We start from the raw sequence: 57,671 nt of genomic DNA, 5'->3' as shown, positions 1-57,671 counted from the left end.
GCGTTCCTTCTTGACTGTTGGTGTCGCCACTTTTTGGCATCCATTCCCACTGCGGCTCATTTATCGGACTAACATAATCGAATTTGATTCCTTCTTTTTTCTCCAATCCTTGAATACTTTGAACTAAGAAATCGGCAAATTTTGGAATTGCACCATCTTTTAGATTCAGTTTATTCTTTTGAGAAGCAAAAGACAATCCGTTATTTGTCATATGAACTGGAGGGCTATTCGTAAAAATCAAGAATTTTTCGACTCCACGTTTTTTAGCCGCCTGCAAAAACCATCTCTGACCTTCTTGTTTTGAAAAATCATAAGTCCCGTCAGCATTTAAGAAACATTCGCTTCTTCTCCATTCGTCCGAAACTTTACTTTTTTCTCCTTGTTCTGTACTTCCCGCTCCCAGATTAAATCGCCAGATTGAAAGTCCGATCCCTTTCGGATTTCCTTGTGCATCGATTTCTTTACTGAACAATAAATCTGCGATTGCATTCTTTTTCTGCTCTGGCCAATTTTTACCTACAAACTGTGTTCTCCAAGCATCAGAACCTCCAAAACCGTCCATAGTTTGCACTACATTATCTGTGCTAATAGTAACCGTTCGCTGTGCAAAAGACAGCGAACTGATTACCAATAAAAGCGAGACGTATATGTTTCTCATTTATTCTTTTTGTTTTTATTTAACCGCAAAGACGCTAAGTTTTACGCAATGTTCGCAAAGTTTTCTATCATCTTTGCGGTTAATTTTCATTCTTACTTTATGCTTTTCAAAACCTTAGAATCTTAGCATCTCAGAATCTCAGTATCTTATTTATACGTTCCTACATAAGTCACTACCGATCTCGCTGGAATTTCAAAACCAGAAACATCAACCGTTGTTCCTTTTTTCAAACTCATTGTTTCAGAAGTAATGTAAGGCGTTAATTTGTTATCTGTTACCGTTCCGCCTGTAAGATTTAATTTATAAGCTTTCGCTGATTTGCTGATGTTAACCGCAACCACAACTATTTTTTTGTTTGCTACATCTTTATAAGCCGTAACCATAACATTGTTTAATTCTGCTGTATTGTCAATGCTTGGAATTTGAACTCTAACCATTCCAGGTTTTACGAAGAATGAAAAGTTTCCTAATGCCCAAAGCGTTTTTGAATCTCTAATGTATCCATCATTTTTACAATAATCTGCATTTCCAGCTCCGTTGCTTGCGCCATCATCTACGTGAATTAATCCGTCTTTGTAATCACCACGGCTTATCGCTGTCCACCATTGCCAAGAAGTCACACCTCCAACAGCAATATCGGTACTGATAATACGCGCTGTCCAAAGTGCTAGAGACATTCCTAAATCTCTTCCTGAACCTGCTCCACCGGGAAGTTCAGCAGTTCCTGGACTTTCTAAAACACAATATTCTGATGACCAAAGACTTAATCCTCCAACAGATTGCGTTCTCGCTGCTGCATCTTGTCTTGAAGAAATTAGTGTACTTAAAGGCCATGCTTGCCAATAACTATGTCCAGAAATAGTTCTTTTTACATTGCTTAAATTTCCAATATTTTTAGAAGAATTAGCCGCAAAGAAATAATCAATCTGGTTTGATCTGCTTTCTTTTCCTGAAGTCGTTTTATACAAATACTCATAAGCCCCAGATTCACCTACAACAATTTTAGCTAGTAAATTTTTCGCCTGCAATTTTGGAGATAAAATGTTTACGAAACTGTAAATATTGGCGTTTGTAGCTGGAGAACCTTCTTGCCCAGATCCGTCCCACTCATATTGCGGTTCGTTGAATGGACTCACATAATCGATTGTTAAACCGTGTTCTGTTTTTAATTTATCTAAAGATGTAACCCAGAAATCGGCTAGATCAGGCATTTTACCATCTTTCAAATTATAAAATTCTTTGATAGAAGCATGAGCTTTTCCATTTTGAGTTAAATAAACTGGAGCGCTGTTAGCGAATGCTAATAGTTTATCAACGCCACGTTCTCTTGCCGCTTTCATAAACCAAACCTGACCGGCTTGTTTCGTCATATCATACGTAACTCCGTTTGTTGTAAAACATTCAGATCTTCTCCATTCATCCGTTATATCGCTTGCATCGCCTTGTTCTGCACTTCCTGCTCCAAGATTAAAACGCCATAACGATAATCCGATTCCTTTTGGATTTCCCTCAGCATCTAAACCTTGGCTGAACAATAAATCGGCAATTTTATTTCTTTTATCTGTTGGCCAGTTTTTTCCAATAAAATTACATTGCCAAGCATCCGAAGCTCCAAAACTTTCCATAGTTTGAAGATTCATTTCTAAACTAACATTCAATTCTGTTACAGCGTTTTCTGAATCCGAATTTTCAGATTTTTCAGAATCGCAGCTTACAAAAAGAGAGCTTGCGAAAAGTAAGCCTGCACACAGCAGACCTACTTTATTTTGATTATTGAACTTCATCTTAGTATCCAGGATTTTGCTTAATTACACCGCCACTCAAATCGATTTCCAATTGTGGAATTGGCCACAATAAGTTTTTCGCAGGATTAAAATTGATTCCTTTATCCTGAGATTCTCTCAAGTTTGTTGTTTCATAAGGGTCTGTAGAACTCAAATTATATTGAACGAAAGTTCCGTTTGGTCCCATTAAAGATTCTATAACTGGTCTTCCTGTTGTTGGATCTTTTTCACGGCGAATATCAAATAAACGTAATCCTTCAAAAGCCAATTCTAAACGACGCTCTTTATAGATTTGTCTCAAAAGTGTTGGTCCAGAAATTCCTGTTTTTGGATCTAATTTTACACGAGCTCTGATGATATTGATGTCTGCTAAAGCATCTCCGCCTGTATGATAATTAGCCTCTGCTCTAGTTAAATACATTTCTGCCAAACGAATCAACGGAATGTTTAATGGCAAATGGCCGTCTTTTTTATCTAATGAACGACGTGTCGCAATTGGAATATAATATTTACGGCATATACGTCCAGATTTATTATCATTTAAACTGAATTTGTGTGTCGGATTTAAAGTCTCGTCTCCGTAAGCAGCTTCTCCCCATTTTGTAATCGTACTTCTGCGACGGATAACATCATTTTCAGACAAATAAGCATTTTCTAAATCACTTGTTGGCATACACCATCCCCAACCGTCTAGAACGTCTGCGGCATCATTACTTGGAAAATTCTTTTTGTCTTCTCCTCTTGCGCCAGATAAAGTTGGCAATGCTGCACCTAAACTTTTATCTTGAACTGAAGACGACTGAGCTTCTAAAATAGATTCAATTCCGTTATGATTGTTAACATTCCAGATATTTAAGAAATCTGATTCTAATTGAAAAGGTCCTTCCGTAATTACTTTGTTAGAATAAGTCTTTGCCTCAGCCCATTTTTCTTGAAACAATGAAACACGAGCCAATAAAGCATAAGCTGCCCATTTGTTAATTCTACCATTTCTTGCTACGGGAGCACTTTCTAGTTTTGCTGCTGCATCTTTAAGATCGGTTTCTATCTGAGTGTATACTTCTGCAGCTGTATTACGCGATAATGTTAAATCTCCAGTTCCTAAAGATTTTGTATAAACTGGAACTCCTCCAAAAAGGTTTACTAACTCATAATAACAATAAGCGCGGACAAATAAAGATTCGCCCATATACTGATTTTTTTGAGCATCGGTAAGTGGCGAAACGGCCATTCTTTCTAAACCAACATTTGCAGATTGAATCGTATAAAAATGTGCTGTATAAATACTATTCATATCTCCCATATTATCTGGAGTAATGATGTATTGCGAACAAGGTCTGTGCGCGCTATTATCTTGACCTGTATTTCCCATCCAAGCATCATCGGTTGACATTTCGTTGGTTACTCTCGGAGCCGTTAATGTCCACCATTCTTTTGCTAACAATAAGCGCTGCGTTAATTCATTTGCATAATTCTCGCATTCTTGAACTGTTTGAAAATAATTTTCTAAAGTCTGAGTTCCTCTTTGGTCTTTTTCTATAAAATCACTGCAAGATGCCGAAAATAGAGAAAAAGCTATTATTGATACTATTATTTTTTTCATGATCGTTTTGATTAAAATGCAACATTAAGTCCCATCAAGATTGTTGGCTGTACTGGATAATTCCATCCTCCAAAACCTGATCCTTTTACTCTGTCTCCATTATTTGGATCTCCTGCCCCAACTTCAGGCTCAACTCCTGTATATTTAGTCCATGTCCATAAATTTTGTCCTGATAATGACAATCTTAATTTATCTAATCCAAATTTGTTGTAGAAAGAATATCCAATTTGAAGATTTTTCATTCTAACAAAAGATCCATCTTCAACATAAAGAGAAGAGAATTTTGTAAAGTTCTCGTTGTTATCATCTTTTGATAATCTCGGAATATAGTTTGAAGTTCCTTCTCCATGCCAAGCCATTTGCTCTAATCCGCTTACTTTGTTTGTCAAACTTGCACCATTGTATAAATCTGAAATATTTTGATTCACAATTTCATTTCCAATACTTGAGTAAAAATTCGCTACTAAATCAAAGTTTTTGTAGGCAAAGTTTAAGTTCAAACCAATATTGTAATCTGCCCAAGGAGAACCAATTTTAGTTCTGTCTTTATCGTCTATTTTTCCGTCACCATTAACATCTTTAAAACGAACATCTCCTACTTGTGCATAAGGCTGCAATTTGGTTCCATGTTCATCTGTATGAGAATTTAACTCCGTTTGGTTCTGAAATAATCCATCGGCTACATAACCATAAAAATATCCTGGTTCATCTCCTTTAACCGTTAAAGTTCTATTGCTTGAACCGTATAATTTTTCTCCATCAGCAGATAAAGAAATCATCTCTACATCTACGGTTGTAAAAGTTAAATCTGCACCATAAGAGAAATCTCCTTTTTTATCTTTGAATGAAATCAATAAATCGATACCGCTAGATTTCATTGAACCCACATTCGTCCACATCGTAGAATATCCTGGAAATCCGCTATATGTTGGAAATTGTTTTAAGAACAACATATCTTTTGTTTTCTTTTGGTAATATTCAAGAGATCCAGACAATTTGTTTTTCCAAAATCCGTAGTCTATACCAAAACTCATATCTTCTACCGTTTCCCATTTAATGTCTTTATTTGCCATAGTCGATGGATAAGAAGTATCTACCACCTGACCGTCAATTACATAATATCCTTGTCCGATATTTGATTGATAAACAGCATCCGGCAAACCTTGATTACCTACTTTACCCCAACCAGCTCTAAGTCTTAAATCACTCACAACATCTTTAGCAGATTCCATAAATCCTTCATTTAAGATTCTCCATGATGCAGATGCCGATGGGAAGTTTGCCCATTTATTGTTTGCCATAAATTTAGAAGAACCGTCACGTCTGAATGTTCCTGTAAAATAATATTTCCCATCATAATTATAAGAAAGACGTGAAATATAAGACATCAATGAACTTGACCAACTAGTACCACTACTATTACGATTTTTAGTAGCTGCACTCAATTCTCTCATTAAATCTGAATTATTTGGAACTCCTTCGCCATAACCCCAAACATCATTAGCATTGTATTCCTCCATAGTGCTACCCACCATAAATGAAGCGTTATGTTTTTCGGCAAAAATTCTGCTATAAGTCGCTGTAGTTTGCCAAGTCCAATCTGCATTTGTAGTGTTTTTTCTTTCTACACTATTAATTTCTGCTTTTTCGTGCGCTGCATCAATTATAAAATCTGGTCTGAAAATACTTTGTGTTTTATCACCAACTTCAATAGATGCCTGTGTACGAATTACCAAACCTTTTATTGGTTCATATTGTAAATATCCATTTGTATTTAAGTTGTACTGGTTTGTAAAATCATCGTATCTTTTTACAGCAGCAACCGGATTCCAAACGTAAGAAGGAGAACGTGCGTAAATACTATATTCATTTTCTAATCCAGTTAACTGATCAGCTGGTTTGTAAATTGGTGTAATAGGATCAATTTTATCAAAATCTGCCCAGTTTCCAGGAGATCCCCAAGTTTCGTAACGAGGATTTAAAGTAATTCCAGCAGAAAATTTATCCGAGAATTTGAAATCGTTCGCAATTCTCATTGTCACTCTTTCCCAACCGCCAACTTCATAAATTGATTCTGCATTATAATAGTTTAAACTAATGGCATAAGTATGTTTATCAGAACCACCTGCCACACCAAAAGAAGCATTAGTTACTGGAGAGGCTTTTCTAATTCCTGCTTTCCACCAATCTGTTGTTTTTCCTCTGTATTGAGATGGATTTGGCAAATAATCTGAATAACCAGAATTGTTATAAGCTGTATTCATGATTGTTGCATAACCTTCTGCATCAGCCATATTGTACGGATTATTCATCATCTGCATACCAGAACTCAAATCAAAGTTGAATCTTGCTTTACCAACTTTACCTTTTTTGGTTGTAATCAAAATAACCCCGTTTGAAGCTCGTGAACCATAAATAGCACTTGCAGAAGCATCTTTTAAAACCTCCATAGATTCAATTTCATTATTACTCAAGAAATTGATGCTGGTTCCCATCGGAATTCCATCTACTACATAAAGCGGATCTGTATTTAAATTTAAAGTCGAAATACCACGAATCAAAACTCTAGGTTGAGCTCCCGGTCCTCCAACCCCCGTTACTTGGACACCGGAAACTTTCCCCTGTAATGATTCGGTAACGTTACCAACTGTCATGGTCTGCAATTCTTTTCCTTTTACAGAAGAAATTGAACTCGTTACATCACTCTTTTTTACGGCAGCATAACCTACCACAACTATCTCATCTAATGCTTGGCTTGATTCCTCAAGAATAACATTAATCTCTGTTTTATCTCCAATTGATTCTACTTTGGTTGTAAAACCAACAAAAGTAAATTCAAGCTGTGCATTTTTATTTGGAACATTTAGCACATAATTACCATCAAAGTCAGTTGCTGCTGAGGATGAAGTTCCTTTTACCAATACGTTTACTCCCGGAATTGGCACATTGGCTTTATCCTTAACAGTTCCTTTTATTTTTATTTGTCCAAAGGATACGGCAGTACACAAAAGGGCAATAAAAAATCCTATATATTTAAATTTCATATTAAGCTGTTTTATTTGTTAAATGTTACAACAAGGTTATAACCAACTATTTTTTTGTAATAAATACTCTTTCTAATTCGGTATCTAAAACCACTTTGTAAACACCTGGAGCTGCTGCATATTTAGCGTTTCCATTTTCTCCTGGAGACATTGTTGCAATTCCGTTTTTAATCAATCTCCAAGAAGGATCCCACCATTGACCCGTGAAAGTCGCTTCCATAGTTCCTGTTAAAGTATATTCTCCAACTAATTGATATGGATTTGCGGCATTATTAGCCAAATGAAGTTTTGTAACTACCCAAGCATTCCACGTATCCCAGTTAGCGCCGTCAATTCCGCCCCCGCAAACACTCACGAAAGGTTTTCTTTGTGCGGCATCATCATGCCATAAACCATTTGCTACGTCTGCCCAAACTTTACTTGTTGGTGTATATTTTTCGGCAGTATATTTCAGCGTATTCGGATTCACTTTAATTTTATAATATCCTTTTGTTGGTAAAACAATCGCTGTAGAAGCAACATCATCAACCAATTCTCCTGAAGCATTTAAACCAAAACAATGCGGTGCAAAATCTGATTCTTGACCTAAGAAATAAATCTCTTTATTGTCTTTATCAGCATAATATTTGAATTCGAAATCTTGTCCGGTTTTTTCGTGGAAATACATCGGAACTCCAACCGCATCTGTTGTCAAATTAGTGCCTTTTGGCTGATCGCATAAATAAATAGCTGGATATTCATTCGTTGCTACCACATTAACATTTAAAGATCCTGTATTTGGAATAGCAAATTTATCTTTAGCCGTAATCGTTAAAACATAATTTGCGGCCGTAACGGGTAAAGTATAGGTTTTATTGAAAGTATAAGATTGCGGAGAACCTGTTAATTGTACAGTTTCATCAATACCCAATTCTGTACATTTTATTTGAACATAATCAATTCCTGAATCATCATTTACCACAAAATTTACTGGCATTTTGTTACTTGTAGACAACAAGATAACCGCACCTTCTTTTGGCGTAATCATAGTGATGCTTGGAGCGGCAAATTCTCCATCAAGACGTAAATTGATTTCTTCGTTTACAACATTTCCAGAAACGTCTGTAATGATTAATTTTATTTTGAAAGTTTCTGATGTTCCTCTTCCCGCAGGAACTTCAAAAAAGTAACTAAGATCATACGTTTCTAAAAGCGGATCTGTAGCAAAACTAATTGTCTTGTCTAATGATAATTCTGGAATTTGAATCTCTACACTTTTTAATCCTAAATCATCGGCAAGGGCTGCTTTGATTTCAAATTTTCTACTTGGCGCTCCGTAAATTTCTTTTGTCGAAACTACCACCGTAGGGTTATCAGAACTTGGAAATCCTGATTCGTTATTTTGACAGCCTGTAAAAAGAATGCCAAAAAGAGCAAGAAAAAATAAAAATACATTTTTTTTCATTTCTTTAATTTTAAGGTTTAGTTAGTTAGTTTTCTTTCTAAAGCGAAAGTTTGCTTTTATTCTCGCAGGTTTAATTCGAGATTGGTTTTTCTGTTTTCTTGAGGCAGAAAACAGACAGGGTTAATCATGTGGTTACTTTCATAATGAATTACGTTTGGTTAATTGTTTGGCTATTTTTTCCTTTTTTTATTTCTTAAACTATTAATAAGTGTTTTTAAATTAACCCGCAGCTTACTTCTAAACTGCGGGTTCAAAAAGTAACGTAACCAACCATTACTTTTAAAATTTTAAAGAGTGCTCAGCTCTTTAAAAAGAGATAAAACTTTATCTTGAAACTAACACTTATGACTAACAGCAATTCTGTAATAACCGATTGCTATAAGTGCAAAGAAATGTTTATTCCACACTTATAAGGAGGGGTAAATTCGAAAAAAAAGGAGGTCAAAATTGTAATTAACCATAATTTTGAAATATTTTTTACTGAGTATTTAAAAATAGATAGTGATTTTTGCATTATATGCAATTATTGAAAAAACAGTAATTTTTCAGCAAAAACAATTAAATGCAGTAAAAGATTTTAATCGTTTAATTAAAATTTAAAGAAAAAATGCAATGAAAAGATAGTTTCGATCTAGCTATTTAATGATATTTAGATCAGAATTGAAGGAACTTTTATACTTTTTAATATATTCTGATGGCGTCATTCCAAAAAGTTTTACAAACTGCTGTCTGAAATATTTTGGATCTTCAAAACCAACTTCGGCACTTGCTTGTGCGATATTCATTTCTTCGGTTAGCATTAACATTGCAGCTCTTCGAATTCGTAAGGAACGAATGAAAGCATTTAAAGTTTGTCCCGAAATAATTTTGATTTTGGTATAAAGCGTTCTGTGGCTCATTCCCATTTCGAGAGCAAAAGTTCGAATCGTAAAATCTTTTTTATGAATGTTTGCTTCTACAATATCAATACATTTTTTTAGCATCTGCTGATACTCTACTGGAACTTTTTGAGTGTTTTCCTTTAATGTAATGCTATCTAAGAAATAAGCTCTCAGATTATGTCTATTTCGGAGTAAAGATTCCACACGAGCAGTTAGAATATCGTCATCAAATGGTTTTGTAATATAATCGTCTGCACCTTCATTAATTCCCTGCAAATGCGTTTCAGGATTTTTAGATGCTGTCAATAAAATAACTGGAATATGAGATAACGCATTGTCTTCTTTTATTTTTCGGCACAATTCCAAACCATCCATTTCTTCCATAGTAATATCACTAATCACAAGATCTGGCATGTGTTTTTTGGTTAGCTTTAAGCCTTCTTCTCCATTTTCTGCACTATAAACAATATAATTACCTGAAAACAATTTGATTAAATACGCTCGAATCTCGGCATTATCATCAATAATTAAAACCGTGCGTTTTTCGGTTAACATTATCTTTTTAAAATCGCTTTCAGAAACTGAATTTGTTATAGCTGGCTCTTCAATTTCATCTGGAATCAATTCATCAAATAATTGACTTCTTTGCGGTTTTTCGTTTGTTATTTCAGCATCTTCAAAATGACTGTCTCCTTTTAAAAATGTCAATTTAAAAGTACTTCCTTTTCCTGTTTCACTGCTGCAGGTTACAGATCCTTTGTGTTTGTCTACAAAATATTTCACAATATAAAGTCCGATACCGAAACCTGTTCCAACTGAAACTTTCGAATTAATCTGTTTGAATTTTTCGAAAATAACATCGATATCTTTTTTATCGATTCCGTCACCATTGTCAGATATTTCAAGAATAACCTCATTATCATTTTCGGTTACTTTCAAATTGATTTCCCCTCCAATTGGCGTGTACTTAAAAGCATTCGACATTAAATTGAAAAGGGAGATTTCTACCTTTTCATAATCGCCAATAATGGTTATTTCGTTATCTGGAATAATCAAATTATAAGCAATCTGTTTTTCTTTTGCCTGATTAACAAAACATTGATAAACTTCATTAGAAAGATTATTAACATTTATAGGAGACAATCGCAATGCATCGGCATCATTTTCTGCTTTTCTCAGTAAAAGCAATTGATCTACCAAACTGAGAAGCCTTCTGGCGTTTCGATGCGCAATAGCCAAATCGCTTCCCGAAGAACCATTCTCAACAATTTCTTTTTGAACCGCTTTTTTCAACGGATTAATTATCAGCGAAAGCGGCGTTCTAAATTCATGCGATATATAGGTAAACATAGACGCCTGTTTTTCGGCTATCTCTTTTTCTTTTTTGCTTTCCAGTTCGGCAATTTTGACTTTATATTTTAATTTTTCTTTGTTTCTGCTGTAATCCAAATACAGAAATAAAATACCGCCAATAGCAGCCAAGTACAACGTATATGCCCACCAAGTTCTGTACCAAGGCGGTAAAACGGTTATTGAAACCAAACTGACTTCTTTATTCCATCCGCCTTTAAAACTGGTTGTTTTTACTTTAAAAGTATATTTCCCTTCTGGAAGTCTGGAGTAATTTGCTTTTCGCGCTTGTCCAACGTAATTCCATTGTTCGTCCCAGCCTTCTAGAAAATAAGCATAATTAATTTTGTCTGAATTATTATAATCTAACGCAACAAATTCTAGTGATAATGTAGTTTGATCATATTCTAAACTAACATCTTTTATTTTATCGGAATCAATATCTACTTCTGCTTTGCTTTCTTCAATGAGCTGATTGTTTACATAAAAATCGGTCAATAAAACATTATTCTTCTGATTAAAACCTTTTATCGCTTCTGGATAAAAAATATTAAAGCCGTTAATTCCGCCAAAAAGAAACTCTCCCGAAGAAAGCTTAATTCCGGCATTAAAACTAAATTGATTGCTCTGAAGTCCGTCGTTTATAGAAAAATTGCGGAAAGTTTTACTCTTTTTATCGTATCGGCAGATTCCGTTATACGTGCTCATCCACAAATTACCATATTGATCTTCCAATAATCTTAGGATAGTATTTGAAGGCAAACCATCGTTAATGGTTAATCTTTTAAAAGTATTCGTTTTTCTATCAAACAACAGTAAACCTCCTTCTTGTGTTCCGACCCAAAGATTTTTGTCTTTATCTTCATAAATACATCTTATCGGATTTCCGATTGCTTTCTTGGTAATTTTTCTAGATTTTTTTTCGATAGATAAAAGCGAAGTATAATTTCCTGCCCATAACTTTCCATCTGAAGTTTCGGTCATACATTGCAGATTATCAATACTTTTATCAAAAAGAACAAAAGTGTCTGTTTTTCGATCTAAACAATATAAAGAACCTTCATTTGTCGCACTTGCCCAGATATTGTCTTTTGAATCTTTAAACACAAACCAGATATTTTTCTCTATTTGTTTCGTAAAAGTATTGTAGCAAGAATAATACTTTACAGTATTGTTTTTTTTATTGATACGATTAACTCCGCCAGCCCAAGTCGAAACCCAAATATCATTATTATCATCTCGGATTATTCCAGTGATAAAACTGCTTGAAAGTGAAATTCCGTAATTTGAATAAGTATTTGTAGTTCTATTCCAATATTTTAATCCAGCACCGTCTGTACCTACCAAAAGATTCTTTTTTTCATCTTCGCAAAAAGACAAAATAAAGTTATCGGCAGGTTCTTTTGAATTGTATCTAATGCTTTTAAAATATTTTGGCGTATCACTCAGCATACTGATTCCGCCGCGAAGCGAACCAAACCATTTATTACCCGATTTATCTTCATAAAGGCTCCAAACCGAATTACTTTTCGCTAATTGTTCATTATAAGAAAGAAGTTTTTTGGTGTTAGGATTGATGTAAAAAATCCCGCATCCGTCGGTTGTAACCCAAGTTTTCCCTTTTTTATCAGTTAAAACATCCGTTACACTGCATTTACTTGAAAAATAATTATCTGAAACAGAACCTGTTTTGGTGTTTAAAAGAAAAAGACCTTCATCGGTTCCTAACAAAAGATTTCCATCAGTTGAAAGTTTCATCGCTTTTACTTCGATAGAAAGCGGAAAAACTATTTTTAAATTTTTCGTTTTATAATTATAGTTGCAAACTCCAACGTTTCGAACATAAATCCAGCATCCCGATTTTTCTTTGTTTTCCTGAATGGCAACAGCATCATAATTATTAATGTTGATTTTATTTCCTAATGCATTTAATGGAATATGATTTCCTATGAAAGAACCATTTTCAAAAGCTAACAATCCTGATTTTTGAGAAGCAACAAGTACCAGCTGATCAGAAACAGAACGCATTTGGTGTATAATTCCTTGAAGTAAAACAGTTTTTTCATCTAAATTCTTATAGTGAACGGAATGAAATATTGCTTTTTTCTTGTCATAAACACAGATTCCATTAGTACCTCCAACCCAAATATTATTCTTAGAATCACCTTCAATATTGTAAATCGTATTAAACAACAATGACTTTGGATCGTTGATTCGATTTCGGAATACTTTAAAATTATAACCATCGTATCGGTTTAACCCATCATAGGTTCCAAACCACATATAACCTTCGTTATCCTGATAAATGGTAATAATAGAATTGTTAGACAAACCGTCTGATATATCTAGAAATTTTACGGGATAATCCTGTGAATATCCTATTGGACTTAAACCCAATATCAAGAAAAGATATAAAACAAAATTCTTCAAAGTTTTTAATAATTTATTTCTGTACCAATAGTACAATTATAAGCTAATTTTAGGGGAATCTGTAAAAAAAGATGATCTAAAAAGTTTTTTTTGAGACAGTCTAAAAAAAAACTTGCATCAAATTTTAATTAGCCGTATCTAAAAATTCCATCTTATTTTGTGGTATTTTCTATTGTTCACATTTGTAAAAATGGTTGCAAATTATAATCTGAAACATCTAAAAATTGAACTCAGGTTAATCTTTCCGTAAATTTGATAGGTTCTCACGTCACTATAAGTAAACTCTAATTTTTTAAAGAAAGACCAAAGCTTGATTTCTTATCAACAGCTTTTTCTTTAAACAAATTTCATATCCTTTATGCTTATGGATCAAACTATACCTTATCAAGATTATTTTAAAAAGCTAAAATTAATCCTAGCTGCTTTCGTTTTTTCTGTATCAATTTACGGCCAGAACTGTACGGTAAATGCTGGAGTTTTAAATGTTACTATATGCGAAACTGATGCATTGGTTTTAAGCGGTAATAATCCATCTCCTATTATTGGAAATGTTTTATGGACACAAATATCAGGGCCAACGGTCGTTATTGATACTCCAAATAATTCAAGTACTATTGTAACAGGCTATACGGGAGGAAATACATATATCTTTAGATATAGTGCAACTTGCGGTGACGGAGTCTTGACTTATCAGGATAAAGTTGTAAATGTACAACCTATTACTATTGCAAATGCTGGCGGTAATATAGCAAGTTGTCCAAATAGTACAGGAAATCTTTCTATAACAGCAAATACGCCTCAAAATACAGGAGAAACTGGCTATTGGGAAATCGTTGGCGCTAACAATGCAGGAGTTGTAATTAATTTTCCTAATTTACCTACGTCTACGATAACTTTACCCGCTACAAGTTGTGGTGTGACTACTGTGCAATGGGTTATTGAAGGTCCAGAATATGCTCCAGGACAGCGATGCAGAACCACATCTCAAATAACAGTAACTAATTATGGAGGTGTAACTCCAGTTTCCGCTGGGTCCGATCAAACACTTAGCAATTGTTATACTACCACTCAAAATACTAATCTTACTGGAACATATGGCGGTTGTGGCCTTAATGGACAAAGCGGTCAATGGACATTTGTTAGCGGTCCAAACACTCCTACTATTGGCACTCCAAACTCAAATAATACGCAGGTTTCAAACTTGGTACAAGGTACATATACCTTTAGATGGACGGTTTCAGGACCATGCGCTTCAGGTAATGATTTGGTTACTATTACAGTTCCTGAAGCTACACAAGATGTAACTACACTTCCTGGTGGAGATGAAGATATTTTCTTTTGTGACAATACCATAAATCAGGTTACTTTGGTAGCCCAAACACCTCTATATGCAGGAGAAACTGTTCAATGGACCCAAATATCTGGAGATCCAGGAGCAATAATTGTTTCTCCTACTAATCCAACTACTTTAATTACTAATATTTCAGATTCTGGCGACCCTTATAAATTTAGATATACCCTTACAAACAATAACACAGGCTGTATATTTACGAAAGATTATAACATTCAATACAATGGTCCGACGCGAACTATTGTCGCTAATAATGGTAATGATATTGCTGGAAGTTGTAATGCAACAGTATTTACGATTCCGCTTACTGTAACAGGAACAGGAGTGAATCAATATAGAATTGTAACTGGACCAAGCACATCGCCTCTTGCTCCCTTTCCTACTGCATTGCAAGATGTTGGAAATTCATTAACACTAACACTTACTGAACCAGGAGAATATACGGTTGAATTTATCAGAAGTCAAAACGGAACACTTCCTGTTGGTTGTGATTATGGTTTTGATACTTTAAATATAATCGTTTCAGGAGATCCAGTTCCGTCCAATGCAGGATCTGATGTAAGTTTGCCATGTGGAGATACCAGTACCACGCTTTCAGGAGTTGTAACTGGGGATGGAATGCACTTTTGGAGTCAGCTAAGCGGTCCTAATCAAGCGACAATTACCGATAATTTTGCTGTAAACACTCAGGTAACTGGGCTTATTCCTGGAACTTATGTTTTTCAGTACATCACAAAAGGTGGCGGTGCAACTTGCGGTTTTTCGGTTTCAACAGTAACGATTTATGTTTCTGATAGTACTTTAGGCGTAATTGATGCAGGTCCAAATCAAGTTGTTTGTGCTAATGCTCAAGTTCATTTAGCCGCAACACCAGCCCAAAGTGGAGAAATTGGAACATGGAGTCAAGTTTCTGGTCCGAGCACAATTATATTTTCAAATGTAAATGATCCAAATGCTGTTGCTAGAGGTTTTACAACAAATTTATCACAATACGAATTGCAGTGGTCGCTTTCTTATCTTCATCCTGGTCCTTCTTGTAATTCAGCCATATCAGATACTGTTACCATTGTAACAAATAATTCTACAGCATCATCCAATTCAGATGCAGGCCCCGATGCTTGTTATCCTTCTGGAACAACATCATTTAATCTTAGTGGTAATACTCCGGGAACTTTTGAAATCGGTTTATGGTCTGTTACTCCTTCAGCTGGGGTTGTTTTTGCCGATTCAAGCGATCCTAATACTTTAGTGACAGTACCAGGAAACGGAACATACACTTTTACATGGGCAATACAAACCATTACAAGATTATGTGCTCCTAATACAAGCGAAGTAACGGTAACCATTGCCGATACTCCTCCAGCTGCAAATGCGGGACCAGATCAGGAAATTTGTGGCAACACTATAACAATGGCGGCGACATCCACCAGTGGTGCCGTTGGAACTTGGACTAGAATTTCGGGTGTAGGAAGTTATACGATAAGTGATATACATGATCCTAATGCTGTTTTCACTTTTACCTACAGCGGTTATTATATTTTTAGATGGACAGTTGATGCCGAAGTCTGTGGTGAAGCTTTTGATGATGTTAATTTATCAATTGGAATTCCACCTCATCAAGCTGTTGCTGGACCTGACCAAAACGTATGTAATAATACAAGTGTAACTATGGCAGGAAGTGCTTACGACAGTTTTTTTGAAGCTGGACAATGGTCTGTTCTAACTGGCGCACCCAATCAGCCAACAATTGTTGATTCTACCAATCCAAATACTTTAATTAACGGACTTGTTGCAGGAACTTATACTTTTAGATGGACTGTTACTGCGAAAAGTATCTTCTTGTGCCCAGGTACTTTTGATGATATGATTGTGACAGTAACACCAACTGCGAATGCAGGAATTGACCAATCATACTGTGATGTAACCAGCGTTCAGCTTAAAGGAAATGAAAATTCAACTGGAACTTGGACACTTACTAGTACTACTGGAAATCCTGCAGACGTTACCATAACACAATCACCGGCTAATAGCTATATCGCTAACGCAACTGTAGTTCCTGGAAACAATTATGTTTTTACGTACACAACCAGTTCTACAGTTTTTCCTGATGGTTCTACTTGTTCAGGATCTTCCGATTCAGTAAATATTAATATCTTTAGTGGGGCAAGTATTCCTCCCGATGCTGGACCAGATCAAACGCTTTGTATATCTGATGTCGCAGGAACCACTACATTACAAGGAAATGCACCTCCACCAGATGTTTCTAATGCTCAATGGCGTTTTGTTTTTCAGCCAACGGGAAGTGTAGCAGTAATCGATACCCCTTCTTCCCCATTGACTACTCTTAGTGGCTTAACTGTTCCAGGATTATATATTTTAGAATGGGGTTTTGAAAGTACTTCATGTAGATCTTTATCAGATATTGTCAGAATAGAAATGAACGCTGCTCCAAGTACTGCTAATGCTGGTCCTGATGACGCTGTGGCTTGCCAAACCACTTATCAGACAGCTGCTATAGCTCCAACAGTTGGTATTGGAACATGGACCATCACCAGTCAGCCTGCAGGAGCCGCAGCGGTTATAGACAGCCCTAATAGTCCGATTACAACTCTTTCAAATGTTACAGTCTTAGGGACATATACTTTAACGTGGACAGTAACAAATGGACCTTTTACAAGTCCATCATTGTGCCAGCCATCTTCAGATACGGTTGACATTACTTTTAACGACGATCCTCCGACAGTAGCCAATGCGGGTCCTGATCAAGAACTATGTGATGTAACTTCAGTAACTATGGGAGCAAATGCGGCTGTTATTGGCACAGGGACATGGACACAAATTTCTGGTCCTAATACAGCTACAATCGCTTCTCCAAACAACCCTAACTCACTAATGTTGCAATTAATTCCTGGCACTTATGAATTTAGCTGGACAATTGCAACAACAGGATGTACTTCTGAGGATAGAGTTATAGTAACGGTTTACGACTTACCTTCAACTGCTAATGCTGGGCCAAATCGAATTATTCCACAATTCTCTCCAGTTAATATGAATGCAACAACACCTACAGTAGGTACTGGAGTTTGGACTCAAGTATCTGGACCAAGCATTGTAGGATTTGTTGATGATACTTCTCCGACTACAGCTGTAACGGGAACGATTTCTGGAATATATGTTTTAGAGTGGACTGTAAGCAACGGTAATTGTGCAGTTTCATCTGATACTATGACCTTAACCATATTGTCTGTTGCTGATCTAGAATTAACGAAATCTGTTACTCCCGTTACCGGAAGTGCAGGAGACACAGTTACTTTCAATCTTCAAATTTTCAATAATAACTCTTTGGGAGGAACAGTAACTGCAACTGGAGTTTCTGTACGAGATTATATTCCATCTGGTTATACCATAGTGCCAGGCTCTGTAAACTTAGCAGGAATTTATAATGTGGGCGATAATACCGTAACTTGGAATAATCTTTCAATTCCTGTTGGAAGCAGGCTAACATTATCTTTTCAGGCAGTAATTAAATCCACAGGATCCTATGTAAACAATGCTGAAATTATTGCTTCAGATCAATTTGATCCTGATAGTACCCCAAATAACAATATTGCGACCGAAGATGATCAGGATGATGCCTCTATTATATTGGATGTTGCCGATTTATCATTGCAAAAAACAGTTTCGCCTGCAACGGTAAGCATAAACGACAATGTTATTTTCACAATTAGAGTTACCAATAGCGGTCCTAATAACGCTACCGGAATAACAGTATCCGATCAACTTCCTCCTGGGTATACTTATGTGAGCGATAATGGTGCTGGAAAATATAACAGCACTACAGGTATTTGGAATGTTGGCAATCTCAACAACGGAAACTCACTTGCTTTACAGATTACAGCAAAAGTGAATGTTGTTTCAAATGTAAACGACTACATTAATATAGCAGAGGTTGAAACTGCTAAACAGCTTGATCCTGACAGTACTCCCGGAAATGGATTACCGGAAGATGATAGAGCCAGTGCTACTGTTTCATTAAAACAAGCCGATTTAGAGCTAACGAAAATAGTGGCTCCGTTAACAGCCGCTGCAGGAAGTCAAGTTGATTTCATCATAAATGTACTTAATCGAGGTCCCGGAAATGCAACAGGTGTTGATGTCCAGGATGTTATTCCAGTTGGATATACGCTCATTCCTGGATCAGTTTCTTCTGGCGGAACGTATCAAGCGGCAACTGCTACCTTAGAATGGAAAGATTTGTATTTAGCTGCTAATTCTAATTTAAATTTAACCTTTAGTGCGCTTGTCAATCCATTAGGAAATTATTTAAATGTCGCTCAAATAACAGCTAGTGATTTACCTGATCCTGATTCAACTCCAAATAATAATGTAGCTTCTGAAGATGATCAAGATGATGCAGGAATTATTTTTATCGGTCCATCTGCCGACTTATCTTTAGTCAAAAATGTTGTAGCAGGAAACACAAGTCCTGTTGTGGGAAGTCAGGTTTCTTTTGAACTTATTATTACCAATGATGGTCCAAATAATGCAACAGGAGTTCAGGTAACCGATTTACTTCCTTCTGGCTTTCAATATGTAAATTACAGTTCTTCGGCAGGTTTATATGACAGTGCTACAGGAATTTGGAATGTGGGAACAGTAGATGTTGGAGTTTCAGAATCGCTGATACTAGATGTCAAGGTATTGCCTACAGGAGATTATTTTAATGTCGCTCAAGTAACTGCAAGTAATCTTCCAGACCCTGACAGTACACCAAATAATGATGATGGAGATCAGAGTGAAGACGATGAAGACAATGCCGTTGTAACACCAATTCAACCTTCAGCCGATTTATCGTTAACTAAAACCGTAAGCAATCCGACTCCACTTGTTGGTTCTATTGTAACTTTTACCATTATAACCACAAATAGCGGACCTCAGGATGCAGCACTTGTTCAGGTAACCGATTTACTGCCTTCAGGTTATACTTTCAGCAGTTTTAATGCAACAAGCGGTACTTATAATAGTACAACTGGATTATGGACTCTAGATATTCTCGAAAGCAGCGAATCTGAAACACTTCAAATTAATGCAATTGTCAATTCGACTGGGAATTACATCAATATTGCTGAAGTTACCAATAGCGATACTCCAGATCCAGATTCTACTCCAAATAATGGAGTAATCACTGAAGACGATTATGGAACTGCAACCACTACTCCTATTCCGCAATCTTCTGATTTGTCTTTAGCAAAAACAGTTAATACCACAACTCCATTGGTTGGATCACTTGTTACTTTTGAAGTTGTTGTAACCAATAATGGACCTCAGGATAACTTTGGAGTTCAAGTAACAGATGTGCTTCCTTCGGGATACACCTTTACTGGATTTACAGTTTCTACAGGAACTTATGATACCGCTACAGGAATTTGGACAGTTGGTAATCTAGTAACTGGTGATGCAGAAACACTTCAGCTTGTTGCAAGAGTAAATCCTACAGGAAATTATACTAATACCGCTGAAGTTACAGCTGCTAATCTTCCTGATCCCGATTCAACTCCAAATAACGGAATCACAACAGAAGATGATTATGCTGAAGCTACTACAGTTCCTGTTCCAACATCAGCAGATTTATCATTGACAAAAACCGTGAGCAATGCCACTCCACTTGTAGGCTCTTTAGTAACGTTCAGTATTCAGGTAACAAATTCTGGCCCACAAGAAGCAAATGGAGTTACCGTAACCGATTTACTGCCTTCTGGCTTTACTTATGTGTCATACAGTGCCACAACAGGAAGTTATGTTCCTACAACAGGACTTTGGACAGTTGGAAATATGCCAATCACAGATTCTTACACTTTACAAATAACGGCTCTCGTTAATGCCGCAGGAAATTACACCAATAGTGCCGAAATTACAGCAAGCAGTCAGCCTGATCCAGATTCTACTCCTAATAATGGAATTACAACAGAAGATGATTATGCAGAAGCAACAGTAGTTCCGATTGCAACATCGGCTGATTTATCATTAACTAAAACGGTAAACAATACCACTCCTCTGGTAGGTTCTCAGGTAACTTTTAGTATTCAGATAAACAATGCAGGACCTCAAAGCTCAGAGAATATAATTGTTACCGATTTATTGCCTACTGGTTATTCTTATGTCTCCTATACAGCAACAGCTGGAAGTTATGATGCTGTTACGGGACTTTGGACTGTAGGAAGCATGCCAGTCTCTACAGCTCATACTTTACAAATAACAGCTGTGGTTAATGCCACAGGAAACTACACCAATAGTGCCGAAATTACAGCAAGCAGTCAGCCTGATCCAGATTCTACTCCGAATAATGGAATTACAACAGAAGATGATTATGCAGAAGCAACAGCAACACCAACAGCACAATCCTCTGATTTATCATTGACCAAAACAGTTAATAATAACACTCCTTTAGCAGGATCTCCAGTAACTTTTGCGGTTGTTGTTACCAATAACGGTCCGCAAGACAATACAGGAGTTCAAATTACTGATTTACTGCCTTCTGGATATACTTACAATAGTTTTACAGTTTCTACAGGAACTTATAATTCAACTAACGGAATATGGAATATTGGTAATTTGGCGAATGGAGAATCAGAAACTTTGCAAATTACTGCTATTGTAAATGCATCCGGAGATTATTTAAATATTGCTGAAATTACTTCCGCAAATCTTCCTGATCCTAATTCAACTCCAAACAATGGTGTTCCAACAGAAAATGATTACGCAACAGCTACAATAATTCCAACAGCACAATCCGCAGATTTATCTTTAACTAAAACAGTTAATAGCACTAACCCTTTAGTAGGTTCTTTAGTAACTTTTGAAGTGATTGTGACAAATAACGGTCCACAGAATACTTCAGGCGTTACTGTTACCGATTTGCTTCCAAACGGTTATACCTACTCTAATTTTACCATTTCCACAGGAACTTATAATCCTGTAACGGGTTTATGGACGGTTGGCAATTTAATCAACGGAAAGTCAGAAACCTTACAAATTTTAGCTGTCGTAAATCCGGCCGGCAATTATGTAAATGCAGCCGAAGTAACTGCAAGTGCTCTTCCTGACCCAGATTCTACGCCTAATAACGGAATCACAACCGAAGATGATTACGCAACAGCAACAGTAACTCCAAATGCACAAGCGGCTGATTTAGCATTAACCAAAACCGTTAACAATCCTACTCCATTAGTAGGTTCTCCAGTTATTTTTGAAATAATTGCAACTAATAATGGACCGCAGAATACAACAGGAGTTGAAGTTACAGATCTTCTGCCTTCCGGATATACTTTTGTAAATTACAGCGCAACAAAAGGTGTTTATAATGCCACAACTGGAAAATGGACAATTGGTTCATTCTTAAATGGAGATTCTCAAGTTTTGAGAATAACTGCGATTGTTAATCCAGCAGGTAATTATGTAAACATTGCAGAAGTGACTGCCAGCAGTTTACCAGATCCAAATTCAACACCAGGAAATGGAGTTCCTACTGAAAATGATTATGGAACTGCTACAACTGCTCCTTTAGGACAATCGGCAGATTTATCTTTAACTAAAACGGTTAATAATGCTACTCCTTTAATCGGTTCTTCTGTAACTTTTGAAATTGTTATTTCTAATAATGGTCCACAAAATGCAACAGGAGTTGAAGTTACCGATCTGTTGCCTTCTGGATATACATTCAGTAGTTTTACCTCTACAAAAGGAACTTACAGCAATACGACTGGAAAATGGAATATTGGCTCTTTGGTTAACGGAGATTCACAGACACTGCAATTAACCGCTATTGTAAACGCAGCTGGAAATTACTTGAATACTGCAGAAGTTACTGCCAGCAGTCTTCCAGATCCAAATTCAACTCCAAACAATGGAATTATTACCGAAGACGATTATGCTAGTGCAGTTACAACTCCGACAATTCCGATGGCTGATTTATCTCTTATTAAAACAGTAGTAGGCGGTAATTTAAGTCCGATATTTGGAGCAACAGTAACTTTTGAAATAACGGTAACCAACAGCGGTCCCCAAAATGCTACGGGAGTTCAAGTAATGGATCAGCTTCCAAGCGGATATGAATATATTGTTTACAGCTCAACTGCTGGACAATATTATAATACTACAGGAATTTGGGATATAGGAACTATACCTAGCGGAGGTTCAGAATCTTTACTTATATCTGTTAAAGTAAATAATACCGGAATTTATCAAAATGTTGCAGAAGTTTATGCTTCTAATGAATTAGATCCTGACAGTACACCAAATAACAATGTGAGCGGTGAAGATGATATCAGCTCAGTAGTACTAAATCCAGTTCCCGCTGTAGCTGACCTTTCTATAGAAAAAAGAGTCATTAACAACATTCTGACTCCAAATGTTGGATCGCAAATTACATTTTCTATCACAGTAACGAATTCAGGTCCTAGTATTGCTACGGGAGTAACAGTAAGAGATATTATTCCTGCTGGATATGAATATATCTTTTATAATTCAACTTCCGGAGCATACGACCGCTCAACTGGTGAATGGAATCCAGGAATTATTCTGCCTGGAAACAGTCATACTTTATTGCTAAATGTGAATGTAAAAAGCCCGACCGGTGTGCCTAATGAATATTTGAATACTGCTGAAATTATGAATTCAGATCAATTTGATCCCGACAGTACACCTGGAAATGGCATAACTACCGAAGATGATTATGACAGTATTTCTGTTACTCCAGTAATTGTGATGGCTGATTTATCCATCAGTAAAACGGCACTAAACCAAAATAATGTTTATGATGTTGGAGCAACCGTTATTTTCACCGTTACCGTTAAAAATGATGGTCCTGCCAACGCAAGTGGTGTGATGGTCAAAGATTTGCTACCTCCTGGATTTACTTATTTAACCAGCAGTCCAACCAGCGGTTTATATAACTATATAACAGGAGTTTGGAATGTTGGTAATATTGCTAACGGAACAGATCAGTCACTTGATATCTACACTCGTGTCAATCCGCCGTCTGGAACTGCAAATGATTATACCAATGTAACAGAAGTCATTGCCAGCAACCTGCCCGATCCAGATTCTACTCCAAACAACGGAGTTACAACAGAAGACGATTATGACAGTTTAACCATCAATGTTGCCGTAGCCGATTTAAGTCTGGAAAAAACAGTAAACAATAAAAACGCAAACGTAAACGAAGTCGTAACATTTACGCTGCAGCTTAACAATGAAGGACCAAGCACAGCAACGGGAGTCGCAGTTGAAGATATTATTCCGCTTGGTTACAAGAATATTTCGAACATTAATAATGGTGGTATTTTTAGTCTGAATACCATTAAATGGGTAAACTTAACGGTTCCCGTGGGCGGAATAACATTGACTTATCAGGCCACTGTTGCCAATCCGCTTGGACTAGAAAGCGTAGATTATGTCAATATTGCCCAAGTTACGGCAAGCAATCAGTTTGATCCCGATTCGACGCCAAATAATGATAACGGAGATCAAAGCGAAGACGACGAAGATTCTCAATCTATCAGCATTCCTTCTACTGATATTGCCATCAACAAAGAAGTAGACAAAACAGATGTTCCAATGGGCAGTCAGGTAATTTTTACCATTACAGCTGAAAACCTAGGAAATCTAACGGCCACAAACGTTGAAGTTCAGGATGTACTTCCAAAAGGATATTCATTCGTAAATTCAACTGTAAGTTCAGGAACCTATAATTCGACAACAGGTATTTGGAATATTCCATCAATCAATACTGGCACTTTGCAAACATTAACCTTAACAGTTAAAGTGGTTGATTTTAATGATTATCTGAATACCGCTCATTTGACAAAACTGGATCAAATCGATACTAATTCGGCAAATAATCAGGACAGCGCTACGGTTTCTCCAAACTGTCTGAAAATTTACAACGAGTTTTCACCAAATGATGACGGTCAGAACGACTTCTTCTACATTGATTGTATTGACAGATATCCAAACAATCAACTGGAAATCTTTAACCGCTGGGGTAATTTGGTTTACTATAAAAAAGGCTACAACAATACTTGGGACGGAAAAGCAGACGGTTCTGCCAAAACACTTCCCGAAGGAACCTATTTCTATATTCTTGATTTAGGAGATGGATCTAAAAAAACCTCTGGATGGCTTTATCTGAAATAAAATCATCTCGAAAAACAAAATTAAGAATAGGATTAACCAAAATAAATTGGCTATGATTAAAAATATAAAAAAGGTTTTCGCGCTACTCACTCTATTCTCGGTATATGGAGCCTTTGCACAGCAAGACCCGCAATATACCCAATACATGTACAATACGCTCACGGTAAACTCCGCTTATGCGGGTTCGCTGGGACACTTGGCTATAACAGGAATTTATAGAACACAATGGGTTGGTCTTGAAGGCGCACCAGACACACAAAGTTTTACACTCGATACTCCTGTCGGAAAAAATGTCGGTCTTGGAATTTCGATTGTAAATGAAGAAATCGGACCAACAGAAGAACAATACTTAGATGCCAATTTCTCTTATACCATCAGATCTGGCGAATCACACAAACTCTCTTTCGGAATAAAAGGAGGCGGACGCGTTATCAATATCGATTGGTCCAAAGGAAGCCACAAAGATCCAGATGTACAATTTCGCGAAAACATAACCAATAAATTCCTGCCTGTTGTAGGCGCTGGATTATATTGGCACGGCGAACGAGATTATATTGGATTGTCTGTTCCTAATTTTATGACACGAGAGCGTTATACTTATGACGATATTGCTGATGATCTAATTAACGAAAGAATACATTTATATTTAATCGGGGGAATTGTTTTTGACCTATCAGCACATACTAAATTCAAACCTGCCGTTTTATTCAAATATGTTGCCGGCGCTCCTATTATTGCTGATTTCTCAGCCAATTTCATGTTTAATAATGCTGTAACGGTCGGAGCTTCTTATCGTACTTCAGATTCGGTAAGTGGACTTATTGGAATCCAAATCACACCGATGATTATGGCTGGATATGCTTATGATTATACCACAACAGCATTGCAGAATTACAACAGTGGCACACATGAAATCATGCTTCGTTTTGAACTGGTTTCACGCAAAAAAGGACTTAAATCACCAAGATTCTTCTAATACGAATAGTCTATGAAAAGAACAATTACTATACTCGCATTATTGGTTGTACAGCTGATTTATTCGCAGACCAAAAACAAAACTGCCGATGCTCTTTTTGATAAGATGTATTATGTTGAAGCCGCAAAATCGTATGAGCTTTCTGTAAGCAATGGAGATACTTCAAAAGAAATACTGCAACGACTTGGAGATGCTTATTATTTTAATACCAAAATGACAAGTGCTTCAAAATGGTACGGAAAACTGATTGCCGAATATCCAAACGAGATTTCTGCCGAATATCTATTTCGTTATGCACAGTCGTTACAGGGAGTTCAGAATTATGAACTGGCTAAAAAATGGATGAAGGCTTTCGCCGAGAAACAAAAATCAACTGATGCGAGAGCTAAAAACTTTTCGCTAAAAAATGTCACTTTAGAAGATATCGAAAATATAAAACCTTCTTTTCTTCTTGAAAATTTAGATATTAATTCTGCTTATTCCGATTTTGGTCCAATGTATTACAAAGGCGATTTGGTTTACTCCACTACTATTGATTCTTCTTATTGGAAAACAAATAAATACGGATGGAATGACCAGCCTTATTTAAATATGCAATTGGGTAAAATCAGCGAAACACAATCGAATGTTACTTTTAAAGAAAAATTCGGAAAAGAAATCACTACACAGTATCACGAAGCCTGCATTGCTTTTTCTCCCGACGAAAAAACCATTTATTTTACCCGAAATAATTATAACGGAAAACTAAAACGCGACAGTAAAGGCATCAATAATCTGAAGATTTTCTCGGCAACAGCGGTTGAAAACAATAACGGAACGGTTTCTTGGAAAGATGTAAAAGAACTGCCTTTTAACAGCGATAATTATTCCGTTGGGCATCCTTCGATAAGTAAAGATGGTAAAAAGCTCTATTTTGTTTCGGATATGCCTGGTACAATTGGTTCTACAGATATTTTCGTAGTGGATATTTTAGGCAATAATCAATTTTCAACGCCTAAAAATTTGGGAGAAAAAATAAATACGACCGGACGTGAAATGTTTCCATACATTACCGATCAGGCACTATATTTTTCTTCTGATGGTTTTTTGGGTTTAGGAGGTCTCGATGTTTTTGAAAGCCGAATAAATGACGCTGTTTTTGATGTTCCTGCAAATTTAGGCGCGCCATTAAACAGTAATCGAGATGATTTTGGTTATATCGTCAACGAAGCCACTAATAAAGGGTTTGTTTGTTCTAACAGAAAAACAGGAAAAGGCGATGATGATATTTATTCTTTCGAAAGATCTTGCAATCAAGCAATAAACGGTTACATTTTTGATGCCATTTCCAACAATAGAATCGCTGGCGCAATGGTAACTCTAAAAAATTCAAACGGTATCAAAGTAGCTGAAACCGTTTCTCAACTCGACGGAAAATATGATTTCAACAATAATGTAGATTGCAATACACCTTACACAGTTGAAGTCTCGAAAGAGAATTATAACAACAATACTAAAGCGATTATAACAGCAAACAGTTCAGGTAAAACCGAAGCACTTGTTGGTTTAGATCCAGCTTTAATTGCACGTGAAAATGGTATATTGAAAATAAAAATCGGCATCATTTTCTTTGATTTAGATAAATCTGATATTCGTTATGATGCTGCAATAGAATTAAATAAAGTTGTTCTTCTTATGACTCAGTATCCAACTGTTGTGATTAAAATCGAATCGCATACCGATTCGCGAGCTAACGATCAATATAACTTAGAATTGTCCGACCGAAGAGCAAAAGCTACTCGAGATTATATTATTTCACAAGGAATAGCAGCAGAAAGAATCGAAAGCGCCATTGGTTATGGAGAAACACAATTAATCAATAACTGTTCAAATGGTGTTCCGTGTACCGAAGCACAGCATCAAATAAATCGAAGAAGCGAATTTATCATTACAAAAATGTAAATTCATCACATATCAAAATAAAAAAAAGGACTCGTAAAAACGGGTCCTTTTCTTATGACATCAATCTAAAATTAAATAGACTGTTCTTCTTGTCTTCTTTTAGCTCTCTTTTCTTTGAAAAGTTCCCAGCTAGCTCCCGTAACCCAATAAGATACGAAACCAACCAAGAAAAACATTAACCAAAATCCTATAGTAAGAATGGTTAAGAAAAGTAAAAAGCCTAAGTACTGTGAAAATTCAAACATGTTTTCCGGAATTTTTGAATGTTAGGACAAATGTAGGCTATATATTTTTTTTCAGCAATAAAATCTAAATCAATTTTCGTTAAATAACATTTATATGTATATTTATACTCATTTTAAATAAGGATTTTTTTGAGTCGTGAAACCTTTCAAATAAAGAGTTCTTTAAAGTTATAATAATTTTTAGGAGCTATTTCCTGCTGTCCGCTGTATTCCCGATAAACAAAAACTACGGCTAAAAGCCTTGTTTTTCTAAATCGGGAGATGCCGCTCCCATCAGGGCTAGGGCACTCATTTTCAAAAGAACTTTCAGTTACAACCTTATAAACAACATTTTATATTTTACAAATAACATTTTACAAACAACAAAATGAAATACCGCATAGAAAAAGACACCATGGGAGAAGTACAAGTCCCAGCCGATAAATATTGGGGTGCACAAACAGAACGTTCTAGAAATAATTTCAAAATCGGACCTTCGGGTTCTATGCCAAAAGAAATTGTGGAAGGTTTTGCTTATCTAAAAAAAGCTGCTGCCTACGCCAATTATGATTTAGGTGTTTTACCAATCGAAAAAAGAGATGCCATCGCTGCAGTTTGCGATGAGATTCTGGAAGGAAAACTAGACGATCAATTTCCGCTTGTAATTTGGCAAACTGGTTCTGGAACACAGAGCAATATGAATGTGAACGAAGTGATTGCAAACCGTGCACAAGTTCTTAAAGGTTTCGAGATTGGTGAAGGCGAACAATTCATCAAAGCAAACGATGACGTTAATAAATCACAATCTTCAAACGATACTTTCCCAACCGGAATGCACATTGCTGCTTACAAAATGGTGGTAGAAACTACAATTCCGGGAGTTGAGAAACTTCACGCTACTTTAGTTAAAAAAGCAACTGAATTTAAGGATGTTGTAAAAATTGGAAGAACACACTTAATGGATGCAACGCCATTGACACTTGGCCAAGAAATTTCTGGTTACGCTTCTCAATTGGCCTTCGGATTAAAAGCTTTAAAAAACACTTTAGCTCATTTATCTGAAATCGCTCTGGGAGGAACCGCAGTAGGAACTGGACTAAACACACCAAAAGGTTACGACGTAAAAGTTGCCGAATATATTGCTGAATTTACTAATCATCCATTTGTAACAGCGGAAAATAAATTTGAAGCACTTGCTGCACACGATGCAATTGTAGAAACGCACGGCGCACTAAAACAATTGGCCGTTTCATTAAACAAAATCGCAAATGACGTAAGAATGTTAGCTTCTGGACCACGTTCTGGAATTGGAGAAATTCATATTCCCGAAAATGAGCCAGGTTCTTCTATCATGCCAGGAAAAGTAAATCCGACACAATGTGAAGCTTTAACAATGGTTTGTGCTCAAGTAATTGGAAATGATATGGCGATTGCTGTTGGCGGAATGCAAGGACATTATGAATTGAATGTTTTTAAACCCGTTATGGCGGCAAACTTTTTACAATCTGCTCAATTATTGGGTGATGCTTGTGTTTCTTTTGATGAGCATTGCGCACAAGGAATCGAACCTAATTATAAACGTATCAAAGAATTAGTTGATAATTCGCTAATGCTTGTTACTGCTTTAAACACTAAAATTGGTTATTATAAAGCCGCAGAAATTGCGCAAACTGCCCACAAAAACGGAACTACTCTTAAAGAAGAAGCTGTTCGTTTGGGCTACGTAACTGCAGAAGATTTCGATGCTTGGGTGAAACCAGAAGATATGGTTTAGAATTTTTGCTTCAAGTTTTTCTGTTTCAAGTTTCAAGTTGAAATACTGAAAAATCAAATTGAATCTATTTATAAAAAAGGGAGAAAACTTTAAAGTTTTCTCCCTTTTTAATTTGCTGAAATCAGTAATCTATTGGTTATTCCTAATTATCAATTGGTTTCCATTTTCCTTTCTTAAAATAAACGTTATTAAATTTTGGAGAATAAAACACCAGATAAAAACTCCAAGCACTGCGATAAGTTGTTGGATTGCTAGACATTATATGATGAATCGGCTGATTCATATTTAATATCAATCTTTCTGAATTATAAGTTGTCGTTGTTTTAATTGTACCGCGATATCTTTTTACTATTCGATCTTTATCTGTGACATAAAAATAAATGGAATCGTTTTCTTTAATTTCAAATCTAAAATTGTCATACTGCCAATCAGATTGTTTTCCAGGAAAAAAATCACGGTCAACAATATATTGTCCATAGTAATCCTTTTTCTCCAATTCGGTTTTACCAGTCAACCACCGAATTGTTACTGAAAAAAGTACAAGGCCAAATATTCCTAACCACAACAAACCGATTGTCTTACCAAAAACTCTTTTCCGTTTAATCAACCAAATAAGCAACAATAAAAATGTTAATGGAAGAAGAATAAAAACGAAAAATAAATTAAAGCCAAATCCCATTTTATAAGATATTTAGTTATTGTAAGTCTTTAAATAAATTTACAATTCACCATTATCAACATAATCCTGCAAATAGCTAAATCTCTCTGTAAGTTTTCCATTTTCTGTGATTTTGGCACGTTTCAGAATTCCGTCTTTATCTCCGTTGAAGAAAGCAGGAATTACGTGTTCCATAAATTGTTCACCAAAACCTATACTGGCATCTTTTGGTATTTCGCAAGGCAAATTATCGACTGCCATTACAGCAACGGCAGCGGGATGAAAAAAGTCTACTTCTCTATCTTCTAAAGGAAAATATCCATATAAGGGTTCAGCGATTGTCGAAGAACGAACAGTGCAGGCAATTGGTCCATTTACATCGCACGAAATATCAGCTACTACTTTTAGTTTACAATCGCTTGCATTAAGCATCTCTTTTGTAAGAATTATTGGTGCGTTGCTTGCATAAAAATGTCCCGCAAAGTAAATATCTGAAACTTTAGTAAATCTTTCAAAATCTGACTCATATTCTTCAGGATGATGAATAAAATCGGTAAAATCTAAAACCTGTCCATCTTTTCTTCGATTGTACTCTAAAACATCCAACTGTACATATACAGCTTGTGCATATGTTTTAGTCAAATAATTATCGATTGTAATCTCTTTTATTTTAATAGCGTCTAAAATTTCTTTAGCTCCACTCCCAACCTTTCCAGTTCCAGTAACTACAAATTTTAAAGCTGGCATTGTAATGCGTTTCAAATGCTTTATTAAATCTTCTTTTCCAGAAAGAGTTTCAGCTTTTGGAAGTTTAAAAAGTTCAAATTTAAGTCCAAATGCTCTAATTCCGTTATACACGCCAACCATACCTGCATATCTTCCAAAACCAATTAGACGGCGATCTAGTTCGTCTACTATTGTTTCATGATCATACAAATCAATATTCTTCTCTAAAATAGCCTGAAGTAATTTTCTGTTATGCGGTTGCTTCTTAATGGTGTGAGAAAAGAAAAAATAAGCTTTGTTTGGAATTAAATTTTCTACGGGAACCTCTTTCACACCAAATAAAACATCACAGCCTGAAACATCTTCAGTTACTGTAATTCCCATATTTTTATATTCTGCATCAGTAAAAACTCTAATATCAGAGCTTTCAACTTCAACTGAAGCTTGATGATAAACCTGCTTTAATTTTGCTAATTCATCAGGAGAAAATACAACTCTTCTATCTGGCGGATTTTTTCTTTCTTTTATAATTCCAAACTTCATTTTAACTGATTTTAATATCTAATAATATAACTTTTTAAACTGTATTTGTTTCAAATATAACAAATTTAGTTAAATTTTTGTTTCTAAAATTCAATTTAGAATGCTTCAAATTCGTTAAAAGCTGAAAAACAAACGACTAAATTTTATAGCTCTTAAAAAAATGTTAAAAATCACAATTTAAAGCCTCAGAATTAAGAAAACAACAAAATTGAATTCGATATATTTGTTTTTAAAGAACGATGCAAATGATTTTCCTTAAAAAAACAAAGATACCACAAATACTTTTCTCAGTATTGGTTTTAAGCTCATGTGGTGAAAACAAAAAAACAACAACAGATACTACCCAAACGGTCGAAGATACATTACCTAAAATGAAGCCTTTAGGGGCAGAAAAAAAGATTTCTCAGGCTTATATAAACTCGGTTACAGGCAGAATAAATCACTTTTATAATAAAAACTGGCCTAATAATACTATGAATGGAAGCTTTCTGGTAGCTAAAAATGGCCAGATAATCTTTGAAAGATATAATGGATTTGCCAATAAAAATGAAGGCACAAAGATTACAGCTGAAACTCCAGTACAAATTGCTTCGGTAAGTAAAGTTTTAACTGCGACAGCGATTTTAAAATTGGTTAATGCTGGTAAAATAGATTTAGACCAAAAAGTAAATACAATTCTAAAAACATTTCCTTACGAAGAATGTACCATTAGAATGTTATTGAGCCATCGTACCGGAATGCGCAATTATGCCTATTTTACAGACCGTGACAAATCGGTTTGGGATCGACATAATCAACTAACAAATAAGGATATTCTTGATATTCTGGCGACAAAAAACATTGGTTTAGAATCTAAAACGGGAACACGTTTTAGCTATTGCAATACAAACTACGCAATGCTGGCGCTTATTATTGAAAAAATTACTGGCTTAAGCTATAAAGAAGCAATGTCTGAAATGATTTTCAAACCTCTTGGAATGAAAAACACTTATGTTTTTGACGATGATAAAGACAGAAAAAAGATTGTTCCTTCTTATAAAGGAAACGGCGTAGAAATAGGATTTGATTATTTAGATAATGTTTATGGAGACAAAAACGTGTTTTCTACTGCACGAGATCTTTTAAAATTTGATCGTGCAAGACAATCTCCAGATTTCCTAAAACCTGAATTATTAAAACAGGTTTATACTGGTTATAGCAATGAACGTAAAGGCACTAAAAATTATGGCCTCGGAATTAGAATGATCAACTGGGAAACGGGGCAAAACTTCTATTTCCATAACGGTTGGTGGCACGGAAATACTTCATCATATATTACTTTAATGAAAGAAGGTGTTACAATTATTGCACTTTCTAATAAGATGACAAGAAATACTTATGCAGTCCGCAAATTAGCACCAATTTTTGGAGATTACCCATTTAATTTTAAAGACGAAGAGTAAAATTTTAGTCTTAAAGCCGAAAGTCAAAAGTCGTAAAGTCTTAAAAACATTGCCAATGCCGACTTTCGACTTTCGACTTTGGACTTTATGACTTTTTTTTAAAATTTTTAATAGAAAGTAATTTCAAATATTCTACATTTGCAGACTTATTTTTTGGGGTCGACTGGTTTTGACAGCAAGTCGAATTGAACAGTAAGCACGTCGAGCATTGAGACCTTGCTCGTAAATATAAGATCTCGAACTTTTACACGGCGAAAATAATTACGCTTTAGCTGCATAATCCGAATCATAGTACGATTGCGCCACGTCTCTACAAGGTAGGGAAGCTGGATTCTCCTGGAAAGCCTTGGTTTGTGGCGTTCCGTTCAGGGGAACCGTAAAAATAAACCTAGATACTCATGAGCTTCGGGTGGGTTTCGAAACTTAAGAAGATAAGTGTTCGGTGGCTGTTTCTGGCCTAGCTTAACATCGAAAATCTAATCAGGAAATAAGCGTGTAGAAAGCTCTTTAGTTGCTTGTTTGGACCCGGGTTCGATTCCCGGCGACTCCACAAAAAAGCCTGTAAACTCTTTGTTTACAGGCTTTTTTTTATATTAATCTAATTTTAATATTTTATTTTAAACTTATACAACAATTTCCCAACTCTCGAAACTGCAATCATGCTTATATCCTACTTCACACATTTCTGCAACCCATTTGCTTAAAGATTCATGCATCATTCTAACCTCTGTTGTTCTTCCTGAAATTACAAAAGCGTTTTTATCATGAGATGCTATTGCGTAATTCACGGTATATCCAATATTTTGAATTTCCATTTCTAATGCCTCAGCTTTTAGAAACGAATCAGAGTGGAAAAAATAATCAATTTTCAATTCATCTTCTTCTTCTACCTCTGCATCTCGAAGGCTTACTAAAGATTCTGTAGCAAGTCTGTAATGCTTAACTAAATTTGCATTAAAATCGTTTTCAGAAACTAATCTTTTATCTTTTTTTGGCTTTAGGAAATTTAAAATACTCATTTTACAGCTTAATGTTTTAATTAATTTTAACAAACATATATAAATATTATGTTCCAATAAAGCTGATAATAAAAACTTAACATTGAACATTTTAACCCTAAAAAAACTTACCTCTAGGAGCCATTTTTTTAGACTAGTTTATTTAATGGTTAATAAAACATAAACTTTGAAATAGATATAATTCGCATCTTAAATTCATTCAAAAAATGGATTGTTAATAATATTTTTCAACAAATAGTTCTTTCTATCCCCCTAAAAACAAGGCTAAGTGAAAATAAAGTTTGTTATTTATAATACAAACCATATTATAAACACCTGTTTTTCAATTTTTTATTTAACTTTAACGTCCCACATCTAAACTCAGATATTCGTATCTGAACAGCCTGACCATCTAAATTTTAAGATATGAAATGGTTTGTCTATTTAGGAATTCAATCTAAAAGTAAAATCTCAGAGTCCACATCTGGAGAATATGATACAGATCTAGAAAAAGGAAAACAACTTTATCTTTCAGACAGATTTGATGAAGCTTTGTATCATTTGGATATTGCCGTAAATTCTGGCTTTAACACTGTAGTTTATGAATTGAGAGCAAAATGTTTTCAAAAACTAAATTATCATTACAAGGCTATTGATGATTTAGATAAAATAATTGAAGATAATCCATTAGAATTTTCTTATTACTACAGTCGAGCCGTTTCAAAAAATGCATTATCTGATATCAGTGGACAGATCGAAGATCTTCAAAACTGTATTTATTACTATAAGAAAAACAAAAATATCGAAAACAGTATCTTAAAAAATCTCGAAACCGATTTACTAACAGCAGGAAATTATGTAGAAGAAATAAAAAATACAATCGTTTCTATTCACAATGTTTCCTACTCTGAAATAAAAAGCCTTATAAACGAATGTCTTTTTCAAATAAAAAGAATACGAATTCGGACTAGAAGGTTTAATGTAATGAAAATAAAGGAGCCGGTTTAAATGACGATGAATTATTAAGAAATTCTATTATCAGCAGCAATCCAATTGTAGATTTCTGTCTGCGCCCTTCTTGATACGATATTATCTTCTATTTCCAATTCATTCAATCCTTCGCTGTTGATAGTTCTTCTTTTGGTATTATCTTCTAACTGCAACTGAATTATTTTGTTTATTTCTTTAATATGTTTTTCATCATATAATGGAAACGCCACTTCTATTCTTCTGTTTAGATTTCGGCTTAACATATCTGCAGAAGATAAATAGATTTTTTCCTGTCCGTTATTGGCAAATTTATAGATTCTGGAATGCTCTAAAAACATATCTACAATTCGATAGATTTTCATATTCTCGGATACTTTTTTAATTCCTGGCAAAAGTGTGCATATACCTCTGACTATTAATGTAACCTCAACACCTGCCTTATCTGCTTCAATAAGTTTATCAATAATATCTTTTTCATCTAGTCCATTTATTTTTAAGAATATTGAGGCTGGTCTTTCTGCTTTTTTATTTTTTATTTCGGTATCGATTAATTCCAGTAATTTTTCTTTCATATTAAAACCTGCGGCTAAAATATGTTTTGGTTCAGCACTTTTTTTCTTGGTTTTTAAAAAAGTAAAAATCTTTTTCAAATCGTTAGTATAAGCTGTTTCTGCAGTAAAAAAACCAAAATCTGAATAGATATTTGCTGTACTTTCATTAAAATTTCCTGTTGACAAGTACCCGTAATTCTTTTTATTGCCGTATTTGTCTTTCATCGTAATCATGGCTGCTTTGGCATGTACTTTTAAATTAGGAAGACTTTGAATAATTTTAATGCCGGCATTTTTCATTTCTTTAGACCAGAACAAATTATTATGTTCATCAAAACGCGCTTTCACCTCAACAAAAACGGTTACTTTCTTTCCATTCTTAGCCGCACTGATTAAAGCATTTGCTATTAAGGATTGAGAAGAAATTCGATATAACGTAATTTTAATCTCTGTAACATTTTTATTAATTGCCGCCTGATTAAAAAACTGAAGTACATAATAATACGATTGATACGGAAAATGAAGCAACTGATTTTGCTTCTTTATAACATCAAAAATTGATGTAGTATTTTCAAAAGGCAGATGAGGAAGATTTGGATAATACTTTCCTTGTAAATTTGGCTTAACAGGATTCGGAAACTTGAATAAATCGAAAAAATTATGATGACTTCCGCCCTTTATCATTTCACTTTTATAAAGTTTAAATGCTTTTTTACAAATCGAAAAAGAATCTGCGTCCATATTCGAATCGTATAAAAATCTTGTGGCAGAACCTCTTTTACGCTCTTCCACTTTTGCTTCAATTTTTGCTATTAAGTCGCCTGTACTTTCGTCTTCAATCAGATAATTTTCATCTCGGTTTAATTTTATGGCATTGCAGGAAATAATTTTATCTGCTGGAAATATGAATGCTAAACAATTTCTAATTATTGTATCGATTGAAATAATGTAATGTCTGTTTTCTATGCTTTGCAATTCTTTAAAACGATCTAATTTATCTGAAGGAATATTTAAATAAGCAAAATTATAATTGCCTTTGCTGTCTTTTAATTTTACTAAAAAATATAAACTTCGGTTATTTAAGAAATATGTTTTGGGTTGATTTAAAGTGATGTAAACAACTTGAATATAAGATAGAATGATACTTTTAAAATAATACTCAATCTCATTTGAATGTTCCGGTAATAATTCCTGATATTCATAATATGTAATATCGTTTAAAGCCAATTCGGTCAGAATGGAATAACTCCATATCTTTCCAAATCTATTTTGCTGCCGATTTACTTCTTTTAAAACGTCTTCCAAAAGATGACTGTTTTTCTTAGTCTTCTTTTTCTGCAGTTTATTAATCTTGACTCTAAAAAATTCATCTAGATTAGAAGAATGAATAGCCAAAAATTTGATTCTGTCATATACTGCATTATTTAAATCTTCGGCTTCATCCAAAATACAATTGTTGAAAGAAAGCCAAGACATTTCTGAAGGAATAAGATGGTGATGCACGTTTTAGGTTTTGATGGTTAAAACTGAATTAACAATACTAACTTCGTAAATTTAAATCATTAATTTTTCTCTGTTTCATTAGAAAACCAAGTAATTAACTAAAAAATAATCTATTACTAACATAACATAATGCATCGAGCCTGTTTGTGAAATTATTTGCATCAAAGATTAACTACAGTTTAAGAAATCAAAAAAAATAAGGAAACGAAAAAACCTCCAAGTAATTAAACTTGAAGGTTTTGCAACCAAAATTCAATTGAATAAATGAAACTAAAAATTTAATAAAGGTGGATTTTTTTGCAGCTCAGAAAGCAATTTTCGGTTTCCTTTGTTTACTGCTGTTCGTACTCTTTTTTTCTTTCCTTCATATTCCTTAATACATTTTTCGAGTTCTCCGTACAGCTTGTTATATTTCTCATATAACTTTTCTAGGGATTCCATACCTTCTCGGATTTCTGATTCTTGTGATTCTTCTAACACATAAGAAAATACAGAAGACATCGCTTCAAATTTATCAAAAGCCGCTGCAATAATTCGGTGCTCTCTAGCACTTATTCCATTCATTATTAAATCTTCTTTAATTAATTATTCAAAAAAATATTCTTTTACAAAGACAGTTTCTGCAATACTTTTTCGGGATAATCTGTAATAATTCCGTCAACCCGAAGCTGTATCATATTATCAATTGCTTTGTCGTCATTAACAGTCCACGGAATAATCTTCATCTTCATCAATCGAAGCGAATCCACTTCATTTTGGTTCAATAATTTATAATGCGGACTGTAAATTTCTGGCTTAAAATCAAGCAGTAAAAGATTTTTTGAGATACTGCCTTCTCCAACCAAATAGGCAATTTTCGTTTTAGGGTATCTTTTATGCATTACATTTAATACTGTCGGATCAAAAGACTGAATATTGATTTTTCGCTCAATTCCTTTGTCTTTAATGATTTTCATTACCAAATCAGTAAAAGCTTTTGGCTCTGGCTGTCTTTTACCATAATCCGATTTTTCAGATTTGATTTCGATATTGTATCGAACTGGTTTTAGATTGTTTTTGGCAATATAGTCTTCAACGCTGACAATCACTTCTGATAACAAAGGCTTGTATGTTTTTTGTTTCTGCTGCATCGGAAAAGCGTTATTTCCTCTTGAACCGCCGTCAAACTTTCTAATGCTGTCATACGTCATTTCATAAAGGTTATAACTCTTTTCTTTATCCTTTGCAATTGGGTTTCCTTCGCTGTCAAGCATATATTGCGAGGACATAAAAGCTTCATGAGAAACCACTACTTTCTGATCTTTAGAAATCACAACATCCAATTCTACAACATCTGCACCTTTTTTTACAGCACTTAGAAAAGCAGGAATAGAATTCTCTGGAAAATTCCCTCGATCACCTCGATGTCCCTGAACTTCAATCGTTCTTTTTGCTATAACTGCCTTTTGATTTCCGCAGGAATATGTTGCTGATACCGCAATTAAGAGACAAATTATCTTTTTGAATTTTAGCATTTTATTTCACTTTATCAATTCTGTAAGTGGTATTTGCAGTGTGCGTTTTACCAAACATATCTGTTGCTTTGATTTCAATAGCATGTTCGCCAATAGCAAGATCAGAAGGGATATTTCCTCTCCAAACGTGGGTGCTTTTTTCAGGATCTGACGAACGTTTTCCTGGCATAAGTACCTCAGATAATTCCCATTCATAAACCAATTCAACATACGATGGGTCTTGTACTTCTACATATTCCATTTCTTTCCATTCTCCTTGATCCACGCGATAAACCACTTTATCTTTTTTACTTCCCATAAAAAAATTGGCAAACACTCCAGATTTGGTACGTTTTGCTTTGGCTACCACTTTTGGAGCGAAAACTTTCATCTGATAATCTTCTGGTTTTCCAGCCACTTTATAATCAACGGTATATTTATTTCCATTAAAATGAATGAAAGCATACCCTTTTGGAGTTCCGTCTCTCATAACCGAAATTGGAATTCCTTTTTCATCTAGTTTTCCTGAATACCAGTCACCCGATGTAGTTCCGATATTATAATGATGATGCGGTGTTTCCTGCAACCAGCCATCTTTCTTTTCGAAAAAGTCCTGTCTTTGCATATGCGTGTGCGCCGAAAGCGAAAGCGTATTTGGAAAATCTTTCAATAATTCAAATAACTTTTGGCGGTCTTCATCTCTAAAAGAATCGTCTTTACCGTCTGGCTCGCTAATCGGAATATGAAAAGCTAATACAATTAAATTTTCCTTTGGAACTGTTTTAAGATCGTTTGCTATAAACTGCATTTGCTCTTCTGTAAAACCTCCCCAGTAGCCATCATGATCTCTTGGATCTGGATACAAAACATCATCTAAAACAATAAAATGTACTTTTCCGTAATTGAAAGCATAATTGGCTGGTCCAAAATGAGCTTCGTAGGTTTCATCTGCCAATTTATCTTCTTTGGCATCAAAATTTAAATCATGATTTCCCAAAAGATTGTACCATGGAATTCCGATTTTTTTAATTGCCTGAATATATGGATTGAATAAACTAAGATCATTTCCAACCAAATCTCCCATACTTAATCCAAATGGAATATTTTTAATGCCTTCCACTTCGGCAACAATTCCTCTTGCAAAAAAATCCACCTCTTCAAGGGTGTAAGGTTGTGGATCTCCAAAAATAAGGGCTGTAAAATCATTGGTTTCTTTCTGCGAAAGCAATCCAAAATCTACAGATTCCGGCAGTTTTCCTGTTGGCGCAACGCCTTCAAACTTTCCTTTAGGAGAACCCGCTGGCTTATGATTATAGAAAAACTGAGGCAGATTATCTTTATTAACCTGAATTTTATAACCAGAAGGTTTGATTACGGCAATTATAGCATCACTTTGCAACGGCAATTCGTAGTTTCCTTTTTTATCCGTTAAAACTACTTCACGGCCATTGGTTACTGCCACATTTGCAATTCCTTTTTCTTTCTTTTCCTTTTTACCGTTTTGATTCAAATCTTCAAATACGATTCCTTTTACACTTGTTTGAGCGGTCAAAACACCACAAAACAATAATGCGCTGTATATAAATGTCTTTTTCATTTTTATTATTTTATTTATCCCACCAAACTTTAGTATTGATATTATCGCCTCCAACCATTTCAACTGCTTTGTTATAGTTTTCAGTGTTTTTAATCTGCTGATTATCTGGATAAGTGAATCTTGACGGCATGATTCCGTTGTTTAGCATAGCTGTTGTTGTTGGCAATACAGGAAAACCTGTTCTACGGTATTCAAACCATTGCTGATAATCTGTAAAATATAAAGCGTAATATTTCTGCAACATGATTCTTTCTAGAGTTCCATCGTATTGTGCTTCTGGCTTATTAAAGTATGTTGTCGGAGTTGTCGCTTTTAGTTGTTCAATTCCTGCTCTCACTCCTTTTTCATAATGTCCTGCAGCATCTGCTATAAGACCTCTCTGTGCTAATTCTGCTTTAATAAATTCAACTTCAGCATACGTTAAAAGAAAGATCTGCATTGGATTTTGCACCTGTATATTATAAAGTGTCGAAGCATTGTATTTGAATTGAGAATCAGAACCAGCATAAGCACTTGTAATTCCTTTAAATCCAATTGGTGCATTAGTAACTAACGCTGTCGCACCTGTTGCAATTATCGCTCTTCTTGGATCTTCTAGCGTATTCAGATTATCGATAAAAAAAGAGGCCATTTTGATATTCAAGTTAAAATCCTGCGGTCTTCCCCAAGGAGAAACATTTGGTGCAACACCAGTTACTTTCAAAATTGCACTTTCAGCAGTATTGGTAAAAACAGGATAAATTTCTGGATGATCTGCCATGTAAGCCAGTTTTGCAAAAGCTCCCGTTTCTGTTCTGTTTGAAACTCTTAACAGCAATCTCATTTTTAAAGAATTGGTGAATTTCTTCCATTTTAAAACATTGTTTTGAAACAAAATATCTTCTGTATAAATCATTGCTTTACTTGTGTCATACAAAGTATTCGCTCTTTCTAAATCAGCTAAAAGTGTTTCATAAATAAACTCCTGTGTATCGTACTTTGGATACAAAATACCATCTTCTCCACTCACAGCCTCGGTCATCGGAACCGGTCCGAAAAGATCCGTAAGATTGGCATAAACCAAAGCGTTAAGTGTTAATGCAACTGCCTCATAATTGCCATCTCCTGCTTTTACTGAGGCCATTCGCATTTCTCTGATATTATTCAGCCATTTGTAATAATTATTCCAAGCTGAATTTCCAATATTATTGCTTACATCATAACGATGCAAACCTCCTGAAATACTTGGAAAAGGAAGTGAAACCTGCATTAGATTGAAAGTAACATCTACACTTTGTAGTGCATTCTGTGAAGCCACTCCATAAATAATTGGATTGATTAAAGTTCCTGGACTTATTTCAGTAATAAGATTAGGGTTTTCGTTAAGCTCTTCATAACCTCCTGTACAAGAAATTGTAAACCCTGTAATTAGTAATAGTATCGCTGTAATTTTTATCTTTTTCATTGTCTTATTATAAAGTCAAACTTAAATTGAAACCATAAGTAGCTGGAGATGGCATTTGTCCCATTTCAATACCTGGCAAAATGGTATCTCCGTTTAATGCTGCTGTTTCTGGATCGTAAATTGGAAAATCTGAAACAGTTGCTAAATCTCTTCCAAAAACTGAAAATTGAACCGATTGAAGTCCTGTGTTTTTCAGCCATCTTTTTGGCATATTATATTGAAGACTGATTTCTCGAAGTTTTCCAAAAGAAGCGTCAAAAGAGTTCGACTCGATATTTGCTCTTCGGTAATAACGAGTGTACCAATCTGCTGTTTTTACTTGTTTCGTATTTGGAGAATAAGAACCGTCTGCATTCTGAACCACACCTTCACCAATGATAAAGCCAGTTTCTCTACCCATACTATTTGAATTTAATTTTCCTTGTTCAGAAAGTTTGTGATGTGTCTGCGAATAAATGATTCCTCCGTACTGACCATCCAAAGTGACATTCATAGTAAAGTTTCCGATTGAAAAACTATTGGTAAAACCCGCTTTCCATTTTGGACTTGCATCGCCAATGTATTGAATTTCTTCAGGATATGCTGGAAGACCTGCATTATCGTAAACAATCTGGCCATCAGGAGAACGAACAAATCCGAAACCGTAAATAGCACTAGTTGTTCCGCCTACCTTTGCAATAATAGAAGCCGTTCCTCCTGTACCAATAATCTGCTGGCCATCGATTCCTTCTGGAAGTTCCATTACTCTATTCCAGTTTCTTGACCAGTTTACGGTCGAATTCCATTTAAAATTTTCACCGTCAATAATTTTTCCGCCAAGTGTAATTTCAATCCCTCGGTTTCTTACTTTTCCTCCATTCAAAACCGCTCCGCTGTAACCTGTTGAGAAGTCCATCGGAATATCGATAATCTGGTTCTTTGTAACACTCTCGTAAACCGTAGCATCTCCTGTAAGTCGGTTTTTAAGCATTCTGATTTCAAAACCTGTCTCAAAACTTGTTGTAATTTCAGGCTTAAAATGATTGTTGTATAAAACTGTTAGAGTCTGTGCAGAACTTGGGAAGGCACTTTGTCCGTAATATTTCTGCGTTTTATAAGGTTCTGTATCATTTCCAACCTGAGCGAAAGAAAGTCTGTATTTTAAGAAATCAATTGATTTTGGAAGCGAAACCATTTCAGAAATAACCGCACTTGTATTAATCGACGGATAGAAGAATGAATTATTTTCAACCGGAAGCGTACTTGTCCAGTCATTTCTTCCCGTAATATCAACAAAAAGCATATCGGCATAAGACATAGATACTAATCCATACAAACTGCTCATTTTTTTGTAAGCATCACCTAAAGTTAAAATTGGTGCGCTAGAACCATTTGAAAGTTTGTAAACTCCAGGTACAACCAAACCTGTAACTTCGGCTTCTGTTCTTCGGTATTTATAACTCATCGCATTTCCTCCGGCTGAAGCTGCAAGTGAGAATTTATTTCCAAAGTCTTTTTTATAAGAAAGTAAAAAATCGGAGTTGATTTCTTGTTTGAAAACATCTTGTCTTTCATAAAATCCCTTCGCGTATCTGTTGATGCTGTATGGCCTTTTCTGCTCTCTTGTCTGATTATAAGTGTTCATTGAAGAACGAAGCATTAACTCCAGATTTGACGATAAAGTGATATTGGCAAAAATATTCCCCACAATCTGATCACTATCTAATGTATTCGTTGCTTCATAAGCAATCAAATACGGATTATCAATAAAAGAACTGAAAGGATGTAATTGCTCGATTTGCTCTTTGCCTTTCACCCAAATTGGACGATACCAATCTAAATCGATATTAGGCTGCTGAAAAATCATAAAATAAGCGATAGAACCATTGTTGTAACCTGTAGAAGGTAAATTGTCACTATTTCTTGTATTATAATTAATCGCTGTTCCTAATTTGATTTTATCTGACACTTGATAGTTGGCATTGACAGCAGCAGTAACTCTATCAAAACCAGTATTAGGCATAATCCACTCATTTTTTTGATTTCCAACAGAAAGACGCATTGATCCTTTGCTGTCGCCTCCTTGAATAGAAATATTATTGTTCAAAGTCACACCGGTTCTCCAGAAATCTTTTCGGTTGTCTCTGTAAGGCTGCCAAGGCAATCTCTGTGCTGATTGTCCTTCGAGAACTGGATCATATTGATAGAAATTTTGTCCAGTAAAAGCTGGTCCCCAAGCACTGCTGGTTCCGCTGGTCGAAGTCCCGTCTGCAGAATTTCCATAAGAATAATACTGATTACCAGAAGCGTCAGGCGAATTTCCTGTTCCTTGTCCATAAGTATATTGGTAATCTGGCCATCTTTGAATCACATCAAATGTAGCTCCTGTATTTACTGAAATTCCTAAACCTTTGTTTTTCTTTCCAGATTTTGTGGTAATAATTAAGGCTCCGTTTGCTGCACGGCTTCCATAAAGAGCAGTTGCACCAGCTCCTTTTAAAACTGTAACAGCATCGATATCATCTAGATTAAGATCTGAAATTCCGTTACCGTAGTCAATTGGAGAATCTTCTCCCATATAAGCACTGCTCGATCCAGAAGTTGTCATTTCAGCATTTACGGGAACACCGTCGACAACAATCAGCGCATAATTTCCTTTTGGGCTTAAGGATCTGTTTCCTCTAAGCGTAATCTGCTGCGAATTTAATGGTCCAGAACCTGTAGAAGTAATGCTTAAACCTGCCACTTTTCCTTTTAATCCAGATGACCAGTTGTTTGGTCGTCCCTGAGATAAATTATCAGATTTTATAGTCTGCTGCGAGAATCCTAATTTTTTTTCTTCTCTTTTAATTCCCAAAGCTGTTACCACGACTTCATTAAGTTCGCTTGTACTTAATTTCATTACAACTGTAATTGGATTAGCACTCGCTTGAACCTCTTGAGAAACATATCCCATATAAGAAACGACAAGAACAGCCGAAGCATTTACAGCAAAGCTGAAATTTCCTTCCATGTCTGTCATTGTATTGGTTTTTGTTCCTTTTTCGAGAATCGTAACTCCTGGCATTGGCATTCCGCTTTCGTCTAGAACTTTTCCTCGCACGTTCATTTGAGCGCGAAGATTTCGGGTAACTGTAATCGTGTTGTTGAGTTTTTTAAATGAAAGACCTGTTTTTGCTGCTACTTTTGCAAGCACTCCGTCAAGGCTTTCTTTTTCCGCATAAATGGAAATGCGCTGTGAACTTCCAGATATCTTTTCGTCAAAAAGAAAAGTAAAAGATGTTTTCTGTTCTACTGCATTGAAAAATTCTGTAATTGCAGCATCTTTTAGATTAAGGCTAATCTGCACATCTTTACCCGAGTGCGTAGAAGAAAATCCTTTAAAGGAAAAAATTAATAAAATCATTAAGTAAAGATTTTTCATCTTTATATACTTATTGAAAAAAAATTGTAGTTTCGTATTCATTACTATTAGGCTATAAATTTTATTTTTAGTCTTTTAAAATCGCCCGTTTTCGTTGCACCGAAAGCGGGTTTGTTTTTTCTGTTTTTTTAAGGTGTCTTTTTTCTTATAGTGATATGGTTTTTAGTGGTGTAATTTATTTTTAGTTGTTTTAAATAGGCAATACTTTCTAATACATTCTCCAGTTTTTCATCTTTAAATTTTCCTGAAATCGTAAGATCATTCAATTCTTGATCTTCAATATCAATACTTACATTATACCAGTTTTCAATAATTTTAACCGTTTCAGAAAGTTTGGTATTTTTAAGCATAATGGTATTGCTGATCCAAGCAATTTTATCGTCGCTGTTTTCTGTAGAAATTTGAAAATCAGAATTTTGAATTAAATCAGCCTGCTGATTTTTAGTAATCTGAACCTTTTTACCCGTTGGTGAGCTTACTTCAACTTTCCCGCTGATAACGCTTACTTTGGTATCGTGATGGTTATAGGAATTAATATCAAAAGAAGTTCCAAGCACTCTAACTTTTACGTCGTGTGTTTGTACAATAAAAGGACGTTTTACATCTCTGAAAACTTTAAAATAAGCCTGTCCAACAAGCTCTATATTTCTTGTTTTATCAAATTCTTCAGGATAAGTAACACTACTATTTGAGTTAAGTACAATGACACTTCCGTCTTCAAGGAAAATTTCTTTCTTTTCTCCTTTGGCCGTAAGTTGAGTGATTTTTCTAGGTTGGAAAACAAACTTAGCTGCAGAAAATGCAATCGAAAGTCCGACAACTAAAATTGCCGCAATTTTCAACGCTTTTCGGATAGTATATTTTTTTGGTTTTACCTGTAATTCTGAAAAGATCTTATTTAGAATTACATCACCTTTTTCATCAGATAGTTCTATGTCTGATGATTGTTCCTGCATCTTATCAAAAAATGATTCAACTGCTATTTTTTCTTCAGGCGTGCAGGTACCTTCTTCGTATTTTTTTGCTAATTGCAAAAAGATTTCTTTTTTCAAAATATGTGCTTTTATATACAAGTCACATTTTTTGAATTGAACAAGTAGTCGAAAATGCAGGCTTAACGTTTTCTTAAAACCAGTGTTTTTTAGTTAACATAAAAGAACGCTGCCCAGTAAAAAAGAAGATAATTATAAGATGTGTTATTAAGACGAAGCTGCTTTAGAGCATTGCTAATATGCTTCTCTACAGTATGAATTGATAAATTGAGTTTTGTTGCAATTTCAGCATTTGTAAAATGATCCATACGGCTGAGCAGAAAGACTTCTCTGCATTTAGGTGTCAATTTATTAATCTGATCGTTGATATTTTTCTCTAAATCAATATACTCCAAATCATTTATAGTTAGGCTTGAATCTGGAATACTTTCTAATATTTCGATATGCTGCTGGTCAAATTTCAGGTTTCTGATTTGATTCGCAATCTTATATTTTACGGCTCTAAAAAGGTAAGCTTCAAGGTTTAGGATTACGGTACTAGAGGCATTTTTCCAAAGACTTATAAAGATTTCCTGAACGATATCTTCGCAAATTGCTTCATCTTTATATATTTTGAAAGCGTAAGTATAAAGCTTTTTCCAATAACGGTTAAAAATAATTGAAAACGCAGTATCGTTTCCTTCAAAAATTAATTTCTGAAGTTCATCGTCAGGCATTTTCAAAAGATCTTTTTCCATGAGAGATTAAAAAAGCAAATGAAAAGGAACTGATAAAAAATACCTAAGAAGTTAATTTAACTTTGTGTTAAATTAACGATCCAAAAATCTATAGATTAATCCAGTTCTTATAATAATTCATCTGTTCTAGTTTTAGATTCCAGTACTTTTTTAAACTTAGGTAATAGCTTAATATTTCTACTTTCATTATGATTTGAATCATAAATCTGAGCTTTGGATGCATTCTAAATTTGCAATTATTGAAATGGTAACAGCACTATTTCAGCAAATCAAATATTTAATCCAAATATTATTAAAAAATGAATTCAGATCAAAAAGAGCTTATAAAAGCTACAGTTCCTATCTTAAGATCAAGCGGAGAAGACCTTACAAATTACTTCTATGCCCGAATGTTTAAACATCATCCAGAGCTACAAAATATGTTCAATATGGGAAATCAAGCCAATGGAAGACAAAAATCAGCTTTAGCAAATGCCGTACTTGCTTATGCTGAAAACATCGATAATCCGAGTGTTCTTTTGGGAGTGCTTAAAGGAATCGGAACCAAACACAGAAGCCTTAATATTCAGCCAGAACAATACAAAATTGTTGGAACCCATTTAATCGCCTCTATTGGCGAAGTCGTTGGCGAGGCAGCAACACCCGAAATTCTCGAAGCATGGACAGTTGCATTTTATCAGCTTGCACAGATTATGATCGATCTCGAAAAACAATTATATAACGAAAATGAAGCTAAACCAGGAAGCTGGAATGGCTGGCGAAAATTTGTAATCAAAAAAATAGTCGAAGAATCAACTGAAATAAAATCTTTCTATCTGTATCCCGAAGACGGAAAAGAAATTGCTGATTTTCATCCCGGACAATTCATCAGCGTTCAGGTTTTTGTAGAAGAATTAAATCTTTTACAACCGAGACAATACAGTTTATCAAGTGCTTTTAATCCTGAATACTACAGAATTTCTGTAAAAAGAGAAAATGGAATTGCTCCTAATCCATCTGGAATGGTTTCTAATACTCTTCATTCCAAATCAGAAGGAGATGTTATTTCTATCTCTTCTCCAGCAGGAATATTTCATTTGGAAAAAGATTCTGAAAATCCATTAGTCTTAATAAGTGGCGGAGTAGGTTTTACACCAATGCTAAGTATGCTAGAAACTAATTTAAATGCATTGCAGAATAAAAAAACCGTTTGGATTCATGGTTGTCGAAATGAATCTGTTCATGCATTTAAAAGTCAGATTTCGAATTTAAAACAAGAAGTAAAATGGCTTGAAACTTTTACATTTTATGATAGCGTTGATAATCTTGAAAATTCATCAGAGCAAATTTTACAAGGACGTGTTGACCTTCATAAATGTAAAGAGGCTATTTTATTGGATGAGGCCAAATTCTATATCTGCGGTCCAGAGTTATTTATAAGATCTCAATACGAGTCATTACTTAATTTAAATGTTAAAACAGAAAACATTTTCTACGAAGAATTTGGACCTCAATTAATCAATTTAAATTAAAGTGAAAACTAACACATTCTCTATTAAGAAATCTTGGGTATTAGCTTTTAGAAATTTGATTACAACTTTATTCATAACCTTGATTCTTGCTTGTTTAAACTGCACAGACCAATCAAATTTTTTCTTTTTTTGGATGCGCTCTTGGATTGTTGCGAGTTTAATCTCTAATTTCTTTTCCTTTGTAATATTTTCAAATAGAAAATAATAGAACGTAAAGGCTGCTTTCAATTTTTGAGGCAGCCTTTTTTTATAATTCAATTTCATATTAGATGAAAATCTAACAAGACTATAAAAAAATTATATAAAACAGTTGACGGACTTTGGATGTACTTTTAGAATAATCTAATCAAACAATTAGAGATAATTATCATTCATCCTTTAAACCGATTAATATGAGATATGAAAATTACACATCTGAAGAATTTGAATTTGACATGAATTCTTATGAGGAACAGCTATTATTAAATTATGACGATTATCTAGAAGGTGATTATACCAATAGACTGAAAGCCTCCAATCACTACAATCTAGAACTTGGAGAATTGGAAGATAATCTTGAGTATGATTTCGAGTCAGAATATGATGAAAATGACTGGGAAGAAGAGGATTTACCTGTAGGTGAATATGATGAGAATGAAGAAAAACCTGGGAGCTTTGAAATGTTAAGCTAAAAAAAATAAGGCTCTGTAAAATTATGCTTTAATTCTTTTTTTATTTCTCGCCCAATACAAAAGATAAAAAATCCCAAAAAGCAGCACCAAAATATCAAATCGAATGATTTGCGGTATGCGATTAATTTGATCGTTATAATAAGTTCCGCCCAAAAGCGCGCCTGAACCAATTCCGAGTTCCATCGAAATATACATCGTCGCAACTGCTTTTCCTCGGTGGTCAGGATTACTCAAATCAATAGTCCATGCACTGACGGCTGGAGATAAAATTCCTGTACCAACTCCATAAATCCCAGCTCCAATTAACAACATCTGAATATCTTTTCCCGCACTGATTACAAAAAGTGCAATACTCATTATAATTAATCCGGCAAAAATCACTTTTGGTCTTCCGTGTCTATCTGAAACTTTTCCTGCACCAAAACGAACCAAAACCGAAGCGACTGTAAATGCCGTAAAAAAGATTCCTTTATTAGTCGCCCCCAAATGCTCACTCCAATCTGGAATTAAAGTCAAAATAAGTCCAAATGCCGTGTAAGAGAGAAAAGTAATAATCCCTGCCGGAAACACATTTTTGTCCACAATATCTTTTCGCCCAATGTAAAACATCGATTTGTTGAGTTTCACTTTCGTCGTAAGCGTTTCTTTCATATTAAAAACAATAATAATCGATAGAAAAGCAAGAAATGAAGAACTGTAAAACATCACATTCATTCCGAAAGCATTAACAATCATACTTCCTAATGCAGGTCCGAGCGCGCCACCGATTCCAAAACATAATCCGTGCATTCCTAGTGCTTCTCCCCATCTTTTCTGCGGAATGATATCAGCCACATAAGCAGATGTTGATGTAGGTTTAAATCCTGTAGAAAAACCATGAACCAAACGAAGCAATAGAAATCCAGAAACCGAACTTAAAATCGGATACAGAAATCCGCAGATTACACAAACCGAAGAGCCAATTGCCATAACAGGAACGCGTCCCCATTTATCTGTCAATTTTCCGCTAAAAGGCCTTGAAATTGCCGCCGTCAATGTAAATAAAGATATGATTAAGCCTTTGTATTCTGCACCTCCGAGACTGCTTAAATAATTTGGAAGTTCTGGAATCATCATGTTAAAACTAGAAGAAAACAGCAGAGAACTTAAGCAAAGTAAAATAAATTGAAGCGTGTAAATTGATTTTTCGTTTTGTGACATTATTGGGTTTTCATTAAATCATTGCAAAAGCAAATTGATAGTAAAATTGTATTTTTTAAAACAGTTCCAATTGATTATTGGGACTGCTTGGTTTGTTCTTTTTTGGTTTTACATCATCAAAAACGGTTCTGCCACCGTAGAGATGAGAATTCTCTCTTTCCCTTTGAATCAAAGCATCAAAATTAGTATTGGGCGTAAAACTTTCTTCAGCTTTTCTTGAAATTTCAGATAGTTTCTGAATCGCACTTAGTTTATCGCTATTCCCAATCTTTGCCCGACTTATAGCTCTTTGCAAAGTATCGATAGTTTCATCATAAATTTTAACTGGAACAGGAAACGGATGTCCATCTTTTCCGCCATGAGCGAAAGAAAAACGAGCAGGATCTTCAAATCGTGTTGGTGTTCCGTAGATTATTTCGCTAACTAAAGCTAAAGATTGCAAAGCTCTTGGCCCCATTCCTTTTAAAAGCAATAATTCTTCAAAATCTTCTGGTTTATTATCGTGCGTTGCCCAGAGCATTGCGCCAAGCCTTTTCATATTCACATCTTCCATTCTCACATCATGATGCGCTGGCATAGAAAGATGCTGCATTTCTTTTATAATTTTTGCTGGTTCTTCTTTTACTAATTCTAAAATTCCTTCTCTAGATTTTGTAGCAGCGTCAGCAGTAAGATTCAATATATTTCCCTGATTTTCTCCATAAATAAAAGTGTGCGGCTCATTTATAAAAGATTTCAAATCTTGCGAATGCCAATGGTATCTTCTTGCGGTATTCGAATTCGGATTCATTCCTTGCTGAATAACCGCCCATTGTCCTTTATTATCAACAATAAAATTATGCTGATACAATTGAAATCCGTCTTGAATGGCTGTATTGTCTACTTTTGCCGTAAGTCTGCTGCAATTGGCTAAATTATTTCCGTCAAGGCCTGTTTTTTCGCCTACTAAAAGAAGTTCTTGTGGCGTAAGCATAGAGTGTTTTCCTTTTCCTCCGCAGATATAAATTCCAAGTTCTTTAGAATGCGGATTGACCGATCTTTTCAACGCTCCCAATACAGAAGTTGTAATTCCAGACGAATGCCAGTCCATTCCCATAACAGCTCCAAAACTTTGAAACCAAAAAGGATTGCTCAACTTACTGATAACTTCGGAAGTAGAAAATTCTAAAGCAATGGTTTCTACAATAGCAAAACCTAATTTTGACATTCGTTCAGCAAGCCACATCGGAACATGTCCATAATGTAAAGGAAGATCTGCTGTACCTGAACGTTTCATCTGTCAAATTATATGCTACAAAAATAAGGAAAATACAACTGTTTATTTCTTAATAAAGCGGTAAGGTTTGTAGAATGTTACAAAATGAAACAATTTATAATCATAGAGAACATTAAATCATCTTACAGAAACAAAACTTTGCTTAAATTTACTTTTATGGAAGAACTGCGAAAACATATTGAACAAATTACGGCCGTAACAGATGAAGAATTTGAGTATATCAAAACATTTTTCAAAGAGAAAAAGGTAAAAAAACACCAATATCTACTCCAAGATGGCGACAAAGTAACTTCCGAATATTGGATTGTAAAAGGCATTTTTCGTGCTTTCCATATTGATAAAGACGGAAAAGAACATATTGTGCAATTTGCACTTGAAAACTGGTGGCTCTCAGATTACAATGCTTTTTTCAATCAAACAGAATCTAATATCAATATTGTTTGCATGGATGACGCAGAAGTTTTATGCCTGACACTTTCTGGAAGAGAACAATTGGCTTCGGAAATGCATAAAATGGAGCATTTTTTTAGAATGAAGTTAACAAGTGGTTATTCTGCACAACAAAGAAGAATTATTTCACTTCTTTCTAACAATCCCAAAAAACGATATGAAGAATTTGCCAATCTCTATCCGAACATTATGCAAAAAATACCTAAAAAATATATCGCAGAATATTTAGGCGTTAGTCGAGAAACTCTCAGTCGACTTTATTCTAACACTTAAAAACTCCAATAAAAGACTTCAAGCGTGATTCTACATCACGCTTTTTTTATGCTTTAATTTTTAGAAGAAAAAAACTTTCTTAACCAAAGTCAATGATTTTTAATGACTTACAAATATAATTTTGCCTTGTAATAAAATATTATTGGTATTCTAAAAGTGCTAAATCTTATGATTTTAAAAGGCTTACCGCAAAACTGTGATTCAAATCACACTTTTAAAGTGAGTTGGCTCAACCTCCAGGTTCTAGATATGGAGGAACTTTGTCTCAGATATAAAGCTAATTACAGATTACAAAATTTTAGAAAACAAATAGATTCATTTAAAATCAAAAATCATGAAAACAAAAGCTTATAAATCAATTGCCCAAAAAGGACTTACCATCGCAGCATCAGTTTTTCTTTTAGCGATAAATAATGTAAAAGCTCAAAACGGCATAAAAGTGAAAACAAAAGTGCTGACTGAAGCAGTTTCCAAAATGACGATGTACGAAGTGAAAGACGATCAATTGTCTTCATTCCAAAAAACATTGAAAGATTATGTACAACAATCTATTGCTTCTAAAGACAATATTATGGCAGAAGCATTTTACGAACAAGAAAAACCTAATGTGTTATGGCTTATTGAAAGATGGAGCGACAAAAAACAATTCGATGAATTCAGTAAAAGCAAATTACCAAAATCTCTTCTAAAACCTTCTAAAATCTATTATCTAAAAGATCTTGAACCATTGACGAAAGAACAGTGGCGCAAAACAGCAAAAACAGAAGACAATCAGCTTGTTATTATGTTATTTGTTGATGCAAAAAAAGGTACAGAACAGAATTTTAAAGATACATACCATATTGCGATGCCTCAATTTAGAAGCGAACCTGGAGTAGTAACGTATCAACTTTCTGAAATTGATGGAGATGAAACGCAATTTGTGACTTACGAAAAATTCAGAAGCAACGACGCTTTTCAATATCATCTCAACTTTCCTCCTATTAAACCCGTAATCGAGTATTTAGAAACAAGCATCAAAAAACCGCCTTTTCAAAACGGATTGCATAATCTGATCGAATTTGCGCCACTAACAAGAGAATAATCTTAAAAAATAAATTAATAAAAAAACAATTATCAACATTTTTAAAAATTAGAAATCATGAAAAATTTAAAACCAATTATCGCAGCAAGTTTATTTGGAACAACAGCTATTAATGCTCAAGCAAGTCACGAATTGAATGTTATGAATCAATTAGCAACTCCTTCACACGTATCTGTAATGCCAGTTTCGCAGTTATTAAATGCGCCTGGAAATGAAGCTTTAAGAGACTTCTTTTTTACTCCGGTAAAAGACAAAACAATATTAAAAGGTAAAAAAATCGCTGTACTGGCTGCAGACGGTTTTGAAGAAATTGAACTTACTGGCCCAGTTTGGTACTTTAGAGAACTTGGTGCTCAGGTTGACATTATTGCTCCAAAATTTAATCCTGCTCCCGCTAGATACGGATTGAGCACTCCAGAAATGGCAAAAACTCATATTATGGCAATTCAGTATTTACAGCCTGTTGGATGGATTAAATTTGACCGAACTGCAGATCAAATTAAAGTAAGCGATTATGATGCAGTATTTATTCCTGGTGGAGCGTGGAATCCAGACAATCTTCGTTACGACAAAGATGTAATTAAATTTATCAAAGATTTTAATAAATCAGGAAAACTGATTGCCGCTATATGTCACGCGCCAGTTGTTTTAGCTTCAGCTGATATCTTAAAAGGAAGAAAACTTACAGGATATTGGAACATTCAAATTGATTTAAAAAATGCTGGCGGAATTGTTTCTGACCAACCTGTGGTAGTCGATGCAAACATTATTACTAGCAGACACCCAATTGATGTAGCTGATTTTTCTAAAGCTGTAGAAAGCTGGTTAGCTAAAAAATAATTTTCATAGAATAAAAAAACAACGGAAGGTCAATTTTATCTTCCGTTGTTTCAAAAACTTAAAGACATTAAAACAATGAAATCAACAATTTTTAAACCAGTTAAACTTGGTTCTTTAGAACTAAAAAACCGTATTTCAATGGCTCCAATGACAAGAGCAAGAAATGCAGATGGAATTCCGAATAGCGATAATGCTTTGTATTACGCACAGCGTTCTGGAGCGGGATTAATTATTACCGAAGGAACTGCTATTTCTGACACTGCAAAAGGCGTTCTTTACATTCCTGGTTTATATACAAACGAACAAATTGAAGGCTGGAAAAAAGTAACAAAAGCGGTTCACGAAAAAGAAAGCACCATTTTTACACAATTGTGGCATGTTGGGCGCGTTTCTCACACTTCAAATCAGCCAAACGGAATTGCGCCGGTTGGTCCGTCAGATATTCAGGCAGCAACTTCTTTTGCTTGGGGTTATGACGAAAATGGAAAAGAAGGTCCGGTACTTTCTTCTAAACCAAGAGCGCTTTCGACTCTTGAAGTAAAACAAATTGTAAAAGACTTTGTAACTGCTGCAAAAAATGCAATCGATGCAGGTTTTGATGGCGTTGAACTTCACGGAGCTAACGGTTATTTGATTGAACAATTTTTAAATCCTTTTGTGAATAATCGTTCTGATGAATATGGAGGTTCTATCGAAAACAGAGCACGCTTTTTATTGGAAGCAATTGACGCTGTTATTGAAACTGTTGGTGCTGAAAAAACAGCAATCAGACTAACACCTTACGGAGGTTTGGGAGATTTGCCTCATTATGATGAAATTGAAGCAACTTACCAATATTTAGCACAAGAATTAACGAAAAGAAATCTGGCTTATTTGCATTTAATGGATCAGCAATCTAAAGGAAGCCACGCATTGCCTGATGGATTTTTAGAAAGATTCCGTACTTGGTATGATGGTATAATTATTTTAGCCGGAAGTATGAACAGAGAAAAAGCGGAACAACTAATTAAGGCAGGAACTATTGATATTGCAGGTTTTGGCGAACCTTTTATTTCTAATCCTGATTTAGTGGAACGTTTAGAAAACAATTGGGAATTGACACCGCCAGACAGAAACTTACACTACGGTTTAGGAAACCATGGTTATACCGATTGGAAAACCTATCAGGAATTACAAATCGCTTAATTTTTACTTCCCAATCATTCTTTTACGAAGTCTGCTAAGAGATTCTGGCTTAATACCAATATAAGACGAAAGCTGATTCTGCGATACCATTTGAAAAAGATAAGGCTCTTTTTTTAGAATTGTTTTATAACGCTCTTCTGGAGTTTGAAAATGAAGCATTTCTTGCCTTTCAATGATTATGAGGTATGCAGATTCGGCAATTAGTCTTCCAAATTTTGACCAATTCGGACAGCAATTATACAAAGCTTCCACTTTCTCATATTCTAGCGAAATTACTGTCGAATCTTCCATCGCTCTACAGCTATAATGTGCATTTTTTTGCGTAATAAAACTAGCAAAATCAACCAGAAAATCATTCGATTTTACAAATCTGCTATTGATTTCATTTCCTCTAAAATCAACATAAAACATCCTGAAAAAACCACTTTCTATAAAATAAATGTGGCGGCAAATTTCTCCTTGCAATAAAAGATCCTTGTCTTTTTTTACTTCAATCTTATTAATAATCGGAAGCATCAAGCTATACTCCTCATCAGACATTGGGACAATTGATGTAATCACGTTTTTGAGCGCATCCATAATATTACTGTTTAGAGAAATAAATCGTTTAAAATTAGATTCAATTATTCGTCATATTTTTTTCTTAGAATAATAAAAACATGTTCTTAACCAAAGTCAACGGCATCTGTAAAATTACGGGGCTACATTTGTCATGTAAATATATTGAAAACCAATTATTTATAGCATCTAATTTTTAAAAAAACTATTACCAATAATTTAAAATTTTATAATCATGAAAACTACTTTCAACACCGAAACAAAAGCAAACAAAAATCCAAAATTAGGATTCAAAATTCATCTACTTGTATTTTTATTGGCAACCCCAATCGTATTTATTGTTTGGTATTTAACTGATACTACGTACCCTTGGCCACTTTGGTCTACACCAGCTTGGGCAGTAGGGATTGTATTTCACTATTTGGGCGTATTTGTATTTAATAAAAACAATGCTAAAGTTTATTGTAGCAGAAACAAATCTTACAGCATTTAAGAATCGGTTTTAAATCCATATTCTTTACTTCTAAACAATAAAAAAGTCTTGAAAACCAATCGCTTTCAAGACTTTTTTTATTTTATACTTTTCGCACTACAAATTGCTTTCCTGACAAACAAAAATATGCTGTAATCCACTTGTTTGCAATGTTGCAATAGCTTCTTTAATGTTTCCTAAATTAGATGTTATAATTTTCAGTACCTGCTTTAAATCCTTAAAATTATTCGGTTTTATAAAATAACAGACGGCACCTAAACTTGTCGCATTATCCATATCGTTTTTATGAGAAGAAGTAGAAATCATAATCACTGGAATATCTTTATAACGCTGATCTGATTTTAACTCTTTAAGACATTCCCAGCCATTCATAATTGGCATATTTAAATCTAAAAAGATAACTCCTGGCTTTTCGTCAAGATTGTTAAGAATCTTTAAAGCTTCACTTCCATTTTCTGCGCAATGGCATACAATATCTTCATCAATATCTGCCAATGCTTCGCAGAACATTTCTGTGTCATCCATATCATCGTCGGCAAGCAAAATTATCCTTTTCTCCATATTAAATGTCATTCTCCTTTTGTTCTAATGGCAACTTTATTATAAATATAGCACCTTGATTTGGTATTCCAGAAGCGCTTATACTTCCGCCGTGACGCTCCGCTATTTTTTTACAAAGCGAAAGTCCTAAACCGGTTCCTTCATAACGATCCTTTGGATTTAAGCGTGTGAAGGTTTCAAAAATATGATTCGTCTGATTGGAAGCAAAACCAATTCCATTATCTTCTAAATTAATTCGAGCCATTTTTTTGTCCTGCTCATTTATTATTTCAGCCGATATCGTAATTACTGGTGGTATTGTTTCTTGAGCAAATTTAATCGAATTATTGATAAGATTATAAAATAATTGATAAAGCAATACAGAAGCTCCCTCCAATTTAGGCAAATTCTGATAAAGAATTTTTCCGTTTGATTTTTGCAGTGCAATTTCTAAATCGGTTTCAATATTTCTTATAATTTCGTTTAAGTCAACTAAAGTCGTTTTTTGCGAATCGGCATTAATTTTAGAATAAGCCAAAACGCCATCAATCATATTAAACATTCTATCTGCAGCGACATGAATTCTTTCAATAAATCTTGTTGAAGATTCGTCTAATTTTCCTTCCAAATGATCTTCTAAACGACTAACAAAGGTTTTGATTTTTCTCACAGGTTCTTTCAAATCATGCGACGCAACATGAGCAAATTGCTGTAAATCATCATTAGAACGTTGTAATTCCTTGGTACGATCTGCTACCAAAATTTCTAACTTTTCAGTAGTAGATTTTTGTTCATGAATATCAGTGCATGTTCCGAACCAATTCGTAATGACACCCGATTTATCTTTTATTGGAACGGC

The 57,671-nt window shown here is 34.8% G+C and carries 37 protein-coding genes and 1 other RNA gene (2 of these 38 cut by a window edge); 14 read left to right on the top strand and 24 right to left on the bottom strand.

What is annotated here, in order from left to right:
• The 6 genes from HNP35_RS08335 to HNP35_RS08310 all read right to left on the bottom strand — a co-directional run.
• On the bottom strand, positions 1-658 hold the 5' portion of the coding sequence (locus HNP35_RS08335) for a glycoside hydrolase (protein ID WP_184160263.1). 926 nt of this gene lie to the left of the window's left edge; the window shows 658 of its 1,584 coding nt (coding positions 1-658); the start codon lies at positions 656-658; the stop codon falls past the left edge of the window.
• Positions 659-804: 146 nt separating this feature from the next.
• A complete protein-coding gene (locus HNP35_RS08330; RefSeq protein WP_184160261.1) occupies positions 805-2,442 on the bottom strand; it encodes a glycoside hydrolase in 1,638 nt (545 codons plus the stop codon).
• 1 nt (position 2,443) lies between these two features.
• Positions 2,444-4,045: a RagB/SusD family nutrient uptake outer membrane protein gene (locus HNP35_RS08325; protein WP_184160259.1), complete on the bottom strand. Its 1,602-nt coding sequence runs from the start codon at positions 4,043-4,045 to the stop codon at positions 2,444-2,446.
• An 11-nt stretch (positions 4,046-4,056) separates the two neighbouring features.
• Positions 4,057-7,089, bottom strand: a complete 3,033-nt coding sequence (locus tag HNP35_RS08320; RefSeq protein WP_184160257.1) for a SusC/RagA family TonB-linked outer membrane protein — start codon at positions 7,087-7,089, stop codon at positions 4,057-4,059.
• Positions 7,090-7,135: 46 nt separating this feature from the next.
• A complete protein-coding gene (locus tag HNP35_RS08315; protein ID WP_184160255.1) occupies positions 7,136-8,533 on the bottom strand; it encodes a hypothetical protein in 1,398 nt (465 codons plus the stop codon).
• 635 nt (positions 8,534-9,168) lie between these two features.
• A complete protein-coding gene (locus tag HNP35_RS08310) occupies positions 9,169-13,194 on the bottom strand; it encodes a two-component regulator propeller domain-containing protein (protein WP_184160253.1) in 4,026 nt (1,341 codons plus the stop codon).
• Between the two features lie 364 nt (positions 13,195-13,558).
• Here HNP35_RS08310 and HNP35_RS08305 point away from each other — a divergent pair, with 364 nt between their 5' ends.
• Genes HNP35_RS08305 through HNP35_RS08295 form a run of 3 tightly spaced genes read left to right on the top strand, consistent with a single transcriptional unit; the run spans position 13,559 to position 27,656 of the window.
• On the top strand, positions 13,559-24,739 hold the full coding sequence (locus tag HNP35_RS08305; RefSeq protein WP_184160251.1) for a PKD domain-containing protein: 11,181 nt from the start codon (positions 13,559-13,561) through the stop codon (positions 24,737-24,739).
• Positions 24,740-24,791: 52 nt separating this feature from the next.
• The gene (locus tag HNP35_RS08300) at positions 24,792-25,715 is read left to right on the top strand and encodes a PorP/SprF family type IX secretion system membrane protein (RefSeq protein ID WP_184160249.1); all 924 of its coding nucleotides are present in this window, start codon (positions 24,792-24,794) and stop codon (positions 25,713-25,715) included.
• Between the two features lie 12 nt (positions 25,716-25,727).
• Positions 25,728-27,656: an OmpA family protein gene (locus HNP35_RS08295; protein WP_184160247.1), complete on the top strand. Its 1,929-nt coding sequence runs from the start codon at positions 25,728-25,730 to the stop codon at positions 27,654-27,656.
• Positions 27,657-27,727: 71 nt separating this feature from the next.
• On the opposite strand, the gene HNP35_RS08290 is transcribed toward HNP35_RS08295, so the two are convergent.
• Positions 27,728-27,901 (bottom strand): hypothetical protein, encoded by a 174-nt coding sequence (locus HNP35_RS08290; RefSeq protein ID WP_144218730.1) that lies wholly within the window; start codon positions 27,899-27,901, stop codon positions 27,728-27,730.
• A gap of 367 nt (positions 27,902-28,268) precedes the next feature.
• On the opposite strand from HNP35_RS08290, the gene fumC reads away from it, so the two are divergent.
• A complete protein-coding gene (gene fumC, locus HNP35_RS08285; RefSeq protein ID WP_184160245.1) occupies positions 28,269-29,654 on the top strand; it encodes a class II fumarate hydratase in 1,386 nt (461 codons plus the stop codon).
• A 142-nt stretch (positions 29,655-29,796) separates the two neighbouring features.
• On the opposite strand, the gene HNP35_RS08280 is transcribed toward fumC, so the two are convergent.
• Complete coding sequence (locus HNP35_RS08280) at positions 29,797-30,333, bottom strand: hypothetical protein (RefSeq protein ID WP_184160243.1); 537 nt, start codon at positions 30,331-30,333, stop codon at positions 29,797-29,799.
• Positions 30,334-30,372: 39 nt separating this feature from the next.
• Positions 30,373-31,581, bottom strand: a complete 1,209-nt coding sequence (locus HNP35_RS08275) for an NAD(P)-dependent oxidoreductase (RefSeq protein WP_184160241.1) — start codon at positions 31,579-31,581, stop codon at positions 30,373-30,375.
• Between the two features lie 239 nt (positions 31,582-31,820).
• Between HNP35_RS08275 and HNP35_RS08270 the strand changes: the two genes are divergently transcribed.
• On the top strand, positions 31,821-33,023 hold the full coding sequence (locus tag HNP35_RS08270; protein WP_184160239.1) for a serine hydrolase domain-containing protein: 1,203 nt from the start codon (positions 31,821-31,823) through the stop codon (positions 33,021-33,023).
• 155 nt (positions 33,024-33,178) lie between these two features.
• Positions 33,179-33,576, top strand: a transfer-messenger RNA (tmRNA) gene (gene ssrA, locus HNP35_RS08265).
• 70 nt (positions 33,577-33,646) lie between these two features.
• Here the strand turns inward: ssrA and HNP35_RS08260 are convergent.
• A complete protein-coding gene (locus HNP35_RS08260; RefSeq protein WP_184160237.1) occupies positions 33,647-34,042 on the bottom strand; it encodes a ribonuclease E inhibitor RraB in 396 nt (131 codons plus the stop codon).
• 405 nt (positions 34,043-34,447) lie between these two features.
• Between HNP35_RS08260 and HNP35_RS08255 the strand changes: the two genes are divergently transcribed.
• On the top strand, positions 34,448-35,029 hold the full coding sequence (locus HNP35_RS08255; RefSeq protein WP_184160235.1) for a hypothetical protein: 582 nt from the start codon (positions 34,448-34,450) through the stop codon (positions 35,027-35,029).
• 14 nt (positions 35,030-35,043) lie between these two features.
• Here the strand turns inward: HNP35_RS08255 and ppk1 are convergent, their stop codons facing one another.
• The 8 genes from ppk1 to HNP35_RS08215 form a co-directional block, all read right to left on the bottom strand.
• Entirely contained in the window at positions 35,044-37,065 is a 2,022-nt protein-coding gene (gene ppk1 / locus HNP35_RS08250) for a polyphosphate kinase 1 (protein WP_184160233.1), read from the bottom strand.
• 270 nt (positions 37,066-37,335) lie between these two features.
• Positions 37,336-37,629, bottom strand: coding sequence for a hypothetical protein (locus HNP35_RS08245; RefSeq protein ID WP_184160231.1), 294 nt, complete (start codon positions 37,627-37,629; stop codon positions 37,336-37,338).
• Positions 37,630-37,670: 41 nt separating this feature from the next.
• Positions 37,671-38,579 (bottom strand): glycerophosphodiester phosphodiesterase family protein, encoded by a 909-nt coding sequence (locus HNP35_RS08240; protein ID WP_184160229.1) that lies wholly within the window; start codon positions 38,577-38,579, stop codon positions 37,671-37,673.
• 1 nt (position 38,580) lies between these two features.
• Positions 38,581-40,155: a calcineurin-like phosphoesterase C-terminal domain-containing protein gene (locus tag HNP35_RS08235; RefSeq protein WP_184160227.1), complete on the bottom strand. Its 1,575-nt coding sequence runs from the start codon at positions 40,153-40,155 to the stop codon at positions 38,581-38,583.
• Between the two features lie 10 nt (positions 40,156-40,165).
• Positions 40,166-41,599: a SusD/RagB family nutrient-binding outer membrane lipoprotein gene (locus HNP35_RS08230; RefSeq protein WP_184160225.1), complete on the bottom strand. Its 1,434-nt coding sequence runs from the start codon at positions 41,597-41,599 to the stop codon at positions 40,166-40,168.
• A gap of 7 nt (positions 41,600-41,606) precedes the next feature.
• Complete coding sequence (locus HNP35_RS08225) at positions 41,607-44,984, bottom strand: SusC/RagA family TonB-linked outer membrane protein (RefSeq protein WP_246453402.1); 3,378 nt, start codon at positions 44,982-44,984, stop codon at positions 41,607-41,609.
• A 146-nt stretch (positions 44,985-45,130) separates the two neighbouring features.
• Entirely contained in the window at positions 45,131-46,054 is a 924-nt protein-coding gene (locus HNP35_RS08220; protein WP_184160221.1) for a FecR family protein, read from the bottom strand.
• Positions 46,055-46,143: 89 nt separating this feature from the next.
• A complete protein-coding gene (locus HNP35_RS08215) occupies positions 46,144-46,731 on the bottom strand; it encodes an RNA polymerase sigma-70 factor (RefSeq protein WP_184160219.1) in 588 nt (195 codons plus the stop codon).
• Between the two features lie 299 nt (positions 46,732-47,030).
• On the opposite strand from HNP35_RS08215, the gene hmpA reads away from it, so the two are divergent.
• Positions 47,031-48,242, top strand: coding sequence for an NO-inducible flavohemoprotein (hmpA, locus tag HNP35_RS08210; RefSeq protein WP_184160217.1), 1,212 nt, complete (start codon positions 47,031-47,033; stop codon positions 48,240-48,242).
• Here hmpA and HNP35_RS08205 read toward each other — a convergent pair.
• Positions 48,234-48,470 (bottom strand): hypothetical protein, encoded by a 237-nt coding sequence (locus tag HNP35_RS08205; protein WP_184160215.1) that lies wholly within the window; start codon positions 48,468-48,470, stop codon positions 48,234-48,236. The genes hmpA and HNP35_RS08205 overlap by 9 nt on opposite strands.
• A gap of 164 nt (positions 48,471-48,634) precedes the next feature.
• Here HNP35_RS08205 and HNP35_RS08200 point away from each other — a divergent pair, with 164 nt between their 5' ends.
• Positions 48,635-48,913 (top strand): hypothetical protein, encoded by a 279-nt coding sequence (locus HNP35_RS08200; protein ID WP_184160213.1) that lies wholly within the window; start codon positions 48,635-48,637, stop codon positions 48,911-48,913.
• 21 nt (positions 48,914-48,934) lie between these two features.
• Here the strand turns inward: HNP35_RS08200 and HNP35_RS08195 are convergent, their stop codons facing one another.
• Positions 48,935-50,113 carry an MFS transporter gene (locus tag HNP35_RS08195; protein WP_184160211.1) on the bottom strand — a complete coding sequence of 393 codons (1,179 nt, stop codon included), beginning with the start codon at positions 50,111-50,113 and terminating at the stop codon, positions 48,935-48,937.
• Positions 50,114-50,168: 55 nt separating this feature from the next.
• Positions 50,169-51,389 (bottom strand): DUF763 domain-containing protein, encoded by a 1,221-nt coding sequence (locus HNP35_RS08190; RefSeq protein ID WP_184160209.1) that lies wholly within the window; start codon positions 51,387-51,389, stop codon positions 50,169-50,171.
• 84 nt (positions 51,390-51,473) lie between these two features.
• Here HNP35_RS08190 and HNP35_RS08185 point away from each other — a divergent pair, with 84 nt between their 5' ends.
• The 4 genes from HNP35_RS08185 to HNP35_RS08170 all read left to right on the top strand — a co-directional run bounded on the left by HNP35_RS08185 (position 51,474) and on the right by HNP35_RS08170 (position 55,221).
• A complete protein-coding gene (locus HNP35_RS08185; protein ID WP_246453400.1) occupies positions 51,474-52,112 on the top strand; it encodes a Crp/Fnr family transcriptional regulator in 639 nt (212 codons plus the stop codon).
• Positions 52,113-52,446: 334 nt separating this feature from the next.
• On the top strand, positions 52,447-53,196 hold the full coding sequence (locus HNP35_RS08180; RefSeq protein ID WP_184160207.1) for a putative quinol monooxygenase: 750 nt from the start codon (positions 52,447-52,449) through the stop codon (positions 53,194-53,196).
• 57 nt (positions 53,197-53,253) lie between these two features.
• Positions 53,254-54,036, top strand: a complete 783-nt coding sequence (locus tag HNP35_RS08175; RefSeq protein WP_184160205.1) for a DJ-1/PfpI/YhbO family deglycase/protease — start codon at positions 53,254-53,256, stop codon at positions 54,034-54,036.
• 75 nt (positions 54,037-54,111) lie between these two features.
• Positions 54,112-55,221, top strand: coding sequence for an alkene reductase (locus HNP35_RS08170; protein ID WP_184160203.1), 1,110 nt, complete (start codon positions 54,112-54,114; stop codon positions 55,219-55,221).
• Between the two features lie 3 nt (positions 55,222-55,224).
• Here HNP35_RS08170 and HNP35_RS08165 read toward each other — a convergent pair whose 3' ends face one another.
• Complete coding sequence (locus tag HNP35_RS08165) at positions 55,225-55,800, bottom strand: Crp/Fnr family transcriptional regulator (protein WP_184160201.1); 576 nt, start codon at positions 55,798-55,800, stop codon at positions 55,225-55,227.
• A 214-nt stretch (positions 55,801-56,014) separates the two neighbouring features.
• Between HNP35_RS08165 and HNP35_RS08160 the strand changes: the two genes are divergently transcribed.
• Entirely contained in the window at positions 56,015-56,272 is a 258-nt protein-coding gene (locus HNP35_RS08160) for a 2TM domain-containing protein (RefSeq protein WP_184160199.1), read from the top strand.
• A 96-nt stretch (positions 56,273-56,368) separates the two neighbouring features.
• Here the strand turns inward: HNP35_RS08160 and HNP35_RS08155 are convergent, their stop codons facing one another.
• Both HNP35_RS08155 and HNP35_RS08150 read right to left on the bottom strand, forming a co-directional pair.
• Positions 56,369-56,833, bottom strand: a complete 465-nt coding sequence (locus tag HNP35_RS08155; protein ID WP_184161215.1) for a response regulator — start codon at positions 56,831-56,833, stop codon at positions 56,369-56,371.
• A 1-nt stretch (position 56,834) separates the two neighbouring features.
• Positions 56,835-57,671: the 3' portion of a PAS domain-containing sensor histidine kinase gene (locus tag HNP35_RS08150; RefSeq protein ID WP_184160197.1), read on the bottom strand. 1,833 nt of this gene lie beyond the right edge of the window; only the last 837 of its 2,670 coding nucleotides appear in the window; the start codon falls outside the window, past its right edge; the stop codon is at positions 56,835-56,837.

The organism is Flavobacterium notoginsengisoli, from assembly GCF_014207905.1.
GTDB lineage: Bacteria > Bacteroidota > Bacteroidia > Flavobacteriales > Flavobacteriaceae > Flavobacterium > Flavobacterium notoginsengisoli_A.
The sequence above is the reverse complement of the archived record's forward strand: the minus strand, read 5'-3'. Positions and strand labels throughout refer to the sequence as shown.

Coding starts and splice junctions, on each gene's coding strand:
- HNP35_RS08330 (WP_184160261.1), bottom strand. CDS start 2,442: ATGAAGTTCAATAATCAAAATAAAGTAGGTCTGCTGTGTGCAGGCTTA.
- HNP35_RS08325 (WP_184160259.1), bottom strand. CDS start 4,045: ATGAAAAAAATAATAGTATCAATAATAGCTTTTTCTCTATTTTCGGCA.
- HNP35_RS08320 (WP_184160257.1), bottom strand. CDS start 7,089: ATGAAATTTAAATATATAGGATTTTTTATTGCCCTTTTGTGTACTGCC.
- HNP35_RS08315 (WP_184160255.1), bottom strand. CDS start 8,533: ATGAAAAAAAATGTATTTTTATTTTTTCTTGCTCTTTTTGGCATTCTT.
- HNP35_RS08305 (WP_184160251.1), top strand. CDS start 13,559: ATGGATCAAACTATACCTTATCAAGATTATTTTAAAAAGCTAAAATTA.
- HNP35_RS08300 (WP_184160249.1), top strand. CDS start 24,792: ATGATTAAAAATATAAAAAAGGTTTTCGCGCTACTCACTCTATTCTCG.
- HNP35_RS08295 (WP_184160247.1), top strand. CDS start 25,728: ATGAAAAGAACAATTACTATACTCGCATTATTGGTTGTACAGCTGATT.
- HNP35_RS08290 (WP_144218730.1), bottom strand. CDS start 27,901: ATGTTTGAATTTTCACAGTACTTAGGCTTTTTACTTTTCTTAACCATT.
- fumC (WP_184160245.1), top strand. CDS start 28,269: ATGAAATACCGCATAGAAAAAGACACCATGGGAGAAGTACAAGTCCCA.
- HNP35_RS08280 (WP_184160243.1), bottom strand. CDS start 30,333: ATGGGATTTGGCTTTAATTTATTTTTCGTTTTTATTCTTCTTCCATTA.
- HNP35_RS08275 (WP_184160241.1), bottom strand. CDS start 31,581: ATGAAGTTTGGAATTATAAAAGAAAGAAAAAATCCGCCAGATAGAAGA.
- HNP35_RS08270 (WP_184160239.1), top strand. CDS start 31,821: ATGCAAATGATTTTCCTTAAAAAAACAAAGATACCACAAATACTTTTC.
- HNP35_RS08260 (WP_184160237.1), bottom strand. CDS start 34,042: ATGAGTATTTTAAATTTCCTAAAGCCAAAAAAAGATAAAAGATTAGTT.
- HNP35_RS08255 (WP_184160235.1), top strand. CDS start 34,448: ATGAAATGGTTTGTCTATTTAGGAATTCAATCTAAAAGTAAAATCTCA.
- HNP35_RS08245 (WP_184160231.1), bottom strand. CDS start 37,629: ATGAATGGAATAAGTGCTAGAGAGCACCGAATTATTGCAGCGGCTTTT.
- HNP35_RS08240 (WP_184160229.1), bottom strand. CDS start 38,579: ATGCTAAAATTCAAAAAGATAATTTGTCTCTTAATTGCGGTATCAGCA.
- HNP35_RS08235 (WP_184160227.1), bottom strand. CDS start 40,155: ATGAAAAAGACATTTATATACAGCGCATTATTGTTTTGTGGTGTTTTG.
- HNP35_RS08230 (WP_184160225.1), bottom strand. CDS start 41,599: ATGAAAAAGATAAAAATTACAGCGATACTATTACTAATTACAGGGTTT.
- HNP35_RS08225 (WP_246453402.1), bottom strand. CDS start 44,984: ATGATTTTATTAATTTTTTCCTTTAAAGGATTTTCTTCTACGCACTCG.
- HNP35_RS08215 (WP_184160219.1), bottom strand. CDS start 46,731: ATGGAAAAAGATCTTTTGAAAATGCCTGACGATGAACTTCAGAAATTA.
- hmpA (WP_184160217.1), top strand. CDS start 47,031: ATGAATTCAGATCAAAAAGAGCTTATAAAAGCTACAGTTCCTATCTTA.
- HNP35_RS08200 (WP_184160213.1), top strand. CDS start 48,635: ATGAGATATGAAAATTACACATCTGAAGAATTTGAATTTGACATGAAT.
- HNP35_RS08195 (WP_184160211.1), bottom strand. CDS start 50,113: ATGTCACAAAACGAAAAATCAATTTACACGCTTCAATTTATTTTACTT.
- HNP35_RS08190 (WP_184160209.1), bottom strand. CDS start 51,389: ATGAAACGTTCAGGTACAGCAGATCTTCCTTTACATTATGGACATGTT.
- HNP35_RS08185 (WP_246453400.1), top strand. CDS start 51,474: ATGAAACAATTTATAATCATAGAGAACATTAAATCATCTTACAGAAAC.
- HNP35_RS08180 (WP_184160207.1), top strand. CDS start 52,447: ATGAAAACAAAAGCTTATAAATCAATTGCCCAAAAAGGACTTACCATC.
- HNP35_RS08175 (WP_184160205.1), top strand. CDS start 53,254: ATGAAAAATTTAAAACCAATTATCGCAGCAAGTTTATTTGGAACAACA.
- HNP35_RS08170 (WP_184160203.1), top strand. CDS start 54,112: ATGAAATCAACAATTTTTAAACCAGTTAAACTTGGTTCTTTAGAACTA.
- HNP35_RS08165 (WP_184160201.1), bottom strand. CDS start 55,800: ATGGATGCGCTCAAAAACGTGATTACATCAATTGTCCCAATGTCTGAT.
- HNP35_RS08160 (WP_184160199.1), top strand. CDS start 56,015: ATGAAAACTACTTTCAACACCGAAACAAAAGCAAACAAAAATCCAAAA.
- HNP35_RS08155 (WP_184161215.1), bottom strand. CDS start 56,833: ATGGAGAAAAGGATAATTTTGCTTGCCGACGATGATATGGATGACACA.